We start from the raw sequence: 48,878 nt of genomic DNA, 5'->3' as shown, positions 1-48,878 counted from the left end.
ACAGGGTGTGGGGCGCCGACGATCCGGACGCCCGGCCTCGGCGGCCTCGCCTGGTTCACGCAGCGGATTGGCGGCCGCGCGGGCGGCCACGCCCATCCCGGACAGGGCGGCGGCCGTCATGGAGTGTTCGCGAGTGGGTCTGACGCGGGGGAGCAGCGCAACTCGTCAGGTCCAGGTCGCCGAATCCGGGTCGATGCCTCGATCGCGGGCGTTGGCGTCGATGACGTCACGGAGCCAGACGGTCAGGCCTGGCTCGATTGCGTCGTAGTAGGCCGTGAAGCCACGATCGGCGGCGTACTTCCTTCCCAGGCAGACCTGCATCGAAAGGGTGCAGTCGAAGTACGCGACCATGGAGGCCCTGTGTCGTTCTGCCAGAGCGTTGGCTTCGGCGCTGCCTGGCCTGACGCCGGCGCGCTTGGCTGCTGCCAGGTCGTGCTCGAGCGTCGTGATGTCGTCGGCGATCCGCTGCCAGTCCTCGGGGGTCATGCCCGCGGCGCGCTCGGCGTACTGTGCCCATTGAGCTGTGTCGCCCCACCGGTCACGTGCGCCCGCGGCCAGTGACGGCTTCCAGCGCTGCCCGAAGATCGCGACTTGTTCCTCCGGGGAGAGCAGGATGCCGGCACGTGCGGCTTCGATCATGCGATCGACCGCGTCGACCATCGCCTGCAAGCGGGAGATGCGATCGAGGAGCTGGGCACGCTGTTGTCTCAGCGGCACGGTCATATCGACCGTCGGAGCATCGAGAAGTTGACCGATGTCGTCGAGCGACAGACCGAGCTCGCGGTAGATGAGCACCCGATGGATGCGTGCGACGTCGGCCGCGGAGTAGAGCCGGTAACCGCCGGTGGTTCGCCCGGACGGGCGGACGAGCCCGATCGCGTCCCAATGATGGAGGGTGCGGACGGTGACTTCCACGTGCGATGCCGCGGCCCCGACGGTCAGCCCCCCGGGTCCCGCGGCATCGTCCATCGCGGTGTCGGTCACGCTGTCGAGTCTGACATGCGCGTCTGACCTACGCGGTTTCACCCCTTGGGGAGCGTGAAGCCGTTTGCTTCGAGGTAGCGTGCCTCGGCGCTGTCGAGGTCGAGGGGACGGACCGCAGTCATGATCACACGAGCGTTCTCCGGCGTGATGACCTCCAGTTCTACGGTGTTCCACGGAGTCTGTCGCGGTCCCGTCGTGCATCCGGGCACCAGTGCGGTGCACGCCTGCGCGATCTCGTCGACCTGGCTCAGCACGCAACTGAAGCCGATGCTCACCGTTGAAGGGGCCGGCAGGGCGCCGGTCGGGACGAGCAGAGCGTCTTGGAACGCCCACCGTCGAAGGTGCGTGACCTGGCCCGGGACCGTGAACAGGTCGATGAAACCGAGCCCGCGGGTCCAGAAATCCACGGACGCGGCCAGGTCCGGCGCCGGCACGGTGACGAACATCGGCATGCCGTAGATGCCCCGGTAAATCTCAGGTGGCGTCGCGTCGGGCCCGGGCGGAGGGACGGGGCTGATATCGAATGCCTCGTAGTAGTCGGTCATGCGTTCATCGTGGTGCCTGACGCAACGTCAGGGTCAAATCCGGATCAGCGGACCGGCGGGCGGCGTGGGCATCAACGTCGCAGTGCAGGACGCGGTGGCCACCGCGAACGTGCTCGGTCCCGCACTCGTACGGCCGGGCGCCCCCGACGAGGCCGACGCCGCCCAAGTTCAGTCACGCAGACAGCGCGCCGCGCGGATCACCCAGACCTTCCAGCTCGGCATCCTGCGCGACCTGTATCCCGGGAAGCTGACCGACGACACGACCGAGCACGTGCCGGCGATCTTCACCGTGTTCAGGACCCTGCCGCCGCTGCGTCACGTGATGGGGCGTTCATCGGCATGGAGGTACGGCCCGAGCACACCACGGGGTGAGCCCCTCCCCTCCTCGAAGATCAGCGATGGGCTGCGTGCCGGTAAATCCGGCCTGCCAGTGCGGGGGCTTCGGACGGGCGGGGCCGGGTTCGACGATGGTCGCGGTGGTGTAGACGCCGGGCGGTACGTCGACGGTGAAGGGTCCGCGTACATCGTGGCCCGCCCTACCTGGAGCTGGTTCAGGGCGCAGGTTCTGAACGTTTCCCGCCGGGGCGCCCTGGCCGTCGCGTCGTGCAGCCAGACGTCTGAGCCCAGGGGTACGGCACGGCATGCCGTACCCCGGACGCGGTTACTGGACGGGCACCTGGAGATCGCGGAAGGTGGCGACCTTGACCTTGAGGCTCTGGGCGTCGTCGGGCAGGGCGAACAGGCCCCAGAACTCACGCGTCTGGCCTGGCGCGAAGTTCTCGCTGTTGATGCGGACACCGGAGACGCCGGTGCAGGCGCAGTAGGCGTCCACGCCGTTGTCGGTGACGACCTGGAGGCGGCCGGGCAGGTACTGGCGGCGGGCGGCGACGTCGGTCAGGCGGACGTTGCTGGCGGACAGGTACTTGTACGAATCCCGGTCATCCCGGTCCAGTTCGTGGTACCACGCCTCGGCCGAGCCCTTGTTGGTGATCGTGTAGGTGAGCACGCCCATGCCGCCGGGCAGCCGCCGCAGGCCGGTGATCTCCATGGCGAACGGCTGGCCCTTGGCCGTGACGGTGGCCTTCAGCTCGTCGGCGCCGGGGGCGAGGGTCTGGACGACGTCGTTGGCCGGGTCGGGGGACGCGGCGGGCTTGGGCTTGGCGAAGGTGACCGTGACGCGGCGGTTGCGGCGCTTGCCCTCGTCGGTGTCGTTGCCGTACAGCGGGCGGCGGGAGCCGTACCCCTTGGCCTGGAAGCCGACTCCGTCCCTGGTGAGCACCGCCGACAGGGCGCGCTGTACGGCCTGGGCGCGGCGCAGCGACAGCGGGTCGTTGATGGCGTCGTTGCCGGAGGAGTCGGCGTGGCCCTCGACCTTCACCGCGGTGGCGGGTGAGGCGTCGATGAGCTTGGCCGTCCGGGCCAGGACCGCCTTGGCCCTGGGGGTGAGGGTCGCCTTGTTCACCGCGAACAGCACGTCGGAGGAGAGGTTGACCTGGAGGTCCTTGCCGTCGTCGGCGGTCTCCTCCGACTTGTCCAGGGATTCGGAGGGCAGCAGGATGCTGCGGGTGATGGGGGTGACGGGCTCGGCGTCGGGGTCGGGGAAGTCGCCGGTGGGCGGGTCGTCACTGATGGGGATGTTCGGCATCGGCGGGCCCACGGGAGTGACGACCGTGGTGGCGGCGGGGTTGCCCGAAGGGGCGGGCATGACCCCGTAGATAGTGATCGACTGGCCGGGTTCGATGAAGTAGGGAAGGTCGTCGCGGTCCTGGTCGCTGCACAGGCAGGGGGAGTCGGCGGGCTTGTACGGCAGGATCCAGGTGTGGGCCTGCGCGTCGAGGACGCCGATGCCGGAGGCCCAGTCCATCTTGCCGAGCTCGCGGGTGGGATCACCCATGTCGGCGGCCCAGGTCAGGTCCTTCTCGGTGCCGGTGTTGGACAGGCGGATCTGGACGACCAGATGCTTACCCTTGACGCGGTTGAGGCCGACCACCTCGACCTTGAGGTTCACGTCCTCGGTGCCGCGGGTTTCGGCCAGCGCCTCGCGCGTGTCCTGGCTGGTCGCCGTAGGCGTGGCGGTCGGGTCCGCGGAGGCGGGGGCGCTTGTGGCCGGGGCGCTGGAAGGCGGATCGCTGGGCTGCGCGGGGCTCGGTGGGGCGGCCTGCTGGAACGGCAGCACTCCACACCCGCTCGCCGCGAGGGTGAGTGCGGCGGCCAGGGCCAAAATCCGGGGAGACATGGCGGAGATTGTGCCATGTCCGAAATGCCGGTACACAGACCTTGTCAGAGAAGAGTGCTCACGCTCAGTCACGTGCATCACTGATCGCGGCGACGGCCTCGACCTCGACCAGTTGGTCGTTGTACCCGAGCACCGCCACTCCGAGCATCGTGCTGGGCACGTCGTGGGCGCCCGGTCGCGATCTGTGGCATGAGCTGATCTACCGACTCAGCGGCCGTCGGCTGTATCGCCGCTACCGCACCCGGCGCTACCGGCTGCCCGATGACGCGGGGGTCGAAGTGCAGCGGAACGAAAACGTACGCCAAGCCCGTTCTCACAGGTCAGCCGTGGCACCTGAACGCTGGGCTTCCTGCGGCTCGACTGCGTGCGATCCAACGATCGGCTGCGTGCCTACTACCGCGAGCGGGCTTCGCGCACCGTGGCGACGTCGCCCGTCACGGGCGCACCTGGGCGGCGCGACAAGGAGGGACCGACCACCTGGGGTCAGCCGCTACGAACGGCCGCTCCAGGGCGGGCAAAGAGGCGCCAAAGTCATGCTCCAGCGTGATCACCATGAAGGCGGCTCGCTATCTGTGCTGGCCGGCATGGGCGCAGAAGGGCTGGGTCGCGATGGGCGCGACGCTGGGAACTCTCCTGCCGGACACGCCGCGAATATTGGGATTAAAGGTTCATAGCCAGGCGGCGGGCGGGGGCACACGGCTCGCCAAGGCGTTCACAGTGCTCTTCGAAGCCCGGCGGCAACCACTGACCCGACAGCAGGCGCGGGTGGCGCTTGAAGTATGCCACCGTTGTCATACCGAAGATGTATGACGCCCATGGGGTGTGATACTCCAAAACCAGCCGTGACCCGTCATCCTTGCGCGTGACGATCTCCACGACGCCTTCGCCGGTCAGGTCAATGCCCTCAACGTTCGAGAACCAGACGATCAGATCCGGCAGGCGGGGTCGCTCAAAGTGAACACGGCCGTTGGTGACCGTCAGCCTCCCCACGCCCAGATCCTTGTCCTTGTGGGCGTAGTACTTGCTCATCTCGTCGGTCATAGCTAGCCCGAACTGGGCATATTTGATGTCATTCACACTGCTGATGCCGATCGCATCCCGGTAGGTAGCCCGCTCGTACGGCTGGGGAGCCTTCGACTTCAACCACCGCACCCTGGCCTGCTCTACGGCGACCAGGTTCTCCTCCTTCAGCAGAGGGAACATGCACCCAAGCGAGGGGAGTTCTATACGGCCCGGCCACCCCAACCGGTTCACTCCGATGATCTGGCAGGTCTGCCATAACACAGCCTCGAACGGGTTGAACACGCTCCAGTTCACCATGACGATCATTAAAGCAGTCTGGTCGGGGTTTCGCGTGGTCACGGATCCGAGTGGAGAGGCGCCGCCACCCCACAGACCGAACTGAAAATGGGTGATCAGGCGGAAACCTCCGCCACGCCGAGCTGTTCAGACGACGCAACCGCGGTGTGAGTCAACGAGGTTCAGTCTGACGTACGGGCTGATTGCGACGGCCACCATCCCGGCCAGAATGCTCCGTGGTTTCTCGGCCATTTATCGCCGGAACTTACAACCACAGCCGCCTCCAGCTACAAGGCGGCCAGCGAACGGCTACCGCGACCCCACGTCCTGAACTGGTGCACCGGGGGCTCCGGCTCGGTCCCGTCGGTCAGTCGAGCTCGCCGCAGCCCGCCCGCGAGCTCGGGCCCGGGCGGCCGCGACCGAAGTCCACGCCGACCCCTGGATGGATCTTCGGATCAGGGGTGCGCGGTCATCGCGCTCTTCCAGCAGGCTTGAACCGCACGGATCGGGGTAGATGCCATGGCTGCGCGGCCTTCACTGCGTCCACCTTGGCCTGGGCATCGTCGGATCCCCACCACAGGTGGAATCACCTTGAGAAGGCCGCGTCGATGCATGCCGTAGCCGAAGCTGCAGGCAGCCCGGGGCGGCGCCGAGGCTCGAGGTGCAGGAGAGCCTGTGGCCGGTCGGTCCAAGGAGAGGTGATCACCTCTCCTTGACGATGGCCTCGGCGAACGGCAGACGGTAGGCCTCGGGGTCGAACACGCTCTCGTCGTCCATGGAGAACGTCTCGTACCGGTCCGAGCTCATGATGCGCGGGGTGGCTCCGGTGCCGGCTATTGAGCAGTGCAGAGCTGGGCGATCTCCAGGGACGTGTCCGCCCAGCGGGCGCTCCGCCGTACCGGAGTTCATCGCGGCAGGATGAGGGGCACGGTGCCCAGATCGGCGTGCAACCAGGCGGCTTGCTCGGTTTCGCCCAGCGCTTCGAGCGATCTGGCCTCGTCGAAGACGATCCCGAACCGGCGAGCGGCGGCCAGCGCCCGAGTGGCGGTTCGTCTCGCCGCTGGACGCCGACCGGTGAGGTCGAGCAGCAGCGCCGCGGCCCAGCCCATCCTGGCGGCGGCCGAAGGGGTCCGCCTGGCCAACTCGCCCATGTGGCGCAGCAGTCTCGGAATCGTCGCATCAGCCATCCGCAGCGTCCACAGCACCTCCGCCACCCCCGCCCACGCCTCAAGGGTTCCCCGCAGCGGCATGTCCGGTTGGTCCGCGGCCCTCAACGCGTCATGTACGGCCAGCCGTCCGGCGGTCACGTCACCGTCGAGCAGGCAGAGCCGGGCCTGTATCGTGCCGAGCCGCAGCCGCTGGATCGCCTGTATCTTGCCGCCGGCCCGCGCGAAGTGGTCCTCGTCGAGCGTGGGCAGCGCGAGGGTCGCCTCCTGCGCGGCCTTCAGTACCGTGGCCACCTCGGCCGGCTCACGGTCGGCCAGCCGTAACATCGCCTCGACCTGACCGGTCAGGCACCAGTAGCCGGACAGCTCATCGCCCATCCGCGCCACCGAGATCTCGGCCACCGCCGCCAGCATCGGCGCGGCGTCCGCGTAGCGGCCACGCTGGACCTCCAACTCGGCGAGCAGTCCCTGGCAGTGCTCGGCGAGGCGAGGATCGGCGGGATGCCCGCAGGCCAGCGTCAGGGTCCGCTCGGCCGCGCCGAACCGGCCCTCTGCGACGAGCCGCAGCCCTCGGGCCAGGCGGGCGCGGGAGACGGCGACGGGGTCGGGCACCGCCGCGACGGCCTCGTCGGCGAGGCGGCCGTAGTGGCGCGAGACCCTCTCGAACCCGGCGAGGCCGGCGACGACCGCGAAGTTCGCGTAGGCTTCCGCGCGTTCGGCGGCCCCGCCCGCCCGCTCCGCCGCGTCCAGGTGACGCAGGACCGCAAGCAACATGGTGCTCTGGTCCTGCCGGTGGTAGCCGAGTTCGGCGAGAATCGACAGCGTCCGCGCGGCCTCGGCGGCAAGCGCGCGTTCAGATGCCCTCCAGGCCGCTCCGTCAAGGGGCGTCATGCGGTAGGCCACCTGGCGGGTCACCGTCCCGGCCAGCGCCCCGAGCCTACCGAGCCGGGTCGCCGGCAGCGGCCGATCGGCCACGGCCAACGCATCGGTCAACGACACCAGACTGTCGCCGCCTCGCTCGAACTGGAAGTGAGCGATCCCCGCCAGCCGGTGCCACCGCGCCGACTCCATCCGCCCCGCCCCTGCACCCGCAACCTGCCCGCTCGCGATCATGTCGGATGCGATCGACAGCGCCTCGGCGTAATAGTGCCTGCGCAGGCACAGCGTCCAGTAGTTCTCCGCGAACGCCGCCCGACCGAGGCCGATGTGCCGCCAGGCCAGACGGATGTCGTCCATTTCCGGGTCGATCTCGTCGAGCACGGCCCGATCGGCGTGGTCGCCCAGCCGGGCGGCCCGTTCGCTGAGGAAGCGCGCGTACCAGGCGGCATGCCGGGCCCGCGGGGCGTCGTCGGCGAGCCGGGCGACCGCGCACTGCCGTACGAGCTCGTGCACCCGGTGGCGGCCGTCGCGGTCGCGGCGCACCAGGGAATGATCCGCGAGTCTGGCGATGACCACGGCGGTGGTGGCCGCGACCTCCAGCGCGGCGGCGAGCGTGAACCCGCCGGCGAACACCGAGACGCCCGCCAGGACCTGCTGCTCCGGCACGGTGAGAAGTCGCCATGAAGCGTCGAAGACCTGCTTCATGCTCGCGTGCCTGCCCACTGCGGGCACCGGATGTTCCAGCAGGTCCGCGGGCGATGACTGCCTGCAGGGATCGCCGGGTGGCGCCAGCCGATCCGCGATCTCCTCGCACGTCAGCGCACGCGTCAGGGACGCGGCCAGCTCGACCGCCAGGGGCAGCCCGCCGACGGCCGAGCAGATGCGGGCCAGCGCGTGAGGTTCGGGGTCGAAGTTCGGATCGAGCCGTCTGGACCGTTCCACGAACAGTGCTCGCGCCGAGGTGCCGGGCAGAGCCGGCACCTCGTGGACGTGTTCCGCGCAGATGCCCAGCCTGCGCCGCGAGGTGGCCAGGATCCGCACGTCGGGCGCCGCCGCCAGGATCGCCTCGGCGAGGCTCGCCATGGTGGGCAGATGCTCCAGGTTGTCCAGGATGAGGAGCATGCGCCGGTGGCGTACGGCGGCGAGCAGCAGGTCGCGCGGGGGCCTTGGCGGCGTGAGGTCGACACCGATCCCCTTGGCCAGCGTGATCACGACAGCGTCCGCCTCAGCCGCGGGCGTCTCCGTCGCGGTGGCGCGGTCTTCGGGTGGGCGCAAACCGGCGAACGAGACGAAGAGCGCATCGGTGTCGAAGCGCTCGCTGATGGCGATGGCCAGCCTGGTCTTGCCTACACCGCCCGGACCGGTCAGTGTCAGCAGCCGGACCCGGTGATCGCGCAGTCGCGCCACCGCAAGCTCGATCTCGTCGGCACGGCCGATCAACCCGGTCAGCGGGCAGGGCAGGCGACGCCTCGCGGGCGCACCCGCCTTTGCCACCGGCACGCGCACTCCAGACCCGGCGGGCGCATCCGCCTTTGCCACCGGCACGCGCACTCCAGACCCGGCGGGCGCATCCGCCTTCGCCACCACGCGCGCTCCGGACCCCGCGGGCGCGATCCGCCGCAGGAGCGCCTGCGTGCTCTGGTCGGGTGGCACGCCGAGTTCCTGGTCCAGCACCCGGCGGCACGTCTCGTAGTGGGCGAGCGCGCCCGCGCGGTCGCCCATCGCGGACAGGGCCTCGATGACCAGCCGATGGGCGCACTCGTCCAGCGGGTCGATCTCCAGCAGACTGCGCGCCAGTCGTACCGCGTCCTCACAGTCGCCCCGCTCGCGCGCAGCGCGCGCCCGCTCACGCAGCACTCGCGCCGCCGCGTGCGCCGCCTGCCGGCGGCGCTGGGCCATCCAGTCGTCGAACCGGGGCACATCGGGGATCGTCAAGTCGTCGAGGAAGCCGCCTCGGTAGGCTTCCGGCACCGAGCCGCCCCCGACCAGGTCGTCCCAGTCGAGGGAGTACGGACGGCCGCGATCGAAGGCGACCTGGGCAGGGGTGATCGCCAGGTGATCGCCCACGGCCCGGCGCAGCTCCATCAGAGCGAGCCGCAGGCTCCCACGCGCTTTCGCCTCTGCGCGCTCACCCCACAGCAGGCAGGCCAGGGCCGACCTGGTGTGCGGCGTGCCCTCGACCATCAGGTAGAACAGCACCGCCCGTGCCTTGGCCGACCTCACCGGCACGACGTGACCGTCTCCCCTGGCTATCGAGGACATCCCCAGTACGCGCACGCGCAACTCGTCCATCCGGCGCCCCCTGTCGGCACGGCCCCCGTGACAACGCCACGATCGTAAGCTTCCGCAGGGGTTACGAAGAGGTAATTGTCCGCATATAGGGAGTCCGGTCGGGGCCGGGCTCCGCGGGTCAACCCAGCAGCTGGGGGTTCAGGCCGGTGGAACATTCGCAGGCGAGGGCTTGCGCCGGGGTAGACGATCTGGATGCCGACGGGGAGGGCCGTCCCGTCGCCGGGGCTGACTCGTGCTCGGCTGGCTCGGCACCGCCGGCTCGCCGTGGGGGCACGGTTGGCGCGTGTTGTTCGGCGTCCAGGTGAGCGTGGCCGCCGAAGGCCCCGCCGATTCCTTCGGCGGGGCCTTCGGCCGGGTCGACTACAGCCCGGTCAGCTTGAGCTTGACCTTGTAGGAGTAAAAGGTTCCGTTCATTCCTTCGATGAAGTCCTCCTCGTAGCCGACAGCGCCGACGCCGAGCGGGGCGCACGTGGAGCCGTGGGCGATCACGGAGCCGAGGCTGTCACCAGAGTTGACCCACGGCGGGGTGACCTCGCGCAGGTTGAAGGACGCGGTCCCGGTGCTCGTGACGACCGTGGACGGGTGCCCGAAGTCGGCGGGGTCTCCGTCGTCTCCGGTATCCATGGTGAACCAACCGTTGTTGGGGAACAGGTTCCCGCCGACCAGGAAGCGGAGCTCGTCATGCCCGTCCCGTTCTCCCACGTTGAGGGCGTCGATGTCGTACAGCTCCACGCGGCACGACCCGGCCGTCGCGGCGGCTGGGCTCGCGGCCAGTGCCACCGGTGCGACCAGGCCCGCGGCCAGGGCCAGTGCGGTGATCAGTTTGTGAGAGTGCATGTGTCCTTCTTGGTGTCGGAACGCTCTGCGGCCTTCGCCGAACGTGGCCTCAGAATGGGGTGGGCACCGTGAGCGCACCGTGAGCGCACCGTGAGAGCCCAGGTCAGCGACGGTGCTACGCCGTCAGGTCGCACAGCCACCCGACCTGGTCGCCCGCCGGCGCACCGAACGACCGGCGAGCCGGTGTCGCGGATGGCTGCGGCGGGGCCTCACTACACCCGAGCCCCTGCCCCTGGTGCGTTCCACCTCATCGAGCAGCGCGTCCCCATCCCGCTGTCAACGTCTCCGCACTCAACACCATGTCAGTCCACCCGGCCCCAGATGCCCAGCAGGTCCTTGCCCGGGCGGAAGCCGTGCGCCTCCGCCATGTGCGCCGCTTCCTCGAACCCGTGGGCCACAGCCGACGGCAGGTGCGCGTCGCTCCCGAACGTCACCGCCTGCCCGCCCTCCTCGCGCCACCAGCGCAGGATGGTCGAGTGCAGCGGCAGGCGCGTGTTGATCTCCAGAGCCCTGCCCGACTCCGCCGTCACCCGCAGCGCGTGCCGGAACTCCTCCTCGAACTCCAGCAGATCGAACGCCCCCGCTTGCTGCGTCGGCCAGTAGCGGATCGGATAGTCGATGTGCGCCAGCACGGTGAACACCTCGCTCCGCGCGATCAGTCGGGGAATCTCCGCCAGGTAGTCACGCATGACCGCCGCCGCCGGCCGCCGCGCGAACTGCCCTGGAGGTTCGGTGAACCTGTCCCCGATCGGGAGGCAGTGCAGCGACCCGATCAGCCGATCGAACGGCCCTACCGAGAGCAGCTTCGCGATCTCCTCGGCATGCCGGTGCGGCTCGCCCAGTTCCATGCCACTCAGGATCCGCAACTCCGGGAAGCGCTCTCGGCACCTCTCGATCGCCTCCAGGTATCCGGCCGCGTCGAACCTCGGCGGAGTCAGTTCACCATCAGGTGAGCACACGGTCGCCAGGTGGTCATCCGGGGGCAACCCGTCGAGGTTGACCATCCACACGGTGTGGTCGACATGCTCCGTGAAGGCGATCGCGGGCAGGCCGAGCTCGACCGCCTTTTCGCAGGTGCGCTCCATCGATCCCAGCGGCGCGTCCCAGGACCATTCGCTGTGCACATGACTGTCCGCAGGCAACATCACGACCCTCACCTCTCACCGATCGGAAGATCACCGCACAGCGTACCGAGCGGTCACGAGGGCGAGGTGCCGGACGACGTCGAACCCCTCTGTGGTCCCGACATGGAAGCCCGATCCGCCTAGCCCCCAGTTCGACCAGCGGGGCCCCTATCGCCGAGGCGCCAGAACGTCGGGCGGCTGCGAAAGCGACCGTCGGATCGGGAACGTCATTCTCACGGTTGCATCAGCGCCACAGGCTGGGCCTCAGCAAGCGCTCGGGCCTGGCCGTCAGCGGCGCCGGGCCCGGCGCAGCTCCTGCACGCCGGTGACGATGCCGAAGGCGATCAACCCGGCGAGGTAGGCGATGACGCCGAAGACCACGCCGTTGCCGTCGACGTGCTCCCACTGGGTGATCAGCAGCACACCGACGCCAACGCCGAGCACCGGCTGCAATGGCAGCAGCGTCACGGCCAGCAGGAGGCGGTGCCGCGCCAGGAAGGTGCGGCCCCGCACGGCGATGATCCGGGCGGTGACGGCCACCGCTGCGGCGGCGAAGAGGACGGCGAGCATCGAGGGGAAGTCCATGCTCAGCTCCGTCTCGCCAGCAGGTGCAGCACCAGCGCGATCGCGCCGCCCGCGGCCAGGCCGGTCAGGGTCACGGGCCAGAACGACAGGCCGTCCGTTCCGGGAACGGGGATGTCCGGCCACTGCCGGGAGTCAAGCTCCGCGGCGATCAGGAAGACCACCGCGGCGGCGAGGGTCGTGACGATCTGCGCCGCGAAGGCCAGGCCCCAGGGCCGCTCGCCGGCCGGGTCGGGCTCCTGGACCCGGGTCACGGCCTGCGATCTGGGCGGCGCGGCCTCCTCGCCGACGATGAGCCGCACCAGCCCGCTCGCGTCCGGCCGGTGGTGCGGCTCCTTGGCCAGGCACGCGTCCAGCAGGCCGCGTAACTCCGGCGGGACGCCGGCAAGGTCGGGCTCGTGGTTGAGGATGCGGTTGAACACCGCCGGGATGCTGTCCTGGCCGAACGCCGGCCGCCCGGTCGCGGCGAACACCATGGTGACCGCCCAGGAGAACACGTCCGACTCCGGCCCCACGGCCGCGCCGCGCAGTTGCTCGGGCGACATGTACGGCGGCGTGCCGACCACGGCGCTGGACTGCATGGTCGTGCCCTCCAGCGCGCGGGAGATCCCGAAGTCGATGACGCGCGGCCCGTCCGGCCCGAGCAGTACGTTGCTCGGCTTGAAGTCGCGGTGCACGATCCCGGCCTCGTGGATGGCCTTCAGCGCCGCCGCGGTGGCGAGCATCAGGCGGCGCGTGCCGCCGGCGGCGCGCGGCCCCTCGCGGGCGATCAGCTGCTGGAGCGATTCGCCGGGGATGTATTCGCTGACGATGTAGGGCTGGTTGCCCTGGACGTCGACGTCCAGGATCTGGGCGGTGCCGAAGGGCCCGACCCGGCGGGCCGCCTCCACCTCGCGCAGGAAGCGGCGGCGGTTGCCGGCGTCGTGGGCCAGCCTGGCGTGCAGGAGCTTGATCGCCACCCGGCCGCCTGAAGGGTCGACGCCGAGGTAGACCGCGCCCTGCCCGCCTTCGCCCAGCAGCCCCTCCAAACGGTAGGGGCCGACGTGGGAGGGTTCGGCGATCATGCACCTTCTTATATCAGGCGCTGGTAGTCCGGGGTTGAGGAACATCGGTACCAGCCGTTGGCGCCGGGAATGATCTTGACAAAAGTGGGCTACCGGCCGGTCACGCCCGCCACCATGGCCAGGCGGCGGGCCGGCTCTCTCTCACGGCGTGGTCGGCATCGACCGCGCGCCGGGGCCCGCCTGTGCCGCCGGCGGGCCCCGGCGGGGGCTGGGAGGGTCAGCTGGGCTGGCGAGTGGGCATGATCGTGACCTGCTGCAGGTTCGCGCGCGGCGGCAGCGTGGCGATGAAGCCGACGGTCTCGGCGATGTCCTGCGGCGTGAGCCACTCCATCGTCTCCTTGGAGCCCTCCAGCCACTGAAGCGCGCCGTCGTCGGTGACGTGGCTCTGCAGCTCAGTACCGACGATGCCCGGCTCGAGCGCCGACACCCTCACGTTCTTGGCGCCCAGCTCGGCACGCAGATGACGCGAGAGGTGGGTGACGTACGCCTTGGTGCCGGAGTAGACGGCGAAGTTCGGGAAGATGTTCTGCGCCGCGATCGACGAGGTGTTGATCAAGTCGGCCACGCCACGCTCGCCGGCGGTCTCGACCAGCTGCGGGATGAACGCGCCGATGACGTTCATCAGCCCGGTGATGTTGAGGTCGATCTGACGCTGCCACTGATCGGCGGCCAGCTCCTCGATCGGGGCGGGCAGCATGACGCCCGCGTTGTTGAGCAGCAGGTCTGCGCCGCCCAGTTCGGCCGCCACCCGGCCGGCAGCCGATCGCACCGCCGCGGCATCGGTCACGTCGACGCCGATCGCCAGGGCGGTGCCACCGTGCTTCTCGATCCGGGAGACCAGCTCGTCCAGCCGGTCCGCACGCCGGGCCAGGACGGCGACGCGCGCGCCCAGCCCCGCCAGGTGTTCGGCTGCGGCCTCGCCGATGCCACTGGAGGCGCCGGTGACGACTGCCACGCGGCCGGTCAGGGGCTTGGTAAGGGTTTGCGTGGACATGGGTGCACACCTTCCGAAGGGTGAGGAATCAAGGGGTGGGACCGTGGCCGACAGTCATCGGCCGCATCTCCAGCACACCACCCCTGAGCTCCGGTTACGGGGCTTGAGCAGGCCCTGAGCAGGCAGGTACCGGAAAGGCAGGTACTGGCAGGGCCACCCCGGAAGGAGTGCGCCATACATGGCCGCGCCACACTGGGAGCATGGATCGTAGTAGCGAGCTCGCCGACTTTCTGCGCTCCCGTCGCGCCCGGATCACCCCCGATCGCGCGGGGCTGGCCGAGGACGGCCGCGCCCGGCGGGTGCCCGGACTGCGCCGCGACGAGGTCGCCCGCCTCGCAGGCGTGAGCACCGAGTACTACACCCGTCTCGAACAGGGCCGCGCAGGAAACCCCTCCCCGGAGGTCGTCGAGGCCCTCGCACGCACCCTCCAGCTCGATCTCGCGGAGCGGGAGCACCTCACCGACCTGCTGGCACGGCCCACACCCGCCCGCCGTGCCCCTGCCGATCCGCAGCGGGTCCGCCCAGGCCTGCACCTCATGCTCCAGACCTTGGAGAACGTCCCCGCCTTCATCCTCGGCCGGCGCACCGACGTGCTGGCCACCAACCGCCTGGCGCGCGCGGTCCTGACCGACTTCGACGCCCTCCCCGTCCCGCAGCGCAACCTCGCCCGCTACTACCTCCTGGACCCGGAGGCCCGTGACCGCGTTGGAGACTGGGCACAGATCGCCGCCGAGACCGTCGCCATCCTCCGCCTCGAGGCGGGCCGCCACCCGCACGACCGGCGGCTCGCCGACCTCGTGGGCGAGCTCATCCTGCGGTCACCCGAATTCACCGTCTGGTGGAACGACCACCGCGTCCTGCGCCGCACCCACGGCACCAAGCACTACCACCATCCCGTCGTGGGCGATCTCCACTTCGCCTACGAGTCCTTCCAGCCTCCTGGCGACCCCGACCAGACCCTGTGCGTCTACAACCCCGAACCCGGCTCCGCCACCGCCGAGGCCCTGCGGCTGCTGAGCAGTTGGACCACCCCCAGCCCCCAGGCGCACACCCCGTCCGCGGACGCGCGGTGAGCGCCGAAAGCCCCTGCAGAGTCCGCGGGCACCGGGCAACGGCGCGACGTGAACTACCGCGCGCTCGGTTTGTCCGGGGGAGGGCTCCAGCGTTCCGAGTGACCGCAGGCCCTCCAACAGGCGGTCCCGGTCGTGCCGTCCTGGTGGCTGTCTCCGGCCGCCGGTAGGAGGGCGACGGAGGAGAGTGCGCATCCCGCCGTTCACGGCGTCAGCTTGAGCCTTTTCCTCGACGCACCCGGGAACACGGCGACCAGGTGCTGTTCTTCCCCTGCATCGTCGACTCGCACGTAGACACGGAGCCGGTAGCGGCCCTTGCCCGCGATCGCCAGGTTCGGCATCGGGGCACCCGCGCCGACCTCTCCGCCCTCGCCCATCTCCGGCACGGTAAGCCGGCCGCTGCGGCTGACGATCGGCACCTCGTTGACCTGATCCCACCCGGCCGGCCGCCGTGGCGGCGCGGTGCGGAAGGACTTCACGGTAAGGCAAAGATCAACGACGTCTTCGACGTGCCCGATGAGCACCGCGCTGCCGGCCACCCCGATGAGGGTGCTGTCGTCGTAGACCTTGTCCATCGCCTGCTCCGCCGCCTCCTCAGCCGCTTCGTCTCCGGGGTCGTGGACCAGATAGCCGGGATCGCCATCGACGAACAGGAAGTATGTGGCCGTGGCCTGGACGACACCCTTCGTCCGGGGCCACGGGTCGCGGCACTTGGCGTTCTCCTCAGCGATGTAGGCGGTGTTCGCCGCTTCCTCCTCCGTCGTCGACCGCAGCAGCTCGGGATGGGCTGCGCCGACGATCTCCGGGCAGACGTAGACGAGGTCCCTCGGGTCCGCGCCCCACGCGGGCCGCGCGCTCCCGGCCCGCGTCAGGATCGCCTCCTGCTCGTCGCCGTCCTTCGTACGGCAGAGCGCCCGCCCGTACGCGAGGACCTCCTGGTCCGACAGGCTGTCCGGGAACATGGGCGGGGCTCCGCCCTCCGTGCTCCGCGCCAGGCACAGGAACGCGGCGTCGCGTTCCGCAGGCTTCAGGTCACCGAAGTTGGGCCGGTCGTAGCAGTCCGTCGACCAGCCGGTGTAGGCGAGGCGCGGGGTCTGCTCCGGGTGGATCAGTGCGATGATCGGCAATACGGCCACGGCCGCCACCGCGACGCGGATCACGCGCCGCCGCGCGGGCGGAAGGTCCGCCGGGCGGCCCTCGGCGGGCAGTTCACGGGCGGTCGCCGCGATCCACACGGTGTTGACGAGCCCCACCGCGTCCATCATGACCAGCATCGCCAGATTGCCGCTGGAGAACCTTCCGAAGAGAACGTTGAACGGGATCACCAGCGCGTAGACGCCCACCGACAACCACCCGGCGGTCTGCGTTCCGCGGCTCCACCGGCCGTCGCGCCGCTGCCCGACGACCGTGATGACGGTCGCCGCCACTCCGCCCAGCACCAAGCCCGGTCCGACGATGCCGCCCGATCCGAGCTCTGGGAGGTCGAGTTCGTCGAGCAGTTCGTCGGCCATCCCGGCCAGCTCGACCGCGAACATCGCTCCGGCCGCCGCGCGCAGCATGCGGGACCGCCAGCGGATAACGAGCAGGTAGAGGACATCGATCGCGGTCCACAGCGCGAGCCCGAGTGCCGAGTCGACCGCGTCGGAGAGCAGCGCGATCGGGTACCACAGCACGAGGGTGTACGCCACCGCCAGATACAGCAGTCGGCGCAGCGCCCTCGCCCGGCGGTCCAGCGGTCCAGGCGCGGGGGCACGCAGGATCAGCCACAGGAACGCGGCCTTCACCAGGGCGGCCACGAGCAGCGTCACAGTCGTCAGGGCGTCAAACCCGCCGCGTGCGTAGTCCTCCGCATAGTCCGGCGGCGACCATTCGACGGCCACCCAGAGCCAGGCGTCGCCGAGCATCAGGCCCGCGACCGCCGCCGCAAGAACCAGACCTACTAATCCAGTCCTGATAATCCGCCAGAAACCATCCGAAAGCACGGGACGCGATCTTAACGCTGCGAGGTCGGCGCCGGCATGCCGCTCGACTCGGGCCGGCACGGCGCCCACAGCTGACCATTCCAGCTGATCGTGAAGGGGCAAGCGCCATCCCTCGCACGCGGCTCTGGCTGGAGCCCGCAGGGGGATCAGCCAGGTCCTGACAGCAGCCGCCATCGACCAAGGCGGGAATCGGGAGGAAGGGCACGGCGCCCCGCATCCCGGCGGTCATCGTCGTCCCGGCCGGGCCGGTCTGAAGACCGACCCTCTGCTGATCGGGAGAAGGTCAACGCCTGGAGGCGATCGGCGGCGAGCAGGACCGGCTGCCTTGCAGCGGCCGGCATGTTCGGGGCGACCCCGCACAGGCGCTGTTGGCGCACGGGTCCTGCTCCTGCCCGCGATGGCCTGGTCGCTGACGCGACCGCGGACAGGAGAGGAGGTATGGCCGCGCCGTCGCGCTCGCGGCGAGACCGCGGACGCCAAGGGACAGCGCCGCAGACCCGGGGCTGCGGCGCCGCACCACGATCAGCCGGTGTAGGCCGGCCTGGCGACGACGGGCTCAGGGCCCGCCGTCGTCTTCACCGCTGGCCGCTGGTCGGCCGGCGCAGGGGCGGGCGAGGCGGACGGCTTCGTGGGATCGGCCGTGGCCGTGCCCGAGAAGCCTGCGAGGCCCGCGGTCAGCGCCAGCACAGCGCCGATGCCGAAGAGCGTGGCTTTGATCTTCATATGATTCCCCTGTTCATTCACGTCGGGCCTCAGCCCTGAACGACGACCGGAGTACCGATCGCCAGGTTGTTCGCCATCCAGGTGATGTCGTCGTTGCTGATCCGGACGCAGCCGTGGCTGGCCCGCGTGCCGATGGCGGAGGGCTTGTTCGTCCCGTGGATCGCCAGCTGGCCTGGGCCGCCGGCGAAGCTCTTCAGCACCGGTGAGAAGCCGCTCAGCCCGAAGGCGTAGGCGCCGTAGGCCCCGCCCGGGTCGGCGGGCTTCGCCAGCTCGGTGAAGAAGTAACGACCTGGAGGCGTCGGTGTGCCCGCTTCGCCCGTCGCGACCCTGCCCGTCCTGACGGGCTTGTCGCCGTCATAGACCGTGAACCTGAACGCCCCGCGATCGATCTCCACCCGGTAGGAGGTCTCCGCTAGCGTTACGTCGGTGGCCTTGATCCAGCCCTTGCCGCCGTTCGGCCGGACCGGCAGCAGCACCTGGAGCCACTCGCCCTCGTCACGTTCCACCAGGAAGACACGCGCCGCGCCGTAGTCATTGGGACTCGTGATCGTCCTCTGTGCCAGCCCCTCCTTGTTTCCATAGACACTGATCCGAGATCCCTTGACGGTCGCGATCTTCGAACCGGCGCCGGTCGCCGGCTCAGGCCGTACGGCGCTGCTCGCGGAAGCGGCGCCGGCAGCCGGCTCGTGCCGTACAGCGCTGCCGGCGCTGCTCACACAGCCGGTCAGCAGGAAGGCGAGCGTCGCCGCAGCAGCCGTACGAAGCAGGTTGGTTCTCACCTGCCGCAGCCTGGCGACAGAATGTGTGAAACCTGTTTGGTTGTCATGCGGATCCCATGTGCACCCCTGGCATGGGCATAGCCTCGGCTCATGTGCGCGTACGTGCTGGTCGCCGAGGACGATCCCAAGCAGGCCGAACTGCTCAGGCGGTATCTGGAGCGGGAGGGCCATGAGGTCCTCGTCGTGCACGACGGGCGTTCCGCGATCGACGAGGCACGGCGCGCGGATCCCGACCTCGTCGTGCTCGACGTGATGATGCCGAAGGTCGACGGGTTGGACGTCTGCCGGGTGCTGCGTGCCGAGTCCGACCTGGCGATCCTGATGCTGACCGCCAGGTCCACCGAGGACGATCTGCTGTTGGGGCTCGACCTCGGCGCTGACGACTATGTCGCCAAGCCGTACAGCCCGCGTGAGCTGATGGCCCGCGTGCGGACCCTGCTGCGCCGTACCAGGAGGTCACAGGACGCCGATCGGCAGGTGTTCCAGGCGGGCGATCTCCTCGTGGACCCGGTCAGGCACACCGTCACCGCGGCGGACACGCTGGTGGACTGCACACTCGCGGAGTTCCGGATCATCGAGACGCTGGCCGCCGAGCCGGAGCGGGTGTTCACCAGGAAGCAGTTGCTGGAGCGCATCCACGGCTTCGACAGGTTCATCACCGAACGCACGGTCGACGTGCACGTGATGAACCTGCGCAAGAAGATCGAGCCTGATCCGCGCCGCCCGGTCCGGCTGCTGACCGTGTACGGCGTCGGCTACAAACTGACCCACGCATGAGGTCGTTGTTCGTCAGGTTGCTCACGAGTTCGGCTGTCGTGGCGGTCTGCTCGATCACGGCGACCGCGTGGCTGGCTGCCAGCAGCACCTCCGGCGCCATCCAGCGCGAGCAGGGCCAGACGCTGGCCAGCGACTCCCGGATCAACAACAGCCTGCTCGGCTACGCCTCCCGCCATTCGGACTGGGCGGGCGTCGCCGCCACCCTGCGCGACCTCGCCGCCCAGAACAGCCGCCGCATCGCCCTGGCCACCGAGAACGGCACCCTCATCGCGGACTCGGCGACCGCCGGGACACCACTGCCCGCCAAGGTGTCGGCCGTCGTCGACCCGCTGGCCGTGGACGTGACCCTGGTGCCGGGAGCGGCCAGGGACCGTATCGATCCCCGAGCGGTGGGTCCCTTCCTGCTGTCCGCCCGCGATCGCGCCCGGCTGAGGAAGGCCGCCGACACCTACGCGGTCTGCGCGGGCCGCACCGGGCAGGCCGTACAGGTGACCGTCTCGAACACCGGCAGGCCGCTCGTCAGGCCGCTCGTCACGACGCTCAGCCAGGGGGCCCGTCAGGAGCCGAGCCCGATGCCGAGCCCGATGCCGACCGCGGCCCCCGTCGTGATGGGCGGCTGCGACGACACCGCCTTCAGCACGCCGACGCGCACCGAGAAAGCCGCGTTGAGACAACTCAACCTCCGGGTCAGCGAGTGCCTCAAGGGAAAGGGCGCGGGAAGGGGCTCGGTCGGCCTCGACCTCACCTGGGTCCCCAAGGAGAAACAGCCGGTGCAGCCGGCCGCCGAACCCGATCAGGTCATCTCCTCCTGCATCGTCACGGCACGCAAAGAACAACTCGATCCCTACGTCGCCCCCGCGGCGTACCTGTACATCGGCTCGCCCGTCGAGGCCACCGGCCAGCGCATCCCGCTGCCCTCGATCGCCGGTGCCGCCCTCCTCGTGCTCGTACTGACCGTGGGCGTGAGCGTCATGGCGGCCAGGCGCCTGGTCAGGCCCGTCAACGCGCTCACCCACGCCGCGCAGCGGATGCGCGACGGGGACAGCTCCGCCCGCGTCACAGTCAGGACCACCGGCGAGATCAGCGAGCTCGCCACGGCGTTCAGCGAGATGTCGGAACATCTCCAGCGCATGGAGGAGCAGCGCAAGGCCATGGTCAGCGACGTCTCCCACGAGCTGCGCACACCGCTGAGCAACCTCAGGGGCTGGCTGGAGGCCGCCCAGGACGGCGTCGCCGAGTTGGACCCAGCGCTGATCGCCTCGCTGGTCGAGGAGATCCTGCTGCTGCAGCACATCGTCGACGACCTTCAGCAGCTCGCCCTCGCCGACGCCGGCATGCTCCGTCTGCATGTCGAACCCGTCCACCTCGGCGACCTTCTCGAGCAGGTGACCACCGCTCACCGCGGCAGGGCCGAAGCCGCAGGGCTCACGCTGACCACCGTGGTCACCGACGACCCCCGGCTGACCGCGGATCCGGTACGGCTCCGCCAGGCCGTCGGCAATCTGGTGACCAACTCCCTGCGTTACACGCCACGCGGCGGGCACATCACGCTGGGCGCCCGCCAGGATGGCGACCAGGTCGTCGTCGAAGTGACCGACACGGGGATCGGGATCCGCGCCGAGTACCTCCCCCACGTCTTCGACCGCTTCTGGCGGGCGGAGAAGTCCCGCAACCGCCAGACCGGCGGCAGCGGGCTCGGGCTCGCCATCGTGCGCAACCTGGCCGAGGCGCACGGCGGCACGGCCACGGTCGCCAGCGTGCCAGGGGTCCGCACGACGTTCGCCCTGCGCCTGCCGTCGTAGTGGCCTGCGGGTGCCCGACCGCCCTCATGCGGTCCTTCGAGCCGGGCGAGAACCGGCGGTGCCGCTTCGTCGACAACCTGAAGGGCTGATCCGGCATCTAACCTCGCATGAACGGGGAGCCGTCAAGGCTGGGGAGATACTGGCTGGCCGGCAGGCTGGGCGCAGGGGGACAGGGCGTCGTCTACGAGGCCTACGACGAGGCGGCCAACCGCGTCGCGGTCAAAGTGCTGCACGCCTACCTTTCGGGAGACTCGACGTTGCGGCGGCGCTTCCTGCGGGAAGTGACCGCCGCGCAGCGCGTCGCGTCGTTCTGCACGGCCAGGATCATCGGCCACGACCTGGAGGGCGAGCGGCCCTACCTGGTCAGCGAGTTCGTCTCCGGCCCGAGCCTGCGCAGGGCAGCGCCCTTCTCCGGCGACGACCTGCACCGGCTCGCGCTCGGCGTGGCCACCGCCCTGGCCGCCATCCACCAGGCCGGGGTGGTCCACCGCGACCTGAAGCCGGAGAACGTCCTGCTGGGCCCCGACGGCCCGCGCGTCATCGACTTCGGCATCGCCAGGGCCGCCGGGTTGTCCATGACTTCGACGGGGGAGCTGACGGGCACGCCGATGTACATGGCGCCCGAGGTCTTCGACGGCGGCCGGGCAGAGCCGCCCGCCGACGTGTTCGCCTGGGGCGCGCTGGTCTGCTTCGCCGCCACAGGCCGCGACCTGTTCCACGCGCCGACCACCGTCGCGGTGATCCACCGGCTCCTCACCGACGAGCCCGACCTGTCCGCGCTGCCCCCGGCGCTGCGCGAGCCGGTGGCCGCCGCGCTGGACAAGGACCCGGCCAACCGGCCCACCGCGCACGCCCTGCTGACCACCCTGCTCAGCGGCGGCCGGCCGCTGGATCACGGCGGTGAGCAGGCTCCGATGGCCGCGGCCGCGCACGCGGCGGCGGCGATGCGGACGCCCGAGTCGCTGGCGGGACGGCCCGCGCTCGGCCAGGTCGCCGAGCACTTCTACGCCTCGCTCCCGCCGCACGAGCGCGACCTGGCCAGGCAGCTTCTGCTGCGCCTGGTCGACGTGCGCGAGGGCGAGGACTCCATCCGCCACGCCGCCACGGAGGAACTGGTCGAAGGCCGCCCGGAGGCCGAACGGCTGCTGGCCGAACTGGAGCGGGCCAGCCTGGTCGAGCGCGGCGCCGGCACCGTATCGATGGGCCGCGCCGCGCTGCTACGCGCCTGGCCACGCCTGCACGAGTGGGTCAGCGGCGACCGCGAGGCCCTCTCGCGCCACCGCAGGCTCGGCGAGGCCGCGCGCCGATGGGCGGTGCACGGGCGCCTGCCGGAGGACCTGCTCCAAGGTACGGCCCTGCGCGAGGTCATGACCTGGGCGCCGCAGACCCCCGAGCACCTGACGCTGAACCCCACCGAGCGGGCCTTCGTCGAGGCCAGCACCGCCCAGGCGGCCGGCCGGGCCAGGCGGCGCAGGCTGGTCGGCGGCGGCATCTCCGTCCTGCTGGTCACCGCGTTGATCGCCGGGATCGTGGCCTGGCAGCAGACCCGCCTGAGCCAGGCCAGCGGCCGGCAACTGGCCGACAAGCAGACCCAGGAACGCGCCAGGCTGCTGGCCTTCCAGGCCGACGCTCTGCGCAAGAGCGATCCGGCCAGGGCGATGACGCTGAGCGTGGCCGCGTACCGGACGGCCGACGTGCCGGAGACGAGGGCGGCGGTGCTGAGCTCGCTGGCCCAGCCGGAACAGCGCATGTTCAAGGATCCGAACCTGAACAACAACGGACGCGCCCTGAGCGCCGACGGCTCGCTGCTGGTGAGCGCGGGCGAGAACGAGGTCAGGGTCTACGAGGTGCGCACCGGACGCCAGACCGCGCGACTGACCGGCGTCGGCTTCGGTCCCTTCCGCGCGGCGCTGAGCCCGGACGGCGACACGCTCGCGCTGGCCGCCGACTCCAAGCTGCGGCTGTGGAGCCTGCGGACGGGAAAGCAGATCGCCACCGGAACCGACAAGGCGTGGGGATCGGCTTTCCACGCCAACTGCACGATGCGTTTCTCGCCGGGCGGCCGCTACCTGGAGGTGTCGGCCAACCTCGGCGGCCCGTTCAGCGGGCTCTGGGACACCAAGGCGGGCAAGTTCCTGTACGCGGGCACCGGCGACCTGGAAGTGGGCCCGGGAGACCGCTACGTCGTGGTGGGCCCGACCTACGAGGGCGACGGGAAGACGACCCTGGTCCGCGACCTGCCCGGCGGGCAGGCCAGGCCGATGCGCGCGTCCCTGCCCACTCTGGTGTCCGGGGCCTCACCGGTCGGCCGGCGCGTGCTCGTGCAGGAGGGCGGCGAGGCGCGGCTCTGGAACCTGGACACGGCCCGCCCTGACCCTCTCGGATTCAAGGGCACCGCGGCCACCGCCGACTTCTCCGCCGACGGGAAGTACATGGTCACGCTCAGCGGCCTGAGCGGCTCGGGCAGCATCGCCCCGCCGCCCACGGTCACGCTCTGGCGCGTGGCCGACCGCGCCATGCTGCTGCGCTTCACCGCCGCGTCGATAGCCGCCCAGCGTCCGGCGCTCAGCCCCGACGCGCGGCGCCTGACCCTGCTTGACGACACCGGCCAGGCCACCGTCTACGACCTGGACCGCCTCACCGCTCCGGGACCGGGCGCGCCCGCGGGCTCGGGCAGCCTGTGGCTGGCCCCCGACGGCCGCACCGCCTTCTCCGTCCTGGCGGGGCGGGTGCGCTCCTGGCAGGTGCCGGCCTTCACGCCGTCGGGCCGGATGATCACACCGAAGGTCTCGGTCGACGCCGGGCTGCCCAAGTACATGATCGCCGCCACGGTCAGCCCGGACGGCAAGACCATGGTCACCACCGAGCCGACCTGGGTCGGCGGCCCCTACACGCTGTGGGACACGGCCACCGGGCGCAGGCTGGCGAAGATCGACATCACCGCGGCGACCCCGAGGGCCGACAACATGGAGCGCATGGTCATCAGCCCGGACGGGCGCCGGCTGGCCATCGCCTTCTCGATGTCCAACGACGGCCACGGCGCGGGCAGCGTCCTGCTCGTCGACCTCTCCCGCCGCGCGGTGACCAAGGTCTTCAACGACATCTCGGCGGGCGAGATGTCGTTCAGCCCCGACGGCAGGTGGCTGACCACCGGCGACCCGGCCGGGGTGGACGTCATCGACCTGGCCGGCATGACGACACTGCCGGTCTCGGCCGCGCCGGGGACGATGGCGCACGACTGGATGACCTACGACGGCACCGGCCGGCGGGCGGTCTCGCCGTACGGCAGCCGGGGGGTGGCCCTGTGGGACGCCACCACGTGGGAGCCGACCGGGCAGCTGTTCAAGGTGGCGGGCGATGTGCTCGGGGCGGTCTTCTCTCCCGACGGTAAGACGCTCGCGGTCGCCCACGACGACAGGGTGACGCTGTTCGACCTGGTCAGCGGCAGGCAGCTGGGCAGCCCGCAGCCGGTGTCGGCCACGATGGACGACGTGGACCTCCGCGACCAGATGCCGAAGCTGGTCTTCATGCCCAGCGGCGACCTGCGGGTGCTCGCGCACGACGGAAGGGTCCGCGACCTGCCGGTCAGCGGGGAGCGCGCCGCGCCCCTGGTGTGCGAGCGGGCGGGCGGCACGCTGTCGCGGGCCGACTGGAACAGCCTGGTCGGCAAGGACGTGCCCTACTCCGATCCGTGCCCCAAGGGCTAGCCTCCAGGATCACCTCGTCGAAGTCGCCGCCTACCGCACCAGCGAGTCGCGCTCCTACGACACCTCGATCGGCTTCGGCCGCGTCAACCCGGCGGGCGTCCGCTGGACCCGCCTGTTGACGGTGTCGGGGGAGGTCGCCCCGACCTCGGCCGCGCGGCGAACCGAGGTCTCCAACGTCGCCTCGGTTCGCCGGGTTCAGGGGATCACGATGATCAAAGAAGGTGAACGCGGCGCCGCGGTGCGGGTTGACACCTAAGCTCCTCATCGCCTGGACCCGGGTGGAGCACCATCGAGGCGTTTCACCACCAGTGGACAGATCTTGGTGCAATCGCACCGCCGGCGGCCCCTGACTTCATGTTCCCGCACGATGCACTCCCGCGTGACGTGATGGAGGGTTGCCGGAACGTTGATCCGAAAGCTCCGGAGGCCTGTGAATGGGACTCGTCGAAGACACCCCCACGCTGTCGCCCGCGCGAATACGCAGAACGGCGACCGTCACCGTCGGCCTGCTCATGGGCGTCTGGGTGATCGACTACGTCGATCGGGTGATGATGGCCGTCGCGTTGCCGTTCATCGGCGAGGAGTTCGCGCTCACCAAGACCGAGCAAGGCTGGCTGATCACCGCCTTCTCCCTGGTCTATCTGCTGTGCCAGGTGCCGGGTGGCATCCTCGCGGACAAGTTCGGCGCCCGCCGCCAACTCATGGTCTCTCTGCTGCTCTGGTCGGTCTTCACCGCCCTCACCGGTGTCGCCTGGGGTCTGGCATCCCTCCTCGTCATCCGTGCTCTCTTCGGCGTCGGCCAGGGACTCTTCCCCGGCGCATCCTTCAAGGCCATCGCGGAACGCACGACCCCCACCGTCCGCGCCACCGCCGCCGGTGCCATGCTCGCCTCCAACCAGCTCGGTGCCGGCGTCGCCCCGCTCATCGTCGCGCCGCTCATCCTCGTGCTCGGCTGGCGCCACACCTTCTGGGTCACCGCCGCCGCCGGCGTCGCCATCGGCGTTCTGCTCTGGAAGCTGCTGCCCAAGGCGCTGCCCGCCCACCTCAACGGCTCCGACGTCGTTCAGGACAAGGGGACCAGCCTCGGCGCCGTCATGCGCTCGGCATCGGTCTGGAAGTTCGCCGCCCTCTTCTGCACCACCAACATGCTCGGCTACGGCTTGATCACTTGGGTGCCCAGCTACCTGCTGGAGGAGCGCGGCATCTCCCTCATCAACACCGGCGTCATGTCCGCCATCCCTGGCCTGGTCGCGTGCACGACCGTCTTCCTCGGCGGCTGGCTGTTCGACCGCTTCTTCCACGACAGAGCCCGGCTCTACGTCATCCCCCTGCTCCTGGTCACCGCCGTGCTCCTGGTGCTCATGCTGATGGCCGACTCCGCTGTCGGGTTCACCATCTACCAGACCCTCGCCATGGGCGTGGCGGGTCTTTCCGCGATGGGCATCCTCGGCATGCCCGTGCGCGCCCTGCCGCCCGCCGTCATCGGATCCGGCATGAGCGTCGTCAACGTCGGCGGTCAGATCGCCGGCGTCCTCGCCCCCGTCCTCATGGGCTTCCTGGTCGACACGTTCTCCTACACCGCTGCTTTCGGCCTGCTCATCGCCACCACCGTCCTCGGCGCGCTGATCGCGTTGATCGTGCCCCAGCGCCCTGAGCAGTTCAACCTCGGAACGGAGGAACTCGCGTGACGACATACGATCTGGTCCTCGCCCGCGGCCGGGTCATCGACCCCGAGACCGGTCTGGACGCCGTACGCGACGTCGGCGTCAACGGCGGGGTCATCCAGGCAGTCTCCGACCAGCCGCTCGACGGCCTCACCAGCGTCGACGCGACCGGCCTGGTCGTCAGTCCGGGCTTCATCGACCTGCACAGCCACAGTATGGACGTCGCGGGCCATCGCCTGCAGGCGCTCGACGGCGTCACCACCGTCCTGGAACTCGAGGCCGGCGCCTACCCGGTCGCCGCCGCCTACCGCAGGGCCGAGATCGAGGGCAGGCCCCTCAACTACGGCTTCGCGACCTCCTGGGCCGTGGCCCGTATGGCCGTCCTCCTCGGCCTCGACACCAGCGGCGACCTGAGGAACGACTTCCTCGCCAACATCGGCCGCGAGGAATGGCAGCGCGCCGCTCCGCGAAATGTCGTCGACCGCATCGTCGGCATGCTGGAGCGCGACCTCGGCGACGGCGCGCTCGGCATCGGCATCCTCGTCGGCTACGCGCCCCACATCGATCCCGCCGAGTATCTCTCTGTGGCCGCCCTCGCCGCCCGCGTCGGGCTGCCCACCTACACCCACGCCCGCGAACTTGTCGAGATGGACCCCACCACTCCCGTCGACGGCGCCGAGGAGATCGTCCGCGCCGCCGCCTCGACCGGCGCGCACATGCACTACTGCCACGTCAACAGCACCTCCATCCGCCATGTCGACCGCGTGCTCGGCCTGGTGGAGAAGGTGCGCGCCGAAGGCTCGCGAGTCACCACCGAGGCCTACCCCTACGGCGCGGGCATGACCGGCGTCGGCGCGGCCTTCCTCGCCCCTGAACTCCTCCACCGGCGCGGGCTGACCCCGCACTCCATCGGCCTGCTCGGCGCCGAGGGGCGTATCCCCGACGCCGACACCCTGCGCCGGGTCCGCGAGAGCGAACCCGGCTCGGCGGCTTTCGTCCACCTGCTCGACGAGGATGACCCCTCCCAGTTCGACTACATCCAGCGGGCCCTCACCTTCACCGACGCCGCTGTCGCCACCGACGCCGTACCCCTCCTGTGGCGCTCAGGGGCGCCCGACCCGTTCTCTTGGCCGCTCGGGCCCGACGCCGTCACCCACCCCCGTACGGCAGGCACTACGGCCGGACGCTGCGCAGGCTCGTCCGGCAGAACGGCGTCCTGTCGCTGCCCGAGGCTGTGCGCCGGTGCACGCTCGTCCCCGCCGACGTGGTGGGCTCGGGTGTCCCGGCGATGCGGCGCAAGGGCCGGGTTCAGGCGGGCTGCGACGCCGACCTGACCGTCTTCGACCCCGAGACCGTCAGCGACCGTGCCACCTACACCGAGACGGTCAGGCATTCCTCCGGTTTCGTCCACGTCCTTGTCGGCGGCCAGTTCGTGGTACGCGACGAGTGTCTGTTGCCGACCGCCCTGCCCGGGCGCGCTGTCAGAGCCTGATGCCTGCTCAGGGTCGCTCGCGTGTATCCGGATACTGACAGCAGCCCTGCCGGCACCCGGATTCACGCAGGGCGCTCACCTCCACGGCCGGGGAGCATCAGCGGGTCGGGACCGGACACCAGGGCCATGGCCGGCCGTACCCGCTGCTTCCGGCCACGCGCCCGGACCGGCATCAGCGCCGCCGCACTCCTGATGGTGCGGGTCATCGAGCTTACGCACCTGGACGGGCCGGCATGGGGAAGGGCTGGCGGCAACGTTGAGCCGCAGGTACATCCGCGGGCATCATGGTCGTCATGCCAGGGCTCATCGATCCAGCGGCCGAGTTGCGGAAGTCCTTTCTGTCCGCGGTGGCTGAGTTCCGGACCGACCCTGACTATCCGGTTCCCTGGTTCGTCGACGATGTCGACCCACAAGCCCTGGCAGACTCGTGGGCTTTCGACGCGTATGTCGCGCGTGTGCTCGGCGAGCGGACCCAGGCGGGCGTACGAAGCGGATTCGTGCCGATGACCACGCTGTGGTGGGTCGACGCCGAGCGATTTCTGGGCAGACTGGCCATCCGCCATCGGCTCACCCCGGCGTTGATGGAGTTCGGTGGTCATATCGGCTACGACGTGCGCCCCAGCGCACGTCGTCAGGGACACGCGACGGCGATGCTCGCGGCCGCGCTGCCGATCGCGCGGTTGTTGGGCATCTCCCGGGCGTTGGTGATGTGCGACCGGACGAATACCGCTTCGCAGCGAGTTATCGAAGCCAACGGTGGCGAACTTCTCGACATCACCGCACAGAAGCGTCGCTACTGGGTGTCGACCGCGGAGGGCGGCACGGGTTTCGGGTAGCCCCCGGGTGCGGGGCGCTCGTTCGGGCACTCAGGCCCGACGCCATCGCTTACCGCGCGGCCTACTACCGCCGATGAGCGCATTGAGTTCTTCCGGCGAGCCGGCCCCTACTCGACCTCGGTGTCCTCGGGAACGCTTCTGGCCAGCGCCGCGAGAGTCGCCAGCGCCGTGGCGAGGGTGCCGAGCGGTGGTGCCGACAGGGCGAGACGGACGGCGTTGGGCGCGTGGGCAGCCACGATGGTGAAGGCTGCGCCGGGGGTGACCGCGATGTCACGGCGGGCGGCGGCCGCGACGAAGGTGTCGGCCCGCCAGGAGTCGGGCAGCCGCCACCAGCAGTGGTAGGCATGCGGATCGGCCTCGACGGCGAACCCGGCGAGGTGCTCGCGTACGAGTTGCTGGCGTGCCGCCGCGTCGCGGCGTTTGATCTCTTGGAGGGCCGCGACCGTGCCGTCGGTGAGCCATCGCGTCGCGGCCTCGACCGCGAAGCGCGGAGCGGTCCACCCGCCTGAGCGCAGCGCCGAGGCGACCCGGTCGCCGATCGCCCGCGGTGTCACCGCGAACCCTACGGTCAGACCCGGGGCGACTCGCTTCGACAGGCTGTCGGCGACGATGACGTGCTCCGGCGCGAACGCGGCCAGCGGCGGCGGGTCGTCGCGAAGGAACGCGTAGATGCCGTCCTCGACCGCGTAGATCCCGAGATCTCGTAGAGTGTCCGCGATGTCGGAACGCCGCTGTTCGGGCATGGTGACACCGAGCGGGTTGTGCAGCGTCGGCTGGAGGTAGACGGCACGCAGCGGCCCGGCCGACCGGATGGCCTCCGGGAGCACCCCGCACTCGTCCATGGTGAGCGGGACCAGCGTGATGCCGAGGCGGGCGGCGATGCCCTTGACCAGAGGGTAGGTCAGCTCTTCGACGCCGACGCGGTCGCCCGCAGGGACGAGGGCCGCGAGCGCGGCGGCGATCGCTTGCCGTCCGTTGCCCGCGAGCAGCAGGCGTCCGGGATCGGGGACCCAGCCCGGACGGGACAGCATCGCGGCCGCCGCCTCCCGCACCGCCGGCGTGCCTCCCGCACGCATGGGGGTGAGCGCACCCGCCAGCACGTCGGGACGCAGCATTCCGCTCAGGCTCTCCGCGAGGAGTGCGGGCTGCTCTGGGGGCATGGGGAAGTTCAGCTCCAGGTCCACCCGCGCGTGGGCCGGCTCGGCGAGTGCGGGCTCGCTCGGCGGTACGGCGGCGCGGACGAACGTGCCGCGCCCCACCTCGCCGACCGCAAGGCCGCGGCGGATCAGCTCGCCGTACACCCGAGCCGCCGTGGAGCCGGCGATGCCGTGCCTGCGGGCGAACTGCCGCTGCGGTGGCAGCCGGTCCCCGGGCCTGAGCCGACCGGAGGCGATCTCCGCCGCGAGCGCGTCCGCGATCCGCCGGTAGTCGTCCATCCCATCTCCGATCGACATTGCTCCGAGTGCAATTTTTCTATTGCACCGAGATATTCCTCTCAATAGCATCGAACTGTCAAGCCGGGCCGAACAGGAGAGGTTCACGGTGGGCACTTTCATCACCGGGCAGATCGCCATCGAATATGAAGACCACAACCCCGAGGGCACCAAGCCGCCGCTGGCGCTCGTCCACGGCCACCCCTTCGACCGCTCGATGTGGACACCCCAGGTCCAGCACGTCGGCCGGGACGGGCGCCGGGTGATCGTCTCGGATCTGCGCGGCTACGGCCGGAGCACCGTCGTCCCGGGCAAGACGCCGCTTCGGACCTTCGCCCAGGACATCGCCGACCTTCTCGACCACCTCGGCGTCGCAGAGATCGTCCTCGGCGGCCTGTCCATGGGTGGACAGATCGTCATGGAGTTCCATCGCTTGTTCCCGGACCGGCTGCGCGGACTCGTGCTTGCCGACACCGCCCCCCAGGCGGAGACCGAAGAGGGCAGGCGGACCCGCAACGCCATGGCCGACCGGCTGCTCCGGGAGGGCATGGGCCCCCACGCGGACGAGGTCCTGTCCAAGATGGTGGCGCCGGCCAACATCCGGCGGTTCCCCGCGGTGGCCGAGCACGTCCTCGGCATGATGCGGGGGACGCCCCCAGAGGGCGCGGCCGCCGCGCTGCGCGGCCGCGCCGAGCGCCCCGACTATGTCGCGTCACTGTCTCGCGTCCGTGTGCCTACGCTCATCGTCGTCGGCAGCGATGACGAGTTCACCCCGATCGCCGACGCCCGGCTCATGCACCGGATCATCCCGGGATCCACGCTTGCCGTCGTCGAGGGGGCCGGGCACATGCCCAACCTCGAGCGGCCGGCCGAATTCAACGAGACGCTGCAGAAGTTCCTCGACTCGATTCCCCAGGAGCAGTGAGTCCCATGACCATGACCGCGTTCGTCACCGGCGCCAGCACCGGCTTCGGCGCCGCGATCACCCGCCGCCTCGCGGCCGACGGCGCCCGCGTCGTCGCGTCGGCGCGGAGAGCGGACCTGCTCGTCAAGGTGGCGGCCGACCACCCGGGCACCGTCCACCCGCTCGAACTGGACGTCCGGGACAGGACCGCAGTCGAGCACGCGATCGCCACCCTGCCCGCCGAGTTCGCCGAGATCGACCTGCTGGTCAACAACGCAGGCGTCGCCAAGGGACTGCAACCCGCCCACGACGCCGACCTCGACGATTGGGACCAGATGCTCGACACCAACTGCAGGGGCCTCATGTACTGCACCCGAGCCGTCCTCCCTGGCATGGTGGCACGCGGCCATGGCCATGTGGTCAACGTGGGCTCGGTCGCCGGCACCTATCCCTACCCCGGCGGCAACGTCTACGGCGCGACCAAGGCTTTCGTCCACCAGTTCAGCCAGAACCTGCGGAGTGACCTGCACGGCACGGGCGTCCGCGTCACCTGCGTCGAACCCGGCATGTGCGGGGACACGGAGTTCTCCACCGTACGGTTCAACGGGGATCGGGAGAAGGCCCAGGCCGTCTACGCCGGAATGCGGCCGCTCGGCCCCGCCGACATCGCCGAGGCCGTGTCCTGGGCGGCGTCGCTGCCGGCGTACGTCAACATCAACGTCATCGAGCTCATGCCCGTCGCCCAGAGCTTTGCGCCGTTCCAGGTACACCGGAACCTGCCGGCCCCGTCTTGATCCGGGCAGGGCAGGCGCGTGAGAATCCGCGGCGGGGATATCGACCTATCCAGGGCGAACTTCTCGGCCCCGGGCACCACCGTCCGCGGGTCCTGGCTGTAGCCGGTTTGGGCCCCCGCCCCACGCCGCGCTTCACCGACCTGGTGCCGATTCCTCGTCTCCCATGCGTCCGGCATCGTGGCATGCGACTTCCTCCGCGTGGACACCGTGTTCCTCACACGCCTGCACGTGCTGCTCGTCATGGAGATCGAGACACGACGTTCGACCCTCGCGACGTGGCCGATCTGACGGCCCGGATCCGGCGGACCACGACCGGCCGCCTGATCGATTCGCGGAACCGCGGCTCAGGCCGTACATGCAGGATTCGGCACCTCACGCGGCGTACCAGGAGGACTCGCCGTGGGTGGAGCGGCTTCAGGCGTCGCGGCCCCAGTCGGCCACCAACGGCTGTCCGCTGGGTTCGACTTTCGTCGGTGACGAGAAGCAGCGGTTGCCGGTCAGTTCGGACAGCGTTGGATTCCAGTACCCGCCAGTGATGTCGGTGGGAAATGACAGCGCATCAGGGATGTGAATCGGCTGAGCTGTCGTAGGTTCGGCGGGCTGCGGTGATGGCAGGGGCGGCGAGACGGGCCCAGTCCGTGAGCGCTTCCAGGGGCTCGCGTATGTCTTCGATCAACGATGTGGTGGCGTACTCGACTCGTGGCGGGGAATCCGGGTACACGGTTCGGGTGATGAGCCCGTTGCGTTCGAGATCGCGCAAGCTCACGGTCAGCATGCGACGGCTGATGCCCGTGATCGCGCGTTCCAGTTGGGTGAAGCGGCGTGGGCCTTCGCCGAGTTCGACCAGTACCTGAGCGCTCCACTTGCCGCCGATCAAGGCCAGGACCTCGGGGAGCGGGCAATCGTCAGGGGCATGCGCCCAGCCGCCTGACCTGCCTGGTGGCCGGCGGGTTCGATCCCATCGACGGCTTCCGCTCGGCGGTCGGTCCTACGCTGCGCCTGCTCGGCCTGCCCGCCGACACCGACGCGTACCAGCTGATGAAGCAAGGCGCCGCTGCCGATCCGTATCAGGCCGCCCTGATTGAGGCGGGTGATCCTGCCGGTTTCCGCGCCAATTATGAGGCGTTCTCTCGTGAGCCTGGGCTCCACCAGGAACTCGCCGATTCCGGCGTGCCGACGCTGCTGTACGCGGGCACGGCCGACCCTTGGCACGAGCCGATGCGGGCCTTCGCCGAGCGCTCAGGCGCGAACTTCTTGTCCATCTCCGACGCGGATCACAAGGGCTGCTGGGACAGATCGACCGACGTGCTGCCGACGGTGCTGTCGTTCCTGGCGACAGCTGGTATGCCTTGAGCAAGGCCACGCCTCTGGCGACGCTCAGCTGATCTGCGGCTGGGCTCGCCTGTCCACCGTGCTGCCGTACTTTTCGGCACGGGGCTGATGGTCACTGCTCGTCTCGCGTCAAGATCGTTCGTCCTCGGCTTCGCCTGCGGGCGCTGCACCGCGCCCATGGAGATTCGCTCGACGTCCCCCTCGTGGTTGCCCGCGGTGATGCGTGGCGCGTAGAACTCCAGGAAATAGCGCAGGTCCATGGTCTTCACCGCGTGCGGCAGGAAATCCTGCGCCGATTTCCGCGGCATTTCGACGTGCTCGGCGGGACGTCGGTCACGGTGACCGCGCCCGAGTTCGACCTGGTGCTCACGGGGCCGAACGGGTTCCGCCGGGGACTGCGCGGCTCGTCCGGAGACCTCGTCGCGGTCCGCGGCTGCAGAACGGCGGACCCGCGGGCGGCCACGCTCGAGACCGAGAACCTCACCGGACACATCGTTCACGTGCGCATCGCCGGCGACCCACTCACCGTTCACCCGGACCGGCCCGAAACCGTCACGATCCGCTGCGAGGATGCGCACGGCTGGTAGGAGGTGTTGACCACCTGCCCTGAGGATCCCACTTCCTCCGCCGGCTCATGGGCCACATCGAGAACGGCGCTCCCAGCATCTCCGAATGAAGCACTCCAGGAAGGTATCCCCCATGTGCCGCAATGCCGCTCACTCCCATGAGCATGCCCACGTTCCCGAAGGCACGGCCGCGTTCGCGGACCTGTCGGTGCCGGAGAACGAGCTGTCGCCCGGCGACCTCAGCCGACGCCGCTTCCTGCTGAACAGCGGCCTGCTCGGCGCCGCCACCCTGGGGGTGACCGCCCTGGGCGGGCTCGCCGCCGCGCGCCCCGCCGCCGCCACCACCGGGGGCTCGCGCTACTACCAGTGGCTCGCCGGCGACCACCACGTGCACACGCAGTACAGCTACGACGGCATGTACACCATCGAGCAGCAGGCCGCGGGCGCCATCAAGCACGGTCGCGTGGACTGGCTGGTCATCACCGACCACGGGCACGCCGCGCACGAGAAGTTCGCGGTCGAGTCCACCTACGCCGACATCGTCGCCTCCCGCGCCAGGCACCCGGAGCTGCTGCTGTGGCAGGGGCTGGAGTGGAACGTCCCCGGAGGGGAGCACGCCACGGTGTTCTTCGACGGCGCCCGCGACGAGATCCAACTGCTGCGCGCTTTCGAGCGGCTCTTCGACTCCAGGATCAACGGCACCGGCGCGAGCACCCCGGCCAACGAGGCCAAGGCCCTGGAGGCGCTCGGCTGGCTCGAGACCGCCCTGCAGACCGGCTCGGCCGACTCCGCCCTGTTCCTGATCAACCACGTGATGCGGCGCGGCCGGTTCTCGCCGCGCGACCTGCGGGCCTTCCGCGACGCGGCCCCGGGCATCGCTGTCGGCATGGAGGGCGCGCCCGGCGCCCAGAACGAGCCCAGGGCCCGCGGTGACTTCAACAACACGGCGGACGCGAACTCGTGGACCGGCTGGCGGCCCGAGCACTATCCCACCTACGGCGGCTTCGACTCGATGACCGGCATCCTGGGCGGCATGTGGGACTCGATGCTCGCCGAGGGCAAGGGCTGGTGGATCACCGCCAACTCCGACGGCCACTTCTACAACAACGACACGACCGTCGAGCCCCAGCGGCCCGGCGACTGGTACGACCAGCACGGGAAGTACCCGGACCCGATCGACGGAGGCGTCCCGATCAGGCACGCCGACTTCTGGCCAGGCCAGTTCAGCAGGACCGTCGTCGGCGCGGCCTCGCGCAGCCACGGCGCGGTCATGGAGGCACTCAAGGCCGGTCGTGTCTGGGTGTCGATGGGCGGACTGATCGACGGCCTGCACGTCGACGCGCACGCCCCCGGCAACGCCCCGGCCACCCTCGGCGGCCGGTTGTCGGTGCGCCGCGGCGACGACGTCACCGTCACCATCTCCGTCGACCTGGCGGGTCGCCCCAACGCCAACGACGACGTGCCCCGTCTGGCCAGACTGGACCTGATCCGGGGAGCCGTCACGGGTTCCGCCGCGGACCCCGACACCTTCACCGCCCCGGACATGCGGATCGTCGAGTCGTTCACGCCGCGCGGCAGAGGCCGGGTCGCCGAGTTCCACTACAGGTTCCGCGACGTCCGTGAGCCGTTCTACTTCCGGCTGCGCGGCACCGACGGCAAGCGCAGCGCGGCCGGGGGCCTTGAGCCGGCCGCCGACACTGGTCCCAACGAGAATCCCTGGAACGACCTGTGGTTCTATGCCAACCCGGTCTTCGTGGACGTGCTGTGACCGCTCGACCGGTGCCCGCCTGGTTCACCGCCGCCAAGCTCGGGATCTTCCTCGGGGTGCCGGTGAGAGCTGATCCACACGGCCCAAAGCGACCGCGCGTAACCAGGAGCTCCTGGGAGAGTCGACACAGAAGCTGTTAACGAGCAACCCGACCTGCGCGAACGCGCCTCTCACTCGTTATCACCCAGCGAACGTCTGACTCATCCCTCGCTGCCCAGACCGAAACCCGGCGCCGCCGCGGGCGCGCCGCCGCCATTCCGCCGCTGACTGCGATCCCGGCCAACCGCACAGCACATCGCCGGCCACAAGGTCACGCACGCCTGGCGACCGGTCCGTGATGCACCAGTAGTGGCCCATCTCCACGGCCGCCGCACATGCTCGGATTCCGAGCATGTGCGGCGCCCCCGAGCCTGTGTTCGGTGATCTTGGCGATGGCCGCGCTGCCGGGTTGCCGTGGCGCAGGCGGTGCGGGTGTTCTTGCGCCGGTCTTGTCCATGATCAGCTGCAGGGGGCTTCTGGGTCGCCGAGACGGGTGGCCGCTGAGTGGCGCAGTTGGTGGAGGCCGAGCCCGGCGTAGGCGTTGAGGACGCGGGCGCGGTCGTGGCCGAGGCGCGGTCCGGCGCGGGGCAGATGTCGGGGGCCGGAGGACTGCGGGTTCCGGTCGTCTTTGTTCATCGGTCCGCCCTCGCTCCGTCCGCCTCGGGGTGGCGGCCGCAGTGCCCGCACTGGCCGGTGCCGCCCTGGTGGGCGTGCTCGTTGCTGCGGGCCTCGCGCTCGATCAGGCGGGCAAGCCACCGCACCTGTCCGGGCTGCAGCCGCACCGCGTGGGCCCGGCCGGTGTCGGCCTGTTGACAAGGTCGGCTCCACCAGCCGCCATCTGCGGCGTTCCTGCAGGTAGGCGGAGGTGGGCTCGGTAAAGGCGGGCTGTTGGTCGACTAACTGAGCAAACCTCGTCGATAACCCTCGCCGACGGCGGCGGCGCGGTCGCGGACGCCGAGTTTGTCGTAGATGTGCAGCAGGTGGGTCTTGATGCTGGCCTCGCTGATGAAGAGCTTGGCGGCCGCCTGGCGATTGGAGGCGCCGTCGGCGACGAGGGCGAGGACTTGGAGTTCGCGGTCGGTAAGGGCAGCCTTGACCGGTCTGCGTACCTGGCCCATCAGGCGGCCGGCGACGGAGGGGGACAGGACCGGCTCGCCGGCAGCTGCGGCGCGGACGGCGCGCAGGAGTTCGTCGGTGGGGGCGTCTTTGAGGAGGTAGCCGGTGGCGCCGGCTTCGATGGCGGGCAGGACGTCGGAGTCGCCGTCGAAGGTGGTCAGGACGAGGGTCTTGATGTGGGGATGGGAGTGGCGCAGCGCGGTGATGGCGGTGACGCCGTCCATTTCGGGCATGCGCAGGTCCATGAGGACGATGTCGACCTCGAGTGCGGCGGCGCGGTCGATGCCTTCGCGGCCGTTGGCGGCTTCGCCGGCGACGTGGATGTCGGGTTCGGCTTCGAAGGCGGCGCGCAGGCCGTCGCGGACGATGGGGTGGTCGTCGACGATGAGGAGGCGGATCACCGGGGGTTTCCTTGGAGCGCGGGGACGGTGGCGCTGACGGCGGTGCCCTCGCCGGGCGTGCTCTCGATTTCGAGGGAGCCGCCGACGCCGCGTACGCGTTGTCTCATGCTGCTGAGTCCGAATCCTTTGCTGTCGGGGTTGTGGATGCCGGTGCCGTCATCGCGGATGTCGAGGAGGACGACAGCGCCGGTGTAGGAGAGGGTGAGGCCGGCGCGGGTGGCGCCCGCGTGTTTGGCGACGTTGGCGAGGGCTTCCTGGGCGACGCGGAAGAGGGTGACCTCGATGGCGGGGCTGAGGGGGACGCGGTCGCCGGTCACTTCGACGTGCAGGTCGACGCCGGTGGTCTGGGTCCAGTTGCGGGCCAGGGTGGCCATGGCTTCGGGGAGGTGGGCGTCCTCGAGCTGGTGGGGCTGGAGAGCGGAGACGGAGCGGCGGGCTTCGGTGAGGCTGTCCTGGGCGAGGTTGAGCGCGAGCTCGAGGTGGGTGTGGGAGTCCTCGACGCGTTGGGCGGCGCGTAGCTGGGTGATGATGCCGGTGAGGCCTTGGGCGAGGGTGTCGTGGATCTCGCGTGCCATGCGCTGGCGTTCGTCGAGGATGCCGGCCTGGTGGGCTTGGGTGAGGAGCTGGGCGTGGAGGTCGGCGTTCTCCTCCAGGGCGGTCTGAAGGTCGCTGACTGCTTTCCGGTATTTGCGCTGCCGGTCCTCGATCCTGATGCCGGCGATGTGGCCGCCGCCGATGGCGATGGTCTGCACGGCGATGATCGCCAGGTGGAAGGCGATGAGCTGGATGGTGGCCTGAGCCCAGTCGAGCGCCGAGCCGTACAGGACGAAGGAGGTGGCGGCGACGGCGGCGAAGGTCCACCTGGAGGGAGCGAAGTTGGCGGCGAGGAAGAAGCCGGAGATGCAGTAGATGATGAAGATGGGGTCGTGGAAGGTCAGCAGCGCGGCGGTGGCCAGGACGCCGGCGAAGTGAACGGTGACGGTGACCCTCCGTCGGCGCACGGCGGCGGGAAGGAGGGTGTGGGCGCCGAGAATCCAGGCGAGGGCCAGGGCGGTGAGCGCGAGGGTGCGGGGGATCCCGCCTTCGGGCTGGTCGGGTGAGGCCAGGCTGATGGCGAGGGAAGCGGCGAGGGTGATGTAGGGGACGATCTCGACGACGCGCTCGAAGCGTCGTTCCCAGGTGGAGAGCGGGAAGGGGTCGTTCATCCGGGGCGTGCCCCTCCTCTCGGGTACGGACGGGTTTCACCTGGTGATGGCCGACGAGGATGAGGATAGGCGCATGGGGATCAGGATGGCGTAGCCGTACATGAGCAGCCCAAGGGCGATCATGAAGATGATGGTGGGCCATTGCCAGATCGGCGGGAGATGAAGGGCGAGGAACCATACGCGGTCCTCGATGCCGACGATCTTCATGACCATGGGCGCGACTCCCTGAGGGAACAGGGGAAGCCAGGCGATGGTGTAGGTGATCGTGACGCCGATGCGGTGCCGGATGGGGAGGTCCGCGGTGGTGGGTTTGTCGGCCTGTGGTGCCGGGCCGTGCTTCATGAGGTTGAGCAGATCGATCCCGTGGTTCTCGAGTGCGCGGTAGGCGATCTTGCCGAGTCCCCAGGCACTGAGGGCGCCGGTCAGCACACCGGTGGCGATGCCGGCCCAGGGGTGAAGGAGGACGGCACCGGCCGCGGGCAGGGCGGTGGCGGGGACCGCGACGAGCACGAGCCAGGCGAGGCTGGTTTCGGCGGTTTCGTCGGCGCCGGTGCTGAGCGGGTTGCCGCCGCGCTTGTGGGGGTCGGTGCCGGGGACGAGCGAGGTGACGGCGAGCAGGACGATGATCCCGGCGCCGCCGCCGAGGAGGGCGGGGAGCAGGCCGAGTACCCACGGCCAGGCCCAGGTCTGGCCGCTGACGAGGGTGCCGGCCAGGGAGAGGACCACTGCGGCTGGGCCGACGATGAGGAGCCAGGCCAGTTGGCGTCCGCGGACGTCGGCGCGTTCCGCGCCGGGGCTCATGAGGGTGAGCCAGAGGGCGGTTCCGTCGGCGCCGTAGAGGTTGGCCGAGGACGCGGCGGCCATCACGATCGCGATGAGTCCCGCGAAGGGGACCATGATCCAAGCGTCGATGGTGACGAGCAGGAGGGGGGTGACGATGGCGTAGGAGAAGGCGGTAGCGAGGAGCTGGATGCGGACGAGGTCGCGCCACCAGGCGCGCAGTTCCTTGGCGGCGGCGATGCGGGCACCGCTGGTGCTGGGGAAGGGGCGGGGCGTGCCGCGGCGGGGCGGCACACCGCCGCGTGCGGCCGAGACGACGCGCCGCGACAGCAGGCCGGCCCAGGCGGCCAGGAGGAGGGCGATCACGCCGGCGTTGGCGGCGAGGATGGCGAGGGCGAGGGGCCAGGGGGCTTCGACGGCGGCCACGCCCCATCCGGAGGGCAGGACGCGGACGAGGACCTGGGACCAGGCGGCGGTGTCGGTGCCGCCCAGAGCTGCGACGGGTGCCCAGCCGTTGCTGCACAGGGCGATGGCGGTGCCGGTCACGATGCCGACGGCGGCCGCGGTGGCGCGGGATCTGACGAACAGCCCGATGAGCGCCACGATGACGCGAGAGATCATCACCATGGTGATGAGCGTGGTGACGGCCGCTGCCAGGCCGATGAGCACTCCGGCCGGGCCGAAGCGCCAGCCGTACACGGGCAGGGACAGCAGGGCGATGAGATTGACCGCGGGCGCGGGGCCCGCGAAAGCTCCGGCGAGCAGTGCCGCCGCGATCCGGCCTGGCGTGGCGGGGAGCATGGAGAAGTATTCGGGGCGGAGGGCCTCGCTGCCGCCCCCGATGAAGATGGGGCCGAAGATCCAGCCGGTGAGCCATACGGCCAGGGCGAGGGGCAGGTAGGCGGGCCACAGGACGGTGACGGCGATCGTTCCGAAGGCCAGGATCAGCCCGAGCGAGACGCCGGTGTAGAGGTTGGAGGCGTTGTCGCCGCGCAGGGAGTTGCGCATGAGTGCCAGCCGCATGCGGATCATGTGCTGTGCCAGGGCAGCCGGGCCGGGGGTCAGGAGGTGAGCCATGCCAGCCCCTCCGTTCCTCCGGCGCGGGCGCCGACGAGGTCGACGAAGGCGTCCTCCAGGGTTCCGGCGCCGCGAACGTCGGCCAGCGGTCCGGCGGCCACGACGCGGCCGTCGGAGATGACGCCCACGTGATCGCAGAGTTGCTCGACGAGGGCCATGACGTGGCTGGAGATGATCACGGAGCCGCCGTTGCCTGCGAACCTGCGCAGGATGGTCCTGATCGTGGCTGCGGAGACGGGGTCGACGGCCTCGAAGGGCTCGTCCAGGACGAGCAGGCGGGGCGCGTGCAGGAGAGCGACGGCCAGACCGATCTTCTTGCGCATGCCGGTGGAGTATTCGATGACCAGGGTCCGCTCGGCGGAGTCGAGTTCGAGGATCTGGAGGAGTTCGTCGGTGCGCTCGGCGACGACGGCGGGGGGCAGGCCACGCAGCAGGCCGAGGTAGGTGAGGACCTCGCGGCCGGTGAGCCGTTCCGGCATGGCGTTGCCGTCGGGCAGCACGCCGATCAGTCCCTTGGCCTGGACGGTGTCGCGCCAGACGTCCACGCCGAAGATCTCGGCGCTGCCGGCGTCGGGGCGGAGCAGGCCGACGGCCATGGCCAGGGTGGTGGTCTTGCCGGCGCCGTTGGGGCCGACCAGGCCGTAGAAGGATCCGGCGGGGACGGTGAGGTGGATGTCGTCGACGGCCAGGTGGTCGCCGAAGGCTTTGCGGAGTCCGGTGGCGCGGAGGGCGGGCTCCCGGTGTGTTGACATGCCTTGAGAATCGCGCGGGGGTGGAGGGCGGCGGATCGTCCGACCGGGGAGCGGGATGGTGGATTCCGGCATCAACCGATCGGTTGATGCCGGGAGGGGCGGCTGGTGCGTGTGACGGATCACAGCACGACTGTCCACTGTCGCCACGCTTCACACATGTGAAACCGTCAAGGGCTGGGCCTCAGTTCTTCTGCTTCTGTGTGTTCCGCCCCGGGAAGTTCCGGCCCGTCGCAACGGCACGTCCGTCCCCGTATGGCCACGGTCAGGTGGCCTCTAGCTCTCTGTACACGCCGCCGCCGACGCGTTTGATGTCATCGCCGAGACGAAACATACAGTGATGGCATGGAAGCATTCTGTAACTATCGGAGGTGTCGGCATGAATGAATTCATTGTCGTGACGGTCCCCGCGAAGGTGGAGGGCGGGGTGAAGTCCGGCATTACAGTGCAGCGCGACGAGGTCATCACCGTCTCGGCGAGCGGGCGGGCGTCCTACAACGGGGGTGTGACGTATCCCGACGGGACCCGGTTCATCGAGGGCAAGTACTCCGGGGCGTACATGGCGCCGGGGCTCCTCCTGCCGGGAGCCCCGGCCGGCGCGCTGATCGCCCGCGTCGGTTCGGGTCCGTGGCTTGCGGTCGGCTCCTGCCAGACCTTCCGTGCGCAGGACGCCGGCGAGGTGACCGTCGCGTACAACGACAAGCCCGGACAGTACGGTGACAACGCAGGCGAGTACGTCGCGACGATCGAAAACCACGGCAAGATCTAGCCGGCCATGGCCGCGCGGCAGGTCCCGGACCACTCCGCGTGATCCGGGACCTTGTCGCTGAACGGGCGCTTCAGGCGGTCATTTCCTCGCGCGTTGGACGGGCACCAGTGGGTGGCGACGGCACGGCCAGTCAACCGCTCGCGGGGGGAAGGCATGATCTAGACGAGTCGTGGTGAGGGCACGTTCGCAGGCCCGCGCGAGATACAGCGTGAAGCACGTGAAGGCTGGCGCTCCCATCCTGACACCGATGCTTGATCGCCCGAGTGGCAGCCGCCCGACAGCCACGCCGCCGCAGCTCACCGCTGGCGTGCGCTTGTCTTGGCCTTGGTGGACAGTGCACGGTGGCTAGCCGCAGCCTGGAAGCGTGGACGAAGTCGAGTGGGATCGGCTCGTCGCCAAGGCCACCGCCGATGCCGCCGAGTTGCTGGCGTACGCGCGCCGCGAGCGCGTTCGGCGTGCGCGGGCCGGTGAGGATGTCGCGTGGCTGGATGAGGTGGTCCAGGCGCTGGAGCCGCTGGGCGACTTGGCGACCTTGCGGGCGATCGGCGTGGTCGCCATTCGGCACGGCGGTGGGCCGTATCCGGCTGAGGATCTGGCCGCCATCGCGGGTGCGGACGTCGACAGCGTCAGGCGGGTGCTGGCGTGGATGGTCGCGGACGGTTTCGCTTTCCCGGCAGAGCGGCCGCCGTGAAACGCCGTGTGATAGGTGAACCCGGGCCAAGCCGACGCACGGTGACCTGAGAGATCAGGGGGTTCTGTACGCGCCTGTGGGGCCGTACATGACCAACAGGCCTGCGCATCCAGGTGATGCGCAGGCCTGTGATGTGATCGGTAGAGGCGTGTCCGGGGCTGAGTTGAGCAGTCCCGGGCACGCTTACAGCGGCTCGATGCGTCCGCCGACCACCTCCTCACGGCGGCGATGGCGTGGCCGTCGCAGACCGGCGCCTGGGTTCCTTCGGCGTCGGCGAGGCGGTGGGTGACGGGCTCGGCGCACGGGCTGTGTCGCGGTTGTAGCGCCAGGTGCGGCCGCACCCGGCGGCGTTGCATCGGGTGGTGCCGCCGCTGGAGGTGAGGGTGTTGCCGTGCTCGGGGCACATGTCACCACGACGGCGGAGCGGCGGTGTCCTTCACCTCAGCACGGACAGGTCAGCGCTTCGTGGCGCACCGGGGGTGGTGACACATTCGTCAATGCCACCCGTGTTCCCGGTGCCCGCCATGAATGTCAGATGCAGCGCATCCGTCAGACCATGCACCCCGATGGCTACCGTGTCCGGGAGGCGTCCGCCGCGGCGCGTCAGTCTTCGAGATCGCCCAGCCAGCGCAGGGCGCTCAGCCCTGGCATGAAGCAGTACTCGCCGCCGCGCGTGACGACGAACCGCGGCAGCGGTGGCAGGCGCCGCGGTACCGGCCGCCGGGGGATCGTGAACTCGCCGGTACCGTCGCCGGCCCCGACTATCGGATCTCTGGCGTCCCCGGCGCCGAAGAAGACGCCGTCGTTCATCCACTGGGACTGGACGAACTCGAACTGTCGCCCGAGGTGTGCTCCGATGAAGGTGAACATCAGACCGCGGTCGGACCCGTCGTCCTCCAGGACCCCCTCGGGCAGCGGCGGGCCGTACACGGTGCCGCGTCTGATCATCCGGTGCAGTCTCGGCGCCCCCGCGACCGCGGCGTCGCGGGGGTTGGCCCGGCGGATGTGGCAGCCGGGAGGGGTCGTGAATCCCGCCGGATCGTCCTGTTCATAGAGGAAACGGTTGTTGCGGTGTGGGTCGGCGCCGAGGACGGGGTCGTCGCGCAGCGGGCTGAGCGCCAACGGAGCGCCGCTGCGCCAGCGTCCTATGAGCTTGGCCGCGAGCAGCTCCTCGTCCTCGGGGCCGGCGGAGCTGTCTTTGAGGTACCGCCGGAAGGCGGCGACCCGCTGGTGGAGCTTGCGGAAGGCCACGTAGGTGCCGTTGCGTCCCAGCACCTCGGGCTGCGGGGTCTGGACGCCGCCGAGCTCGTCGCGGTAGCCGAGCACGAACTCTCCGGCCTTGAGCGGCGCTTCCAGGGGGTTCGACCCGGCGATGCCGCTGCCTTCGACGGCCGGGTGGCTGATGCCGTCACGGTAGCCGAAGGGCTCGGTCTCGGTCGGCAGCGCGTAGCAGTCCTGCCGCCAGATCTGGACCACACCGTGGAGGTGCCGGAACGCCGGGCGGGCACGATCAACGGCCGCTTCGAGTTGGGCGCCGTCCGGCGCGAGCGCCACCAGCACCACGTGGACGTCGGGCGTGCCCAGCGGCGGTTCCCAGTTGTCGGGGCCGCTCTGTCCAGAGTCGCCCAGCGTGTTCGCCCGTGCGGCCATTCCCTGCCGGAACTCCCAGGCGAACGTGTCAAGCGACTCCTGCGGCACGCCCAGCGCTCTGAGGCCCTGATAGGTGAGCGCGATGCTCACCCAGGTCTCGCCCAGGGGACTCATCGAGTCGGTGGCCGCGGTCACCACCTCGCTCGCGCGCCGCATCAGCTCCCGCCCGTGCGCGCGGTCGTCGATCCGGAACAGGATGTAGGTCGCCGCGTACGGGGTCGGCCGAGGGCTGAGGACCCCGCGCTGGATGTCGTCGAGTTCGAGCGTGGCATAGGTCTGCTCGATCACGGATAACCACCTTTCTGCGGCACTACTTGGACGTGACGATGTTTCTCCAGAAGTTGCGCAGGCTCTCGTCACCTCCGAACAGCGAGCTGAAGATCGTGGAGTCCGCCAGGAGTACGTCGCCGCCCCGCTCACCGGCCGGGGGCATCCACAGGAACATGTTGAACTCGGTGTTCCCTGCCTCGGTGAAGGGGTGCGGCCTGGACATGTCGATCGGCTGCCTGCCCAGGACTTGGATGACGTTCGGATCGTCGGTGGTCACCGCGTAGTGGGGGAGGTGCATGTGGAAGTTGAAGCTGGACACGCCTTCCAGCCATCCCTTGGTGTCCAGATCCCGGGCGATGGACAGCGGGGCGATCTTGCCCGGGCTCTGTGTCGCGGGGCGCAGCCCGTAGCGGTTCTCCACCGGCACGCCGAGCCCCTGCATCAAGGAGCGGGTGTACCTGCCGAACTGCTGCTGGCGCGGGACCAGGAGGTCGCCGTGATGGTGGTACTCCATATCGCGCACGGCGAGGTCGTCAGAGGCCCCGACGTCGTGATGCGGCCCCAGGACCAGGCAGGTTCCCTCCCGGTCGACGAACTGCCGCAACGCCTCGATCTCCTCGGGCGCGGCCTCCTGCCCGGTGATCAGGTGATCCAGCCCGAACACGAACAAGGTGTCGGTGTCCGCCAGCACCCGCTCATCAAGCGGGGTGCGGAAACCGGCCTGATCGATGCGCTGGTACACGGGTACCGGGTGTCCGGTGGTCTCCTCGACGAACTGCTGGAACGGCACCCAGGCCCAGAAGAACAGCTCCAGCGTCCCGGCGATGCCCTGCTGGAACCGCATCGGGTCGGACCACTTCGGGTCCTCGTACGCGGGCCAGGCCACGCGCCGGACCTCGGTCATGGTGGAGAACCGGTTGTCGAGCTCGGCCGGGTTCCGGCCGGCCTCGGCCGGGTAGCTCCACGCGACGTAGATGCTCACGCGTCGGCGTCCGGGGGTGTACTCGCGCGGCACATGGTTCTGGTTGTAGGTACGTGCGGTTCTGAACTCGCTCATCACGTCTCCATTGACGGGGCGGCGGGCGGGCGGTGGCCCGGCCTCACTGCAGTTGGTCGAGCATCTCCGACAGGGCGCGCTTGATCCGGAGCGCTTTCTTGATCTCGTCCGAGGTGACGTACGGATACTCTCCGTACTCGATGAAGCTCGGGCACTGGTGCTCGCGGACGAACCTGATGAACGCCTCGGGGTTCGTCCTCCAGTCCTCGGGGAACCCTTCGAGGTTCTCGAAGGCGGTGCTCACGCCCGACTTGGTGAACAGCGCGATGGCGTCTTCGGTGTACTTGTCGAAGTCAGTGTCGAAGATGCCCTGGTACATGAAACGGGTGTCGTCGTCGAAGAGCACCCAGCGCAGGTAGTGCAGTTTCAGCGGCGCGAGCAGATCCGGGTCGGCTTCCAGCGCCTTGGCCAGCGCGTGGCCGTAGTTGCGGATCGCCTCGGCCCGGCCGGGCTTGACCTTGGCGATGACGGTGAACCCGTAACAGGCCGGGGTCCTCGGAAAGATGGCGCCGTATTTCCCCTGTTCGAGGTGGTCGGCTTCCTTGGGAATGACGACTGCCTGTGGCTTGATCTCCATGCTTCTTCTCCCTCCGTTACCAGTCAGTGGGGGGAATGCGCCAGAGCAGCTAATTGAAAATTACCCCAGACGGTCATAAATCGGACATAAGTGCGTCGGGGTCGCCGCGTCCGGTGCGTCGCGTCCACGCGGTGAACGACATCAGTCCGCGAGGACGTCGACCAGGAACTCGTCGGCGATCCAGCGGTTGTCTGCCGCCGCTGACGACGACCTGGCCGCGGAGTGTTCCTCCTCATCGCGCGGCGTCGCCGTACAGGAGGTCCGCCGGTGCAAGGCGCTCAGCCAGGCGGCCGAACGCGAGGAGGGCGACGCACTCTCCCGCGTCGCGGCGAGCGGCCTGACGCGCACGCCGGCGGGGGCGCTGACCGGACTCAGGCGCGGGGACCGCGACGTCGTCCTGCTGGGTGCGCTGGGCGGCCTCGGCATCCCGGTGGGGATGGTCGTCCCGGCTTACGGGTACCTCGTCGTCGACACCACCGAGGACGGCCAGGTCGGGTTCGACGGCGCCACCATCGTCGGAAATCTGTTCGCGCTCTGGACGGGCGAGGGCTCCCCGACCCGCCAGGGCTGCACCGCCCTCAGCTCCACCAAGGGCGAGACTCGCATCAATACAGCCAGGGGCCGGCTGATTTGCTTGGAGACCTCCGAGGCGCGGACCGCCCTGCTCAAGGTCAAGTCGTTCCTCGACGGCACCGTGGCCGCCCGTGCCGTCGTCTGGGAAACGCAGCCATGACGGCTCTGACCTGTGGTTTGACGGAGTCCGTCTCCGCAGGCAAGATCGCGTCGTGTATTTGTCCGCCTGCTCTATCTGATCGCGCTTCGAGTGTTCGGCTGGCTGATGTTGCTGGGCCGCAGTCAAGCGGCGAAGGACGCGGAGATCACGGTGTTGCGTCATGAGGCGGCGGTGCTGCGGCGCCAGGTTGGACGCCCGCGGCCGGACTGGGCCGATCGGGCCGTTCTCGCGGCGCCGGTCCGGTGGTTGCCGGCGGTCCTGCGCGCTCATCGGCTGGTCACCCCGGCGACGTTGCCGGCGTGGCATCGACGTCTGCCGCGCCGGGCCTGGACCTCCCCGCATCGGCTCGGGCGTCCAGAAACGACCACCCGACCGGCGAGTGGACCGCTCACGCAAGCCTCCGCGCCCCCGGTCTATCGCTGTTCAATGCCACTGTTCATGTGCGGCTGGAAGGAGGTGCGGATGGATCACGACAAGGATCTCTGGGAGCTGCTCGCCGCGCGCGGCATCGACTTCGACACTCCTTTCCGTGGCGTCTGGTGTGAAGGGCTCGCGGTCGAAGAGGTGGCTCGCCGTCTTGGGGCCGATGCGGCCACAGCTCAGCCCGCTGGTTGGCGGGATATCGTGACGGGCGGCTACCGCGAGCACGGGGACGGGGTCATCTGGGTCGGCCCCCATGCGCCCGGCTGGGTCTTGGTGATTCAACTCGAGGGGAATCACCTATGGCGCTGGGACTCCTGGGTGCAACTGTCCCGAGACGGGGGCCGGTTGCTGTATCTCGGATGGCCGCTGTACGAAATCGATGGTGTCGAAGATCTCCAATACGTCGTCGACGGCGACGTGGTCACATCCCTGGTCGTAGGGGATCCCGAGGAACGAGATGGTAGTGACCCCGGTGCCCTGGATGGCCATCTGTCAGGAATGGACTTCTTCGGTGACTCCGCGTATGCGGAGATAACCTCGGCTCTGCGCCTCATCGGGCGGATCACCGGCAAGGAGATCGATGATGGGTGGCTCGACGGTGTGCACACCCGTTACGTCGTTCCCGACGGAGATCAGTAGCTCGCCGTCCCCGAGCCGGGCCGACCTGGCGTCAGTTCATGTCCGCTCAAGCTCACGCGATCATCGCGTGTGACTTCCTGGTGGTCGAGACGATGCTGGTCTTCATCGAGCACGGTAGCCGGCGACTGCACCTGTCTGGAGTGGCCGCGCAGCCGGCCGGGGCGTGGACGGTGCGGCAGGCCCGCGACCTCGCCGACGCCGCGGCGTGGGGCCTGTCCGCGCGCGCCGGCATGCGCACCGGCACCGGGCTGACCCTGGACGGCGGCGCCTCCGCCATCCAGGCCGGGGCGCTGCTCAGGCCGGGTCCGCGTGCGGCTCTCGGCCTCCCGCCCCTGGACGGCTGACCATGCCGGTCCGTCGACTGACCGCCGATGTGGCGTTCGCGGCCGAGGCCGAGCTCGGGGGAGGGCCCTGCTGGGACGCCCGGCGCGGCGAGCTGATCTGGCTCGAGCTCACCACGGGGCTGGTCCACCGGTGGAACCCCGTCAGCGGTGACGACGCGCCGGTCGGCTCGACGGTCCCGGTCGGCGCCGCCGTACCGCGTTCTGGCGGTGGTCCGGTCGCGGCCACAGCCGAAGGCTTCGCCGACCAGGGCCGGCGGCCCTTGCCGAGCCCCGTCCTGGCCGCGGGCGAGCGCTGCAACGACGGCAAGTGCGACCCGCAGGGCCGGTTCTGGGCCGGCACCGCGACACCCGGCCGTCCCGGCGCGGCCACGCTGTACCGGCTGGACCATGACCACACGATCACCTCGGTGATCACGGATGTCACGGTCTCGAACGGGCTCGGCTGGAGCCCCGACGGATCCCTGCTGTTCTACGTGGACACCATGGCCGGACGGACGTCTGCGCTCTCGACCCGTCCGGCCGCCCCCGAAGGCGGCGAGCCCTCATCGCGATCAGCGCGGGCAGGCCGGACGGCCTGACGGTCGACGACTCGGGCGCGATCTGGGTCGCCCTGTGGGACGGCGCAGCCGTGCACCGCTACACGCCGGACGGCCGCCTCGACACGGTTGTGGACGTCCCGGCCAACAACGTGCGCCGACGAGACCGGCTTTGCGGAGTCCTCCACGAA

Annotated in this window: 42 protein-coding genes and 2 pseudogenes; 19 read left to right on the top strand and 25 right to left on the bottom strand. The window is 70.0% G+C overall.

The window, feature by feature from the left end; all coding sequences use genetic code 11:
• Window positions 1–165 precede the first annotated feature (165 nt).
• From AC3EO4_RS51630 to AC3EO4_RS51580, 11 genes and pseudogenes are all read right to left on the bottom strand, one after another.
• Window positions 166–984 carry a MerR family transcriptional regulator gene (locus tag AC3EO4_RS51630; protein WP_431903500.1) on the bottom strand — a complete coding sequence of 273 codons (819 nt, stop codon included), beginning with the start codon at window positions 982–984 and terminating at the stop codon, window positions 166–168.
• Window positions 985–1,022: 38 nt separating this feature from the next.
• Window positions 1,023–1,529 (bottom strand): VOC family protein, encoded by a 507-nt coding sequence (locus AC3EO4_RS51625; RefSeq protein WP_431903497.1) that lies wholly within the window; start codon window positions 1,527–1,529, stop codon window positions 1,023–1,025.
• Between the two features lie 661 nt (window positions 1,530–2,190).
• Window positions 2,191–3,765 (bottom strand): OmpA family protein, encoded by a 1,575-nt coding sequence (locus tag AC3EO4_RS51620; RefSeq protein WP_431903495.1) that lies wholly within the window; start codon window positions 3,763–3,765, stop codon window positions 2,191–2,193.
• A gap of 64 nt (window positions 3,766–3,829) precedes the next feature.
• A pseudogene (locus tag AC3EO4_RS51615) lies at window positions 3,830–3,937 on the bottom strand (RidA family protein); the annotation flags it as partial.
• A gap of 488 nt (window positions 3,938–4,425) precedes the next feature.
• Window positions 4,426–5,094: a hypothetical protein gene (locus tag AC3EO4_RS51610; protein ID WP_431903492.1), complete on the bottom strand. Its 669-nt coding sequence runs from the start codon at window positions 5,092–5,094 to the stop codon at window positions 4,426–4,428.
• Between the two features lie 875 nt (window positions 5,095–5,969).
• Window positions 5,970–9,401 carry an AfsR/SARP family transcriptional regulator gene (locus AC3EO4_RS51605; protein WP_431903490.1) on the bottom strand — a complete coding sequence of 1,144 codons (3,432 nt, stop codon included), beginning with the start codon at window positions 9,399–9,401 and terminating at the stop codon, window positions 5,970–5,972.
• A 360-nt stretch (window positions 9,402–9,761) separates the two neighbouring features.
• Window positions 9,762–10,238 (bottom strand): hypothetical protein, encoded by a 477-nt coding sequence (locus AC3EO4_RS51600; protein ID WP_379578357.1) that lies wholly within the window; start codon window positions 10,236–10,238, stop codon window positions 9,762–9,764.
• 302 nt (window positions 10,239–10,540) lie between these two features.
• Window positions 10,541–11,383, bottom strand: a complete 843-nt coding sequence (locus AC3EO4_RS51595) for a PHP domain-containing protein (RefSeq protein ID WP_431903506.1) — start codon at window positions 11,381–11,383, stop codon at window positions 10,541–10,543.
• A gap of 267 nt (window positions 11,384–11,650) precedes the next feature.
• Window positions 11,651–11,947, bottom strand: coding sequence for a hypothetical protein (locus AC3EO4_RS51590; RefSeq protein ID WP_431903486.1), 297 nt, complete (start codon window positions 11,945–11,947; stop codon window positions 11,651–11,653).
• Between the two features lie 2 nt (window positions 11,948–11,949).
• Window positions 11,950–13,008: a serine/threonine-protein kinase gene (locus AC3EO4_RS51585; protein ID WP_379578360.1), complete on the bottom strand. Its 1,059-nt coding sequence runs from the start codon at window positions 13,006–13,008 to the stop codon at window positions 11,950–11,952.
• Between the two features lie 217 nt (window positions 13,009–13,225).
• Window positions 13,226–14,002, bottom strand: a complete 777-nt coding sequence (locus AC3EO4_RS51580; RefSeq protein WP_379578362.1) for an SDR family oxidoreductase — start codon at window positions 14,000–14,002, stop codon at window positions 13,226–13,228.
• Between the two features lie 200 nt (window positions 14,003–14,202).
• Here AC3EO4_RS51580 and AC3EO4_RS51575 point away from each other — a divergent pair, with 200 nt between their 5' ends.
• Window positions 14,203–15,075, top strand: coding sequence for a helix-turn-helix transcriptional regulator (locus AC3EO4_RS51575; RefSeq protein ID WP_379578364.1), 873 nt, complete (start codon window positions 14,203–14,205; stop codon window positions 15,073–15,075).
• 200 nt (window positions 15,076–15,275) lie between these two features.
• Here AC3EO4_RS51575 and AC3EO4_RS51570 read toward each other — a convergent pair whose 3' ends face one another.
• The 3 genes from AC3EO4_RS51570 to AC3EO4_RS51560 form a co-directional block, all read right to left on the bottom strand.
• The gene (locus AC3EO4_RS51570) at window positions 15,276–17,054 is read right to left on the bottom strand and encodes a hypothetical protein (RefSeq protein ID WP_431903483.1); all 1,779 of its coding nucleotides are present in this window, start codon (window positions 17,052–17,054) and stop codon (window positions 15,276–15,278) included.
• Between the two features lie 522 nt (window positions 17,055–17,576).
• Window positions 17,577–17,777, bottom strand: coding sequence for a hypothetical protein (locus AC3EO4_RS51565; RefSeq protein ID WP_379578368.1), 201 nt, complete (start codon window positions 17,775–17,777; stop codon window positions 17,577–17,579).
• 29 nt (window positions 17,778–17,806) lie between these two features.
• On the bottom strand, window positions 17,807–18,556 hold the full coding sequence (locus AC3EO4_RS51560; RefSeq protein WP_431903480.1) for a L,D-transpeptidase: 750 nt from the start codon (window positions 18,554–18,556) through the stop codon (window positions 17,807–17,809).
• Between the two features lie 90 nt (window positions 18,557–18,646).
• Here AC3EO4_RS51560 and AC3EO4_RS51555 point away from each other — a divergent pair, with 90 nt between their 5' ends.
• From AC3EO4_RS51555 to AC3EO4_RS51525, 7 genes are all read left to right on the top strand, one after another.
• On the top strand, window positions 18,647–19,333 hold the full coding sequence (locus AC3EO4_RS51555) for a response regulator transcription factor (protein WP_431903477.1): 687 nt from the start codon (window positions 18,647–18,649) through the stop codon (window positions 19,331–19,333).
• Window positions 19,330–21,135 (top strand): sensor histidine kinase, encoded by a 1,806-nt coding sequence (locus tag AC3EO4_RS51550; protein WP_431903474.1) that lies wholly within the window; start codon window positions 19,330–19,332, stop codon window positions 21,133–21,135. Before AC3EO4_RS51555 ends, AC3EO4_RS51550 begins: the two co-directional genes overlap by 4 nt.
• A 107-nt stretch (window positions 21,136–21,242) precedes the next feature.
• On the top strand, window positions 21,243–24,842 hold the full coding sequence (locus AC3EO4_RS51545; protein ID WP_431903471.1) for a WD40 repeat domain-containing serine/threonine protein kinase: 3,600 nt from the start codon (window positions 21,243–21,245) through the stop codon (window positions 24,840–24,842).
• Between the two features lie 434 nt (window positions 24,843–25,276).
• Window positions 25,277–26,530: an MFS transporter gene (locus AC3EO4_RS51540; protein ID WP_379578379.1), complete on the top strand. Its 1,254-nt coding sequence runs from the start codon at window positions 25,277–25,279 to the stop codon at window positions 26,528–26,530.
• Entirely contained in the window at window positions 26,527–27,840 is a 1,314-nt protein-coding gene (locus AC3EO4_RS51535; protein ID WP_431903469.1) for an amidohydrolase family protein, read from the top strand. Before AC3EO4_RS51540 ends, AC3EO4_RS51535 begins: the two co-directional genes overlap by 4 nt.
• On the top strand, window positions 27,723–27,998 hold the full coding sequence (locus AC3EO4_RS51530; protein ID WP_431903503.1) for an amidohydrolase family protein: 276 nt from the start codon (window positions 27,723–27,725) through the stop codon (window positions 27,996–27,998). The genes AC3EO4_RS51535 and AC3EO4_RS51530 overlap by 118 nt, the downstream gene beginning before the upstream one ends.
• A gap of 293 nt (window positions 27,999–28,291) precedes the next feature.
• A complete protein-coding gene (locus AC3EO4_RS51525; RefSeq protein WP_379578383.1) occupies window positions 28,292–28,834 on the top strand; it encodes a GNAT family N-acetyltransferase in 543 nt (180 codons plus the stop codon).
• A gap of 107 nt (window positions 28,835–28,941) precedes the next feature.
• On the opposite strand, the gene AC3EO4_RS51520 is transcribed toward AC3EO4_RS51525, so the two are convergent.
• Window positions 28,942–30,288, bottom strand: a complete 1,347-nt coding sequence (locus AC3EO4_RS51520) for an aminotransferase-like domain-containing protein (RefSeq protein ID WP_431903466.1) — start codon at window positions 30,286–30,288, stop codon at window positions 28,942–28,944.
• 88 nt (window positions 30,289–30,376) lie between these two features.
• Between AC3EO4_RS51520 and AC3EO4_RS51515 the strand changes: the two genes are divergently transcribed.
• Both AC3EO4_RS51515 and AC3EO4_RS51510 read left to right on the top strand, forming a co-directional pair.
• Window positions 30,377–31,192, top strand: a complete 816-nt coding sequence (locus tag AC3EO4_RS51515; RefSeq protein ID WP_431903465.1) for an alpha/beta fold hydrolase — start codon at window positions 30,377–30,379, stop codon at window positions 31,190–31,192.
• Window positions 31,193–31,197: 5 nt separating this feature from the next.
• The gene (locus tag AC3EO4_RS51510; protein ID WP_431903462.1) at window positions 31,198–31,965 is read left to right on the top strand and encodes an SDR family NAD(P)-dependent oxidoreductase; all 768 of its coding nucleotides are present in this window, start codon (window positions 31,198–31,200) and stop codon (window positions 31,963–31,965) included.
• Window positions 31,966–32,524: 559 nt separating this feature from the next.
• Here AC3EO4_RS51510 and AC3EO4_RS51505 read toward each other — a convergent pair.
• A complete protein-coding gene (locus AC3EO4_RS51505) occupies window positions 32,525–32,842 on the bottom strand; it encodes a winged helix-turn-helix transcriptional regulator (protein ID WP_379578390.1) in 318 nt (105 codons plus the stop codon).
• A 62-nt stretch (window positions 32,843–32,904) separates the two neighbouring features.
• On the opposite strand from AC3EO4_RS51505, the gene AC3EO4_RS51500 reads away from it, so the two are divergent.
• The 3 genes from AC3EO4_RS51500 to AC3EO4_RS51490 all read left to right on the top strand — a co-directional run bounded on the left by AC3EO4_RS51500 (window position 32,905) and on the right by AC3EO4_RS51490 (window position 35,631).
• The gene (locus AC3EO4_RS51500) at window positions 32,905–33,318 is read left to right on the top strand and encodes an alpha/beta fold hydrolase (protein WP_431903458.1); all 414 of its coding nucleotides are present in this window, start codon (window positions 32,905–32,907) and stop codon (window positions 33,316–33,318) included.
• Between the two features lie 182 nt (window positions 33,319–33,500).
• The gene (locus AC3EO4_RS51495; RefSeq protein ID WP_431903455.1) at window positions 33,501–33,884 is read left to right on the top strand and encodes a hypothetical protein; all 384 of its coding nucleotides are present in this window, start codon (window positions 33,501–33,503) and stop codon (window positions 33,882–33,884) included.
• Window positions 33,885–33,996: 112 nt separating this feature from the next.
• Window positions 33,997–35,631: a PHP domain-containing protein gene (locus tag AC3EO4_RS51490; RefSeq protein ID WP_431903453.1), complete on the top strand. Its 1,635-nt coding sequence runs from the start codon at window positions 33,997–33,999 to the stop codon at window positions 35,629–35,631.
• 498 nt (window positions 35,632–36,129) lie between these two features.
• Here AC3EO4_RS51490 and AC3EO4_RS51485 read toward each other — a convergent pair whose 3' ends face one another.
• From AC3EO4_RS51485 to AC3EO4_RS51460, 6 genes are all read right to left on the bottom strand, one after another.
• Window positions 36,130–36,306 (bottom strand): hypothetical protein, encoded by a 177-nt coding sequence (locus AC3EO4_RS51485; protein WP_431903451.1) that lies wholly within the window; start codon window positions 36,304–36,306, stop codon window positions 36,130–36,132.
• Entirely contained in the window at window positions 36,303–36,431 is a 129-nt protein-coding gene (locus tag AC3EO4_RS51480) for a hypothetical protein (RefSeq protein WP_431903448.1), read from the bottom strand. The genes AC3EO4_RS51485 and AC3EO4_RS51480 overlap by 4 nt, the downstream gene beginning before the upstream one ends.
• A gap of 135 nt (window positions 36,432–36,566) precedes the next feature.
• Complete coding sequence (locus AC3EO4_RS51475; protein WP_379578397.1) at window positions 36,567–37,187, bottom strand: response regulator; 621 nt, start codon at window positions 37,185–37,187, stop codon at window positions 36,567–36,569.
• A complete protein-coding gene (locus tag AC3EO4_RS51470; protein ID WP_431903445.1) occupies window positions 37,184–38,392 on the bottom strand; it encodes a sensor histidine kinase in 1,209 nt (402 codons plus the stop codon). Before AC3EO4_RS51470 ends, AC3EO4_RS51475 begins: the two co-directional genes overlap by 4 nt.
• A 36-nt stretch (window positions 38,393–38,428) precedes the next feature.
• Window positions 38,429–40,249: a hypothetical protein gene (locus AC3EO4_RS51465; protein ID WP_431903442.1), complete on the bottom strand. Its 1,821-nt coding sequence runs from the start codon at window positions 40,247–40,249 to the stop codon at window positions 38,429–38,431.
• Window positions 40,234–41,001 carry an ABC transporter ATP-binding protein gene (locus AC3EO4_RS51460; RefSeq protein ID WP_431903439.1) on the bottom strand — a complete coding sequence of 256 codons (768 nt, stop codon included), beginning with the start codon at window positions 40,999–41,001 and terminating at the stop codon, window positions 40,234–40,236. The genes AC3EO4_RS51465 and AC3EO4_RS51460 overlap by 16 nt, the downstream gene beginning before the upstream one ends.
• A 376-nt stretch (window positions 41,002–41,377) precedes the next feature.
• Between AC3EO4_RS51460 and AC3EO4_RS51455 the strand changes: the two genes are divergently transcribed.
• Entirely contained in the window at window positions 41,378–41,767 is a 390-nt protein-coding gene (locus AC3EO4_RS51455; protein ID WP_379578404.1) for a LecA/PA-IL family lectin, read from the top strand.
• Between the two features lie 364 nt (window positions 41,768–42,131).
• The gene (locus tag AC3EO4_RS51450; protein WP_379578408.1) at window positions 42,132–42,458 is read left to right on the top strand and encodes a hypothetical protein; all 327 of its coding nucleotides are present in this window, start codon (window positions 42,132–42,134) and stop codon (window positions 42,456–42,458) included.
• 603 nt (window positions 42,459–43,061) lie between these two features.
• Here AC3EO4_RS51450 and AC3EO4_RS51445 read toward each other — a convergent pair.
• Genes AC3EO4_RS51445 through AC3EO4_RS51435 form a run of 3 tightly spaced genes read right to left on the bottom strand, consistent with a single transcriptional unit; the run spans window position 43,062 to window position 46,012 of the window.
• Window positions 43,062–44,396, bottom strand: a complete 1,335-nt coding sequence (locus AC3EO4_RS51445) for a Dyp-type peroxidase (protein ID WP_379578412.1) — start codon at window positions 44,394–44,396, stop codon at window positions 43,062–43,064.
• Window positions 44,397–44,418: 22 nt separating this feature from the next.
• A complete protein-coding gene (locus AC3EO4_RS51440; RefSeq protein ID WP_431903436.1) occupies window positions 44,419–45,435 on the bottom strand; it encodes a hypothetical protein in 1,017 nt (338 codons plus the stop codon).
• Window positions 45,436–45,478: 43 nt separating this feature from the next.
• Window positions 45,479–46,012, bottom strand: coding sequence for a hypothetical protein (locus AC3EO4_RS51435; protein WP_431903433.1), 534 nt, complete (start codon window positions 46,010–46,012; stop codon window positions 45,479–45,481).
• Window positions 46,013–46,199: 187 nt separating this feature from the next.
• Here AC3EO4_RS51435 and AC3EO4_RS51430 point away from each other — a divergent pair, with 187 nt between their 5' ends.
• The 4 genes and pseudogenes from AC3EO4_RS51430 to AC3EO4_RS51415 form a co-directional block, all read left to right on the top strand.
• The gene (locus tag AC3EO4_RS51430; protein ID WP_431903431.1) at window positions 46,200–46,745 is read left to right on the top strand and encodes a hypothetical protein; all 546 of its coding nucleotides are present in this window, start codon (window positions 46,200–46,202) and stop codon (window positions 46,743–46,745) included.
• A 90-nt stretch (window positions 46,746–46,835) separates the two neighbouring features.
• Complete coding sequence (locus tag AC3EO4_RS51425; RefSeq protein WP_431903430.1) at window positions 46,836–47,807, top strand: hypothetical protein; 972 nt, start codon at window positions 46,836–46,838, stop codon at window positions 47,805–47,807.
• 38 nt (window positions 47,808–47,845) lie between these two features.
• Window positions 47,846–48,151 (top strand): hypothetical protein, encoded by a 306-nt coding sequence (locus tag AC3EO4_RS51420; protein WP_431903427.1) that lies wholly within the window; start codon window positions 47,846–47,848, stop codon window positions 48,149–48,151.
• A gap of 2 nt (window positions 48,152–48,153) precedes the next feature.
• Window positions 48,154–48,878 (top strand): annotated as a pseudogene (locus AC3EO4_RS51415) (SMP-30/gluconolactonase/LRE family protein); the annotation flags it as partial.

The organism is Nonomuraea sp. bgisy101, assembly GCF_057708945.1.
This window is presented reverse-complemented; position numbering and strand designations above follow the sequence as displayed.

What these genes read in the sequence shown, in the direction of transcription:
- AC3EO4_RS51625 (WP_431903497.1), bottom strand. Translation starts at nt 1,529, where the DNA reads ATGACCGACTACTACGAGGCATTCGATATCAGCCCCGTCCCTCCGCCC.
- AC3EO4_RS51620 (WP_431903495.1), bottom strand. Translation starts at nt 3,765, where the DNA reads ATGTCTCCCCGGATTTTGGCCCTGGCCGCCGCACTCACCCTCGCGGCG.
- AC3EO4_RS51610 (WP_431903492.1), bottom strand. Translation starts at nt 5,094, where the DNA reads ATGATCGTCATGGTGAACTGGAGCGTGTTCAACCCGTTCGAGGCTGTG.
- AC3EO4_RS51605 (WP_431903490.1), bottom strand. Translation starts at nt 9,401, where the DNA reads ATGGACGAGTTGCGCGTGCGCGTACTGGGGATGTCCTCGATAGCCAGG.
- AC3EO4_RS51600 (WP_379578357.1), bottom strand. Translation starts at nt 10,238, where the DNA reads ATGCACTCTCACAAACTGATCACCGCACTGGCCCTGGCCGCGGGCCTG.
- AC3EO4_RS51595 (WP_431903506.1), bottom strand. Translation starts at nt 11,383, where the DNA reads ATGTTGCCTGCGGACAGTCATGTGCACAGCGAATGGTCCTGGGACGCG.
- AC3EO4_RS51590 (WP_431903486.1), bottom strand. Translation starts at nt 11,947, where the DNA reads ATGGACTTCCCCTCGATGCTCGCCGTCCTCTTCGCCGCCGCAGCGGTG.
- AC3EO4_RS51585 (WP_379578360.1), bottom strand. Translation starts at nt 13,008, where the DNA reads ATGATCGCCGAACCCTCCCACGTCGGCCCCTACCGTTTGGAGGGGCTG.
- AC3EO4_RS51580 (WP_379578362.1), bottom strand. Translation starts at nt 14,002, where the DNA reads ATGTCCACGCAAACCCTTACCAAGCCCCTGACCGGCCGCGTGGCAGTC.
- AC3EO4_RS51575 (WP_379578364.1), top strand. Translation starts at nt 14,203, where the DNA reads ATGGATCGTAGTAGCGAGCTCGCCGACTTTCTGCGCTCCCGTCGCGCC.
- AC3EO4_RS51565 (WP_379578368.1), bottom strand. Translation starts at nt 17,777, where the DNA reads ATGAAGATCAAAGCCACGCTCTTCGGCATCGGCGCTGTGCTGGCGCTG.
- AC3EO4_RS51555 (WP_431903477.1), top strand. Translation starts at nt 18,647, where the DNA reads ATGTGCGCGTACGTGCTGGTCGCCGAGGACGATCCCAAGCAGGCCGAA.
- AC3EO4_RS51550 (WP_431903474.1), top strand. Translation starts at nt 19,330, where the DNA reads ATGAGGTCGTTGTTCGTCAGGTTGCTCACGAGTTCGGCTGTCGTGGCG.
- AC3EO4_RS51545 (WP_431903471.1), top strand. Translation starts at nt 21,243, where the DNA reads ATGAACGGGGAGCCGTCAAGGCTGGGGAGATACTGGCTGGCCGGCAGG.
- AC3EO4_RS51540 (WP_379578379.1), top strand. Translation starts at nt 25,277, where the DNA reads ATGGGACTCGTCGAAGACACCCCCACGCTGTCGCCCGCGCGAATACGC.
- AC3EO4_RS51525 (WP_379578383.1), top strand. Translation starts at nt 28,292, where the DNA reads ATGCCAGGGCTCATCGATCCAGCGGCCGAGTTGCGGAAGTCCTTTCTG.
- AC3EO4_RS51520 (WP_431903466.1), bottom strand. Translation starts at nt 30,288, where the DNA reads ATGTCGATCGGAGATGGGATGGACGACTACCGGCGGATCGCGGACGCG.
- AC3EO4_RS51510 (WP_431903462.1), top strand. Translation starts at nt 31,198, where the DNA reads ATGACCATGACCGCGTTCGTCACCGGCGCCAGCACCGGCTTCGGCGCC.
- AC3EO4_RS51490 (WP_431903453.1), top strand. Translation starts at nt 33,997, where the DNA reads ATGTGCCGCAATGCCGCTCACTCCCATGAGCATGCCCACGTTCCCGAA.
- AC3EO4_RS51485 (WP_431903451.1), bottom strand. Translation starts at nt 36,306, where the DNA reads ATGAACAAAGACGACCGGAACCCGCAGTCCTCCGGCCCCCGACATCTG.
- AC3EO4_RS51470 (WP_431903445.1), bottom strand. Translation starts at nt 38,392, where the DNA reads ATGAACGACCCCTTCCCGCTCTCCACCTGGGAACGACGCTTCGAGCGC.
- AC3EO4_RS51465 (WP_431903442.1), bottom strand. Translation starts at nt 40,249, where the DNA reads ATGGCTCACCTCCTGACCCCCGGCCCGGCTGCCCTGGCACAGCACATG.
- AC3EO4_RS51460 (WP_431903439.1), bottom strand. Translation starts at nt 41,001, where the DNA reads ATGTCAACACACCGGGAGCCCGCCCTCCGCGCCACCGGACTCCGCAAA.
- AC3EO4_RS51455 (WP_379578404.1), top strand. Translation starts at nt 41,378, where the DNA reads ATGAATGAATTCATTGTCGTGACGGTCCCCGCGAAGGTGGAGGGCGGG.
- AC3EO4_RS51440 (WP_431903436.1), bottom strand. Translation starts at nt 45,435, where the DNA reads ATGAGCGAGTTCAGAACCGCACGTACCTACAACCAGAACCATGTGCCG.
- AC3EO4_RS51435 (WP_431903433.1), bottom strand. Translation starts at nt 46,012, where the DNA reads ATGGAGATCAAGCCACAGGCAGTCGTCATTCCCAAGGAAGCCGACCAC.
- AC3EO4_RS51420 (WP_431903427.1), top strand. Translation starts at nt 47,846, where the DNA reads ATGTCCGCTCAAGCTCACGCGATCATCGCGTGTGACTTCCTGGTGGTC.